The organism is Mycolicibacterium chubuense, assembly GCF_001044255.1.
Lineage (GTDB): Bacteria > Actinomycetota > Actinomycetes > Mycobacteriales > Mycobacteriaceae > Mycobacterium > Mycobacterium chubuense.
Window position 1 is genome coordinate 1 of record NZ_JYNX01000066.1, and the last position, 54,703, is coordinate 54,703.

Here is a 54,703-nt window from a genome sequence, read left to right on the forward strand (position 1 = left end):
GCGCCGTTGATCGCCGCGACGACGGGCACTCCGAGCGTCTCCAGCGTGCGCAGGTCGGCCTTGATGAACTCGACCTCGGCGAACGACTCAGCAGCGTTCTCCGGGCCGACCTTCATCATGCCCTTGAGGTCACCGCCGGCGAAGAAGGTCTTCTTCGCGCTGGCGATCACCACGCCGGTGATCGAATCCTTCTCCTGCACAAGCCGCTCGACGGCATTGTGCATGGACTCCTTGTAGTGCTCGTTCATCACGTTGGCCGAGCCCGTCGGGTCGTCCAGCGTCAGGGTGACGATGCCGTCGGCGTCCTTGTCCCACTGAATGGTGTTCTCTGCCATGTCTTTCAGGCCTCTCAGACTCGCTCGATGATGGTGGCCACGCCCATGCCGCCGCCGATGCACAGCGTGATCAGCGCACGCCGCGCGTTGCGTCGCTCGAGCTCGTCGACCATGGTTCCGGTGATCATGGCGCCGGTGGCGCCCAGCGGGTGGCCCATCGCGATGGCGCCACCGTTGACGTTGAGCTTCTCGTCGGGGATGTTCAGATCCTTCTGGAACTTCAGCACCACCGAGGCGAACGCCTCGTTCAGCTCGAACAGATCGATGTCGTCGACGGTCAGGCCGGCACGATCGAGCACCTTCTTGGTGGCCGGCGTCGGGCCGGTCAGCATGATGACGGGGTCTGCACCGGACGTGGCGGTGGCGACGATGCGGGCACGCGGGGTCAGCCCCTGCGACTGCCCGGCCTTCTCCGACCCGATGAGCACCAGCGCCGCGCCGTCGACGATGCCGGAGCTGTTGCCGCCAGTGTGGACGTGGTTGATCTTCTCGACGTAGTGGTACTTCTGCAGCGCCACGTCGTCGAAGCCGCCCATTGCGCCGATGCCGTCGAACGCGGTCTTCAGCTTGGCCAGACCCTCGAGGGTGGTGTCGGGACGCATGTGCTCGTCATGGTCGAGGACGACCAGGCCGTTCTGGTCCTTGACCGGCACGACGGACTTGGCGAAGTAGCCGCCCGACCACGCGGCGGCCGCCTTCTGCTGGCTGCGCAGCGCGTAAGCGTCGACGTCGTCGCGGGAGAAGCCCTCGATGGTGGCGATCAGGTCGGCGCCGATGCCCTGCGGCACGAAACCGATGCGGTAGTTCGTCTCGGGGTCACTGGCCCAGGCGCCGCCGTCGGAGCCCATCGGAACGCGGCTCATCGACTCCACGCCGCCGGCCAGCACCAGGTCGTCCCAGCCCGAGCGCACCTTCTGTGCGCCCAGGTTGACCGCTTCCAGGCCTGAGGCGCAGAACCGGTTGAGCTGGAACCCGCCGGTGGTCTCGGGCAGCTTCGCCACCAGCGCGGCGGTGCGGGCGATGTCGCCGCCCTGGTCGCCGACGGGCGAGACGACACCGAGGATGACGTCGCTGATCAGCGACTCGTCGAGGTCAGGGTGGCGAGACCGGATCTCGTCGATCAGGCCGACGACGAGGTTGACGGGCTTGATTTCGTTGAGCGATCCGTTGCGCTGCTTGCCGCGCGGGGTGCGGATCGCCTCATAGATGAAGGCATCTTCGGACATGTGCTCTCCAGGTCCTGTTCAGATCGGGGGCCGCGGTGGTCCCATGACGGGTCCCGCGGGGAGGCTGCTCCTCTAGCGGCATGCTAGCAGCCTCGCCCAACCGCTTGGTTGGGCCGCCCTCTGGAGAGCGGGAACGACGAACGCACGCTTTCTGACGTCGACAGCTTTGAATGACGTCAGAACGCGTGCCTTCGGTGCCGGGTCTAGTCGGCTGAGCCTTCGGTGTCGTCGAAGAACGACCACTCGCCGTCGTGCTCGACCTCCATGCGCCACCCCAGCTCGGAGTTGTCGGCACGCTGATCGACGAACCAGGCGTGCGCGTCCTCAGCGCTCTCGATGTCCTTCGTCTCGACGATGTCGCCGTGGGGGTTGAGCACGCGGTAGGTAGCCATGCCGGAGGTGTTTCCCGCCGCCGCGCACTTCACACCTACGCCGACCGGGCCGTCACCAATTCGTCCAACGTGGGGTAGTCGATGTAGCCCGCCGGTCCCGGGGCGTAGAAGGTCGCCGCATCGGGCTCGTTGAGTTCGGCGCCGGCCGTCAGCCGAGTGACCAGATCCGGATTGGCGAGGAAGGCCCGCCCGACGGCGGCCGCACTGATGACGCCCCACTCGGCGAGGTTCTCCAGCATCGCGAAGTCGGTGTCGACGGTGCGCGGGGTGTTGAGCACCAGCGTGCCGTCCCACTGCGTGCGCAGCGCCGCGAACGCCGGCGCCGACGGCTCGCTGACGATGTGCAGATAGGCGATCTTCAGTGAGGAGATCCGGCACAGCAGCAACTCGTAGGCGCTGACCTGATCGATTTCGTGCATGTCGCCGGCGGCGTTTCCGGGCGAGATCCGCAAGCCGACGCGCTCGGCGCCGATCTCGTCCGCGACGGCCTCCACGACCTCGGCGGCGAAGCGGGCCCTGTTCTCCGGGGAGCCGCCGTAGACGTCGGTGCGCTGGTTGACGACGTCGGACAGGAACTCGTGGAGCAAATAGCCGTTGGCAGAATGGATTTCGACGCCGTCCATGCCGGCGTCGACCGCACGGCGGGCCGCGGACCGGAACTGACCGACGATCTCGCCGATCTCACTGACGGTCAGTGCGCGCGGCACGGGCAGCGGCTTCTTCCCCGTAGGCGTGTGCGTCACCAGGTCGGCGGCGATCGGCGAGGGCCCCACCGCTTCGAAGCCGCTGATCTCGGGGTGTGCCATCCGTCCGACATGCCACAACTGCACGAACATCTTTCCGCCCGCCCGGTGCACGGCCGAGGCGATCTCCGCCCACTTGTCCTGCTGCCGGTCGGTGTAGATGCCGGGGGTGTTCATGTAGGCGCCGTTGGCTTGTTCGCAGACCGCGGTCGCCTCGCTGATGATGAGCCCCGCCGCGGCGCGCTGCGCGTAGTATTCCGCCGCCAGCGACGACGGAGTGCCGTCGGCGTCGGCGCGTGATCGGGTCAGGGGCGCCATGAAGAGACGGTTGGCGACGCTCACTGCACCGACGGTGCTGGGCTGCAGGAGTGCGGACTGTTCGCCGAGGGTGAAGGTCATGCTGGACTCAAGCGCACCGACGGGGTGGTTCATTCCCGGGGCGCGGACCCGTCAGCCCTCGACGACAGCGGTGACCCGGATCTCGACGCGCATCCCGGGCGCCGCGAGCGCGCTGACACCGGTCGCTGTCCAGATCGGTGCGCGCTCGGGCATCCACCTGCGCAACTGATCGACCATGACCTCGGTGTGCACCGGATCGATCGCCGCGCCCGCGCCGGCCACGTGGTAGGAGTTCACGTGCACGACGTCCCGCCAGCTGACACCCGCCGCGACAAGCGTGCGCTCCACGTTCTCGAACGCTCGGGTGATCTCGTCTGCCAGCGAGTCGGGAAAGTGCAGTTCGTCGTCCCAGCCACCCTGACCCGAGATCGACACGGTCGCCGATCCGGACCGCCTGGCTGTAGTGCCGCATTTCGCGGAACATCTCGCCGTAGCCGGGGGTGACGAAGAACTCGACATCGGACATGGGTGACCTTTCGTTGATTACTTCATGCTTGAACTGACCTTAGCAGTCAATCACTTCATGCGTGAAGTTATTCCGAGCCGAGCACTTCCCCGGGAAAACCGTCGGGTCGCCGATACGCTCAACCGATGGCATCCAGGAAGGATCCGACCTGGCTGAACCAGGACGAGAAAGAGGCGTGGACGGGCCTGGTCTCGCTCATGCTGCTTCTCCCTGGCAAGCTCGAGGCTCCGTTGCGTGACGTGGATCTGACCCTGTTCGAATACCTCACGCTCAGCCATCTGTCCGAGGCACCGGATCGCCGAATCCGCATGAGTGAGTTGGCGTTTCTGACCAACGGGTCGCTTTCTCGGCTGTCCAACGTAGTGAAACGCTTCGAGCAGCGCGGGTGGGTGACCCGCTCGCCCGATCCCGACGACGGCCGCTACACGCTGGCCCATCTGACCGAGGACGGTTATCGCCTGGTGGTCGAGGCCGCGCCGATTCACGTGCGCGCCGTCCGGGAACTGGTGCTCGATCCGCTCTCCCCCACCGATCTGCGAGCGCTGGCGCGCATCGCGGACAAACTGCGTGTGGTCCACCCCAACCTCGAGAAGGCTCCGCGGGACGGACGGCGGTCGTGACCGCAGCACACCGCGTCGATGTGATCGTGATCGGCGGCGGCATCGTCGGACTCGCGACCGCGTGGAAGATCCAGCAGCGCCGTCCCGGATTGTCGGTCGCGGTTCTGGAGAAAGAGCCCGGTGTGGCCCGGCACCAGACGGGTCACAACAGCGGCGTCATCCACTCGGGCATCTATTACGAGCCCGGCAGCCTCAAAGCCACCCTCTGCAAGCGCGGCGCTCAGGAGACCAAGGACTTCGCCACGGCGCACGGCATCCCGTTTCGCACGACCGGCAAATTGCTGGTCGCGACCGATGAAACGGAGCACGGGCGCATGCTGGCGCTCCACGAGCGTGCCCTGGTCAACGGCCTCGACGTGCGACTCGTCGACGCTGCCGAACTGCGGCGCGCCGAGCCCCACATCCGCGGGCTCGGCGCCATCGAGGTATCCACCACCGGCATCATCGATTACGCGCGCGTCTGCGAAACCCTGGCGGCCCTGGTTGTCGCGGCCGGCGGCGAGGTGGTGACCGGCACGACGGTCACGGATGTCCACGAAGCAGCCACCGAAGTCGTCGTGAACACCGAAGCCGGCATCTGGCGCGCAGAGCGCCTCGTCGCCTGCGCGGGGCTGCAGGCTGATCGCATCGCCGCGATGGCCGGTATCGACGTCGACGTGCGGATCATTCCCTTCCGGGGTGAGTATTACTCGCTGCCGCCGTTTCGCGCGGACCTCGTCGCGCGCCTCATCTATCCGATTCCGGATCCGGCCCTGCCGTTCCTCGGGGTGCACCTCAGCCCGACGATCGACGGCGGAATCACTGTGGGCCCCAATGCCGTTCTCGGGTTCGCGCGCGAGGACTATCGGAAAGGCGCCGTGAAAGTGCGCGATGTGCTCGATTATGCGCGTTATCCGGGGATGTGGCGGGTCGCGCGGGCCAACGTGCGCACCGGAATCCACGAGATGAAGAATTCGTTGTTCAAGCGCGGATACCTCGCCGAATGCCAGAAGTACTGTCCCGAACTGCAATTGGGTGACCTTCTGCCCCGTGAGGCTGGGATCAGGGCTCAGGCTGTCCGCCGAGACGGCACGCTGGTGCACGACTTCCTGCTGGAGAGGACACCGCGCAGCATCCATGTGTTGAACGCACCGTCGCCGGCGGCGACGTCGGCACTGCCGATCGGTAAGACCCTGGCCGAGGAACTCCTGCCGTAGGGATGGCGACGAGCCTCAGATCAGGATCGTGAGCGGGTTCTCGATCCGCCGCGTGAACGCCGACATCCACTGTGCCGCCACCGATCCGTCGATGGCCCGGTGATCAGCCGAGAGATTGACGGTCATGACGGTGCCGACCGTCAGCGCCCCGTCGACGACCACAGGCCGTTGTGCGGCCGCACCGACAGCGAGAATGCCCGAGTGAGGCGGATTGAGGATCGCCGAAAAGCTACCGACCCCGTACATTCCCAGGTTGGAGACCGAGAAGCTGCCCCCCTCGAGCTCCTGCTGCTTGAGCTTTCCGGCACGAGCCCGCTCGGCGAGATCGGCGACCCGGGTCGCGATTCCCGACAGCGGCAAGCTGTCGACGTCGCGGACCACCGGTGTCAGCAAGCCGCCCTCCACCGCAACAGCCACCGCGATGTCCACTCCCGAGAACTGCCGGATCGCGTCGCCGGTGAAGATGACATTGGCCTCCGGGACCTCCACCAGTGCGCCCGCCACGGCTTTGAGCACGAAATCGTTGACCGAGATCTTGTAGGTGTCCGCGGCGTTGACTGACCGGCGGAGATCCAGGAGTGCGTCGACACGGCAGTCGGCGGTGACGTAGAAATGCGGAACGGTGGTCTTGCTCTCGGTGAGCCGACGCGCAATCGCCCTGCGCATACCGCTCAGCGGAACGTCGTGGTAGGGCCTTTCCGGCTCAGCTGAGCTCGCCTGCGAGGGAGCCGGTGTCGTCGGATTCTCCATCGGCGCAGTCACCGGAAGCCGATCCAGATCGCGGCGCACGATCCGTCCACCGGGGCCCGTGCCGGTCACTGTCGTCAGATCGATTCCCCTCTCTCCCGCCAATTTGCGCACCAACGGAGTGGCGAACAGCCGGTGACCGTTTCCTGCGGGTGCACTCCGGCGTTCCGCAGCCATCGTGGTGACCACCCTCTGCGGTGGATCGTCGGTATCCTCCAGCACCGGAGCCGCGGACTCCGGGTCGCGCGGCGCCGCGGCCAGTGCCGACTCGGCGTCCTCCGGCTCGTCCACTTCTCCTATCCGGGTCACCTTCGCGATCGGATCGCCCACAGCGATCGGTACGCCCGGCTCGGCGAGGAGCTCCGCGACCGTACCGTCCATCTCGGCCGCGTACTCGACAACGGCTTTGTCCGTCTCGATTTCGGCGATCGGGTCACCGACAGCAATCTCCTGGCCGACAGACACCAGCCACGTCTGGATCACGGCCTCGGTCGCATTGGCCAGCACCTCCGGCATGCGCATCAGGGTGGCCATCAGTGCGCACCCATTCCGATGCGAATGTTTTCGAGACCAGCCACCACTTGCTCGGTGCCCGCGATCGCGGCGCGCTCCAGCACTCGGGAGATGCTCGGCGACGCCTCTTCCCCTGACACCCGCTCGACTGGCTGATCCAACCAGTCGAACAGTCGGCGTTGAATCTCATCAGCCAGCCAACCCCCGTAGGAGGTGCCCTGGGCGCCCTGCTCGACGATCAACACCGCGTTTGTCTTCTTGATGCTGGCCTCGACGGTGTCCCAGTCGAGGGACGCGCGGTCCAGCCAGCGCAGGTCGATCAACTCGGCATCGATCCCGGTCTGCTCGATGGCTTCGGCACAGTGGGCCACCATCGACAGATAACTGATCACGGTCACGTCCGTGCCGGTGCGGCGGATTGCGGCACGGCCGGGCGGGATGATGTAGTCGAGATCCCCGTCCGGGACCTGATCGGCGGTGCTGTAGAGGTCCACATGCTCGATCACCAGCACCGGGTCCTGCAGCGCCAGTGCGGCGTTCATCAGTCCGACGTAGTCGGCCGCCGTGGAGGGAGCCACGATGCGCCAACCGGGGCTGGTCGCGAAGATGCCGGCAGGGTCCATCAGATGTTGTGAGCCGTAGCCGGACCCCATCGCGACCTTGGTGCGCAGCACGAAGGGCACTGGGTTGTCGCCACCGAACATGTGCCGCGCCTTGCCGATCTGGTTGAACACCTGATCGGCGGCCACCCACATGAAGTCCGGATACATGAACTCCACCACCGGCCGGAACCGGCCGTCGAGCGCCAGCCCACCGCCGAGACCGGTGAAGGCGTTCTCACTGATCGGCGTGCCGACCAATCGGTGGTCACCGTACTTGGCCAGGCCCTTGGTGGCGCCGTTCGTGCCGCCGCCGAGGCGGTGCACATCCTCGCCGAAGATCACGATGCGCTCGTCGGTGTCCATCCGACGATCCATCACCCCGGATACCGCGTCGATGAATCGGACTGCCCGCCAGGGTCCCTGATACTCCGTCGGCTCGAGCGCGTCCCACGACGCCAATTCTGAGGCGTCGCCGCGGATACCGACATTGACGAAGCCGGGATCGGGCCACAGCTGCGGGCGGATGCGGCGCTTACCTGCCGTTTCCGGATCGGGCTCGAGCAGTTCCGACACTGCGGACGTCATCGCGCTGAGCGCTTGGCGTCGCAGTTCGGAGACCCCGGCCTCGTCGATAAGCCCCAGTCTGATCATCTGGGCGGCAGTCTTGTCGAGCGGATCGCGGGCTCGCCACTGCGCTTCCTCGTCCTTGTCGCGGTATCCGAATGCGCTGCCGGGGTATGGCCCGTTCTGGTGGAAGAAGCGATAGACCGCGGCTTCGATCACCGCCGGCCCCTCGCCGGCGCGCATCCGGGTGGCGGCCTGCTCGATGGCCAGGTGCACCGCCAGGGGATCCATCCCGTCGACGCGCCAGCCGGGAATGCCGAAGCCCTGCCCTCGCACGGACAATCGAGGGTCGGCGGTGATCTCGTCGACCCGGGTGGACACCGCGTAGAGGTTGTTCTCGATGAAGAAGCAGAACGGTAGCCTCCAGGCCGCCGCGAGGTTCATCGTCTCCAGCACCGACCCGATCTGGCTGGAGCCGTCACCGAAGTAGCTGATCGTCAGGTCGGTTGTCCCGCTCTGCTTTTGGGCCCACGCGTTACCTGCGCCCATCGGCACGCCGCCGCCGACGATCGCATTGGTGCCCAGCGCACCGGCTTCGAACCACTGCAGGTGCATCGACCCACCACGTCCGCGGCAATAGCCCTGTGCCAGACCGAGAATCTCGGCGAGTGTGCGCTGCAGTACCCGCGCGATCTTCGGAGTGATCGGGTCGGCCGGATCGATGACCCCGCCGGAGACGTGCGTCAGCGCTTTGGCGAGGAACTGGTGGTGGCCGCGGTGAGAACCGTTGACGGCATCGGCGGAGCGTAGTCCGACAATCGATCCCACCGCGCCGCCCTCCTGCCCGATGCTGGAGTGGGCGGGTCCGTGTACCAACCCCTCACCCGCGAGGTCGAGCACCGTCTCCTCGAACGCACGGATCAGGTGCAGTTCCGCCAGCATCGTGCCCAGCAGCGCCGGATCGGCAGCTTCCCAGTCGTCGTCGGTGGTCGACAGCTCCACCCACGGCGAGCCGGTTTCGAGGCGGGTTTCGATCGGCATGGCCCTCATCTCCATCGAATGCGCATCTGGTTGGTGTGACGCGGGTCCCACCGTAACGTGATTGGATCCACTTTGGCTAGATACCTTCTAGAAACACCGCAAGATCGGATACTCTGCGTTGATATTGGATCCACAGAGAGGCTCGAGATGCCCCTGCCCGGCTTGGTCGGCACCGACCACATCGGCTTCACGGTGCCCGACCTGGAGCAGGCCCATGAGTTCTTCGTGGGCATTCTCGGCTGCACGCACGTCTATACCCTCGGCCCGTTCGCGCATGATGACGACTGGATGCAGTCCCACCTCAACGTGCATCCCCGTACGGTGATGCGCGAACTGCGGTTCTACCGCTGCGGCACCGGCGCGAACTTCGAGGTGTTCCAGTACGAGCCCGCCGACGGGCAGTCGGCGCAACCGCGCAACAGCGACATCGGCGGCCACCATCTGGCGATCTATGTCCACGACATCGACGCCGCCGTCGCCTATCTGCGCGCGGAAGGCCTCGAGGTGCTCGGCCGGCCGACCGTCAGCCGAAACGCCAGCGAGGGCCAGCGCTGGGTGTACTTTCTGAGCCCGTGGGGCATGCAATTCGAACTGGTCAGCTTCCCCGAGGGCAAGGCCTACGAGGCCGACGCCGAGGTGTTGCTGTGGAACCCGAATCATCCGGCGGACTGACGTGAGCCAGCCCCAGGTACGCGACGGCGTGACGGGTGCCCGCGTCGCCGACGAGTTGCGCAACGCGATCCTGCACGGCGTCCACCCGCCAGGCACCAGATTGCGGCAAGAAGAACTGGCCAACCAGTACGGCGCCAGCCGCGTCCCTGTGCGAGAAGCGTTGCGCATCCTGGAATCCGAGGGTCTGGTCACGACGATCGCCAACGCCGGTGCGTGGATCGCCAGGCTCAGCCTCGACGAATGCGTCGAGCTCTACCAGGTGCGCGAGCGCATCGAACCGCTGTTGCTGCGGTACAGCCTGCCCGCGCTCACCGAGTCGCAGATCGACCGGCTCGCCGAACTCGCCGACACGATGCACCGGACCCGGGCCGTGGAACGCTTCCTCGAGCTGGATCGCGAGTTCCACCTCGGCAGCTACGCCGCCGCGGACACGACATACCTCGGCCCCACCGTGGAGCGGTTGTGGAACACCACGCAGCACTACCGCCGTGCCTTCACCCGGCTGCTCGACGACGAGAGCAACCGCATCGTGCACGACGAACACCACATGCTGGTCGCCGCGATCCGCGAGCGTGACTCCGACGAAGCCGAACGCGTCCTGCTGGGTCACATCCGCCGCACACGTCGTCAATTGGCCCGCCACCCCGAAGTTTTCGAGTAACCACCCGTACGAGCGAACAGGACCCCCATGGCGATCGAGACCGTCAACCCTGCGACCGGCGAAATCGTCGAGTCGTTCGAACCGCACGACAGCGCCGAAGTGGAGCGCCGGATCGCGCAGGCGTTCGCGGCGGCGCAGACCCTGCGCGACACCAACTATGCCCAACGCGCGCAGTGGATGCACGCCACCGCAGACATCCTCGAGGGCGAGGTAGACCGCGCTGCCGCGATGATCACATTGGAGATGGGCAAGCCGATAGCGCAGTCCCGTGCCGAGGTGCTCAAGTGCGCGAAGAACATCCGGTTCTACGCCGACAACGCCGAATCGTTCCTGGCGCCCGAGGAACTCGCCGACCCGTCAGCGGTGTCGGCCTCCGCGGCGGGCACCGTGTGGCAACCACTCGGTGTGGTGCTGGCCGTGATGCCGTGGAACTACCCGCTGTGGCAGGTGATCCGGTTCGCGGCACCGGCGCTGATGGCGGGTAACACCGGTCTGCTCAAGCACGCGTCCAACGTCCCGCAATCGGCGCTGTATCTCGACGAGCTGTTCGAGAAGGGCGGTTTCCCCGCGGGATCGTTCCGCACGCTGCTGATCGGTTCGCGTGAGGTGGCCGCGGTGATCGAGGACAGCCGCGTCAAGGCCGTCACGCTCACCGGCTCGGAACCCGCCGGCCGCTCCGTCGCGTCCACCGCCGGCCAAGAGATCAAGAAGGCCGTCCTCGAACTCGGCGGCTCCGATCCCTTCATCGTGATGCCGAGCGCCGATCTCGACGCGGCGTCATCGGTCGCCGTGAAGGCCCGCATCTCGAACAACGGCCAATCCTGCATCGCCGGCAAGCGATTCATCGTCCACGCCGATGTGTACGACGCCTTCGTCGATCTCTTCGTGGACAAGATGAAGGCCCTCAGCGTCGGCGATCCGATGGACGAGGCCATCGACGTCGGACCCCTCGCCACCGAATCCGGTCGTGCCGATGTCGCCGAACTGGTCGAAGACGCGGTGGCCAAGGGCGCCCAGGTGCTGGCCGGCGGCTCCGCCCCGGACCGGCCGGGATGGTTCTACTCCCCGACCGTGCTGGCCGGGCTGACCGACGACATGCGGGTGGTGATGGAGGAGACCTTCGGTCCGGTGGCGTCGGTCTACAGGGTCGCCGATCGCGAGGAGGCGGTGCGTGTCGCCAACCAGACGACGTTCGGGCTGAGCTCTGCGGTGTGGAGTGGTGATGAGACCGAACAGGATTGGTTCGTCGCCCACCTCGACGCGGGAGCGGTGTTCCTCAACGGCATGACGGTCTCCTACCCCGAACTACCCTTCGGTGGGATCAAGGACTCCGGCTACGGACGGGAACTGGCCGCTGCGGGCATCCGCGAGTTCTGCAACCTGAAGACCGTCTGGAAGGCGTGACCGTGCCCCGCATCAGCTATGTCCGGCCGGAGGATGTCACCGAGCCCGACCTCGTCGCCATTCTCGAGCAGTCCCGCACCTTCGGCACTCCGCGGCTCGAGAGCCAGGCCGTGCGAGCCCACGTGCCGGCCGTGCTCCGCACGTTCAGCGCCTCCTGGCAGCAGACCTTCCGGGAAGGCGTACTGGACCATTCTGTGAAGGAACTGGCCCGGGTCTTCATCGCCAAGAGCCTGGACTGTGGCTACTGCGCGGGTCAGCGCTCCCACCTGGGCACCCAGGCAGGGCTGACCGAGCGGGAGTTCGACGAGGTGATCGAGTTTCGCGGGTCGACGGTTCTCGGCGATCGCGAGAAGGCGGCCCTGAAGTGGGCCGAGGCCATCGCGTGGGACCCGAACCTCGCCGACGACGCCGTGTGGGCCGAGTTGCATGCCCACTTCACCGAACCGGAACTCGTCGAACTGGGGTATTTCATCGCGCTGACGATGGGGCAGCAGAAGTTCCTCAAAACACTGGACCTGCGCCACGGCGATCTGGGCACCGACAGCCTCGCCGGCCTGGCGCCGGACGTGGCGGGGCGGCTGCGGGGCTGAGGCCAGCCCCGCAGCGCACTCAGTATTCGTTGGCGACGAACAGTTCCTGAGCCGGGAACTTGGTCAGGATCACCGGGCCGTCGTCGGTGACCACGACTTCCTCTTCGATCCGTGCCGCAGAGGTCCCGTCCGACGCCGGGCAGTAGGTCTCCATCGCGAAGACCATGCCGGCCTGCAACTCGATCGGGTTCTCCAGGGAGTTCAGCCGCGAGATGATCGGGCGCTCGTGCAGGCCGAGTCCGAGGCCGTGCGCGAATTGCAGCCCGAAGGCCGCCATCTCGTTCTCGAACCCGAAATCCTCCGCCCGGGGCAGCAGTCGGGCGATCTGATCGGACCCCACGCCCGGGCGGATCGCCGCGATCGAGGTGTCCATCCACTCGCGGGCCTGCTTGTAGGCGTCACGTTGGCTCTGCGTGGCGCTGCCCACCCCGAATGTCCGGTAGTAGCAGGTGCGATATCCGTTGTAGGAGTGGATGATGTCGAAGAACGCCTGATCACCGGGCCGGATGATGCGATCGGTGAAATTGTGGGGGTGCGGGTTGCACCGCTCCCCCGAAATGGCGTTCACCGCCTCGACCTGATCCGACCCCATCTCGTAGAGCCGCTTGTTGGCCAGCGCGACGATCTCGTTCTCCCGCACCCCGGGCTTGAGCACGTCGACGATGTCCTGATACACCCCGTCCACCATCGCCGCCGCTTGATTGAGCAGCATGATCTCGTCGTTGGACTTGATCACCCGCGCATCGAGCATGCTCTGCTGGGCATCGACGACGGCCAGCCCCTGGCGCTGCATCTCGAACAGGAACGGCGGCTCAACGATGTCCATCCCGACCGGAGCGTCGGCCACGCCAGCCTCGGCCAGGATGCTCTTGATCTCGGTCACCGCGTCGCGCATCAGGCCCGCGTCCGGGGCGACCGCGCCCCGGAAGCCCAGGAACCCTGCCCGCCAGTTCTCCTGCGGCAGCCACGGCGAGTACAACTTGTGGTGCCGGACCGCCGAACCGAAGTCCCACAGGATCGGTTCGGCGTCTCGGGTGAGCAGGCAGTAGCGGATCATCTTGTCGCCCAGCGCCCCACCGATCCAGGTCTGGGTGGTGTAACGGATGTTGTAGAAGTCGAACAGGAGAAAAGCGCCGCACCCACTGGCTTCCAGTGCCGCCTTCGCCCGCGCGATCCGGTAGTCCCGCAACCGCGCGAAGTCGACCCGTTCTTCGTAGTCCACCCCCATGTGGCCGGGTGCGCCCAGGGGACGCGCTGCGACCGGCGGGGCGACCAGCGCCGTCACGAGTGCACCGGCGTCAGGCCGTCGTCGACGTTGACGTTCTCCGGCTTCAGTTCGATGCCGGCCCCGCGGGCGACCTCGAGCAGCAGCGTCGCGAAGTCCTCGTCGACGCCCACACCGGCCCCCGCCGCCTGCGCGACGATCTGCCGGGTGGCGGATGCGATCGGCATCGGCGACTTGAGCGCATACGCAGCTTCCAGCCCGAGGTCGAAGTCCTTCTGCAGCAACTCCATCGTGAACGTCGGGGTGAAGTCGAGGTTGACGAACGCCGGTGACTTGTATTGCGTGAACGTCGATCCCATCACCGAGTCGTTCAGGAAGGCCAGGAAGTCGGCGCGATTGACACCGCCTTTCTCCACCAGCACCGTGATCTCGGCCAGGCACTGGGTGACGACGCCGAGCATCAGGTTGTGGGCGATCTTCACCAACCGTGCGACCTCACCCTCACCGACGTAGGTGACGCTGCGGCCGAACACGTTGAGTACCGGCTCGATCGACTCGAACACCTCGCGCGGCCCCGACACCGCGACCGTGAGCTTGCCTGCCGCAATGACTTTCGGATTACCGCTGACCGGGGTGGCCAGGAAGTCGCAGCCGCGGGAGTTGGCGGCCTCCCGGATCCTCGCGCTGATGTCGGAGGACACGGTGGACGAGTCGGCGATGATGCGTGGCGACTGGGCGCCGGTGAGGAGCCCGCCGTCTCCGAGCATCACCTGTTCCAGGTCCTTCGATGAGGACACCATTGCGAACACCAGGTCGCGGTCGGCGAGATCGACCGGCTGGGTGACGACCTTGGCGCCCTTCTCGGCCAATGCAGCGGCCTTGGACGCGGTGCGGTTGTACACGGTCACGTCGTAGCCGGCATCGAGCAGCCGAATGACGAGCTGGGCGCCCATCCGTCCCGCGCCGATCCAGCCGATCTTCAGGGTTGAGGCAGACATTGAGAGATTCCTTTTCTGTTCGGTCAGGCCGTGGGTTGGGGTGCCGGCGGATGAGAAGCGCTGGGCGCATGCACTGCACCACCGAAGTAGAGATCCGCGATCTCGGGATTGGACAGCACGGATTGGGCGGGGCCTGTGAGCAGGACGCGACCGCTCTCCATCACGATGCCGCTCGAGGCCATCCGAAGGCCGAACCTGACGTTCTGTTCGACCATCAGCACCGCTTTGCCGCTCGCGCGCATGATTGCGACCGCTTCGTCGATCACGGTGAGCGATTTGGGGTCCAGACCCAGCGACGGCTCGTCCAACAGGACCAGCTTGGGGTCGAGCATCAGCGAGCGGGCGAACTCCACCATGCGTCGCTGGCCGCCGGAGAGGTTGCCGCAGCGCACTCCGGTCTTGTCGGCCACGAGCGGGAACATGCCCAGTACCTCGTCGTAGCGCTGCTTGACCAGCTGACGCTGCCTGCGGATGACATACGCCCCCATCAGGATGTTCTCTTTGACGGTCAGCGTCGGGAAGAGGCCATTGCTCTGCGGCACCTGGGTGACACCGCAACCGAGCACCTCGTCCGGGGTCAGACCGGCAATGTTTTTGCCGTCGAGCATGATCCGGCCGGCACTAGGCTTGAGGATGCCACTGACCGCTCGCAGTACCGTGGACTTGCCTGCCCCGTTGGGGCCGACGATGCAGCCCAGTTCCCCGGGACCGACCTCCAGGTCGACACCCTGCAGGACGTTGCCGCCGCCATATCCGGCGACCACCCCTTCGAGTCGGATCATGCCGGGTTCCTCTCTGCCACCGGGATGGTCGATCCCTTGGACGGTGCCTCGAGCAGGTAGTCGTCGCCCAGATAGGCGTCGAGCACCAACGGGTCCTTCTGGATCTGCTCAGGAGTGCCCTGCGCGATCACCGCCCCGCGCGCCAGAACGCGGATCGGGTCGCACAAGCCGACCACGAACGGCATGTTGTGCTCGACCAGGAGGAAGGTCTTGCCCTTGGAGTTGAGTTCGCGGATCAGGTCGCCCATCCGCTCGATCAGCGTCGGGTTGATCCCGCCCGCGGGTTCGTCCAGCAGGATCAGCTTCGGATCCAGCATGAGTACCTGGGCGAGTTCCACGAGCTTCTGTTGCCCGTAGGACAACGCGCCCGCCTTGGCATCACGGTAGGCAGCCATGCCGACGAACTCCAGCAGTTCCTCGGCCCGGCTTGCTTCCGATCCGCTGACTGCTCCCAGACCGAGTTGGGGCACCGAGAAATCGCGCAGCGGTGCGACCACGTTCTCGAGCACGGTCATCTCCCGGAACAGACGGGTGATCTGGAAGGTCCGGCCCAGCCCGCGGTGAGCGCGCGACCAGGGCGACATCCGTTCGAGGTGTTCACCGTCGAGCAGGATCTCGCCCTTGTCCGGGGTCATGGTGCCCGAGATCAGGTTGAAGACGGTCGTCTTGCCGGATCCGTTGGGCCCGATCAGCGCGGTGATCGATCCCTCGGGGACGGTGAACGTGCAGTCGTTGACGGCGTGGTTGCCTCCGAAGCTCTTGTGCAGACCACGGACCTCGAGCAGTGTTCTGCCGGTCGGCTGCGGCTTGCGGATCTCGCTGCGTACCAGCGGCCGATCCAGTGGGTTGAGCCGCGCGCCGGAAAGCCCCACGGTGCCTTGGGTTCTGGCCTTCTCGATGAAAGCCGCCAGCGTCGGCAAAATGCCCTTGGGCAGCAGAATCACCAGCAACACCAGTAGCCCCCCGAACAGCACCAGGCGTGCGTTGCCGCCGCCGAAGGCCTGGTTGGCGTAGTTGTTGACGGGCTGAATGATGAACGCGCCCAGCACCGGTCCCCACAGGGTGCCGCGGCCGCCCAGAATCACCGCGAGCACGATCAGCGCGCTGGTGATGATCGAGAACATGCCGATCGGGTCGACGAAGGAGAGGTAGTACCCGTACACCGAGCCGGCCATGCCCACGAACAGCGCACTCAGGCCGAACGCCAGCAGCTTGTAGACGGGCGCGTTGACGCCAATGGTGCCGGCCTTGCCCTCGTCTTCGCGGATCGCGATCAGACCCATGCCGAACTTCGTGCGCCGGATCCACCACGTCAGCGACAGTGACAGTGCGAGCAACGCGACGAGCGCGAGATGGAAAGGCCAATTCCCCCACGAATCGGGCCAATCCGGCAGAGGCAGGGTCAGTCCGGCGGAGCCGTTGGTGACCGGCACCCATTCGATGGCCACGAACTGCACGAGGAACAGGAAGGCCACCGTGATGATGACGAAGGCGGGCCCGCGGGAACGGTAGGTCACCAGTCCGAGCAGCATCGCGACGGCGGCGGCGATGACGCCGGCGATCGGCGCCCACAGTAGTGGCTCGATGTCGGGGAACCGGGTGGCCAGTACCGCTCCGACGTAGGCGCCGATGCCGATGAACGCGCCCTGGCTCAGTGACAGGTAGCCCGTGAAGCCGGTGATGATGTTCAGACCGCTGGCCCCGATGGCCAGCACCAGCGACATGATCACCATGTTCTGCGCGGACATGCTCGGCGAGAGCGGGAACAACAGGATCACGAGAGCCGCGATGGCGATAAGGCCGCGCGTCAACCACGTGTGCAGAGCGGGATCGAGAAGTCGAGATGTGCGCTCCGACTTGGTGGTAGCGGTGGTCATGCGACCGCGTCCTCTCTGAGGCGGGTACCGAGAATGCCCTGCGGGCGGGTGATGAGCACGACGATGATGACGAGGAACGGAACGGCGACCGGCCAGGACGCCCCGATGTAGGCCGTGGCCGCCATCTCGCCGACCCCGATCACCAGAGCGCCAAGGACGGCACCCGGCAGGCTGCCGAGGCCACCGAGCACGACGATCGCCAGCAGTCGCGCGATCCACTGGTAGTGCGTGCCCGGCAGGAAGGGATAGATCGTCGACAGCATCGCCCCGCCGGCACCCAGCGTGGCCACGCCGATGGCGAATGTGAGTGCGGCGATGGTCGCGACGCTCACCCCTACCAGCAGCGCGCCACTTTCGTTGGACGAGGCGGCACGGATGGCCCGCCCCGCCCAGGTGTGATTGAGCAGCAGGTAGAGCGCGCCCATCACCGCGACTGCGATCACCGCGGCGATCAGCATGGCCTGGGGTACGTAGATCGGCCCGAGAGCCAGTGACGCGTCGGTGTAGGACACGACCACGGTGGACGACGTGTTACCCCAGATGAATCCCATGATTCCCTCGAGCATCAGTGCGATGCCGAAGGTCGCCAGCACCGTCATCGTGACGTGCGCGCCGCGGACGTGCCGGATCACCAGCAGATACACCAGCCAACCGAAGCCGAACATCACCGCCATGACGATCGGGATGGACAACAGCGGGTCCAGACCGAGTTGGTGCCACAGCGTGTAGGTCAGGAAGGCCGCCAGCACGGCGAAGGCGCCGTGAGCGAGGTTGATCACCCGCATGACCCCGAAGATCAGGGTCAGCCCGGAAGCCATCAGCGCGTACAGCGCACCGACGAGAAGTCCGAGGATGAGCGTCTGGACGAGCGAGGTCATCAGATGGCCCCGCCGCGCCAGCGCATGATCTTGTCCGACGTCGCCACGTCGGCGGGAAGCACGATCTGGGACACTCCGGCCTGCCACTGACCGACCAGGAAGTCGCCCTTCGGACTGCCGTCGGAGTTCCAGCTCAAGGTGCCCAGCAGCGTGTCGACGCTGTTGTTGTGCAACCAGTCCGCCAGGGCGGACTGGTCGTCGATCGAGCCGACCCCGTTGACCGCCGCGGCCAGCACCTGACCGGCGGCGAAACCATCGGCCGCGTCCTCGGGCGGGCTCTGGCCGAATTTCTCCTGGAATCGCTTGACGAACTCGGCGTTCTGGTTGGTGTCCGACAGCGGGCTGTAGCTCGAGGAGAAGAACACGCCCTCGGCGTTGTTCGGGCCTACCGCGTCGAGATACTGCTGCCCGTAGGTGGGCGAGCTGCTCTGGTACAGGATCGCAGGCTGATAGTTGGCGCGGTTCATCGAGCGAATCATGTTCACGCCGTCTTCGAATTGCGCTCCCTGGACCACGATTTCGGCCCCGGCGTCGCGCATGGCATTGACCACCGAGTCGAAGTTCTTGGTGGTAGCCGGGTATTGGTCTTTGTAGACCGTCCGGATGCCGGCGGCCGACAGGATCTTCTCAGCGCCCTCGACCACGGGGCCGGCGAACGGGTCGTCCAACGTGGGGTAGGCCGCGGTCTTGGGCCGCTGCTCAGGAGGAAGCTGGGCGATCCAGTTAGCGAACACCTTGGCCTGGTCGGTGGCCACCGCCTGCTGCGAGAAGAAGATGTAGGAGAAGCCGCGGTTGAACATGTCCGGAGACCCGCACGACGGGCAGACGAACAGCATCTTGTTCTTCTCGGCGATGGCCGACGCCGGGATGTTCAGCAGCGAGGACTGGCTGCCCAGAACGAGATTCACCTTGTCCTGCGCGATCAGGTTGTTGTAATTGCTGACTGCGGTTTCCTGTTGGGTCGCGTCGTCTTTCACGACGATCTCGACCTTCTTCCCCAAGAGGCCGCCGGCCTCGTTGGTCATCTCGACCCATGTCTCGTAGCCGTGCTGGGTGTCGAGGCCGCCCTGGCTGAACTCGCCCGTCAGCGGGAGGGAAGCCCCGATCCGGATGGTGTCACCGTCCGAACCGCTGTCCGCAGAACAGCCGGCGACGGTCAACGCGACCGCAGCCGCCGCCGCTACCGCGCGAAAAGCAGTGGTGATTCGCATGTCCAACCTCTCTGTCAGACCGATTGCCCCGAGCGAACCGCTGTGTTGCGTAGCTCATATGCAATCGATTGCAGTGAATCGTCACACAGACGACGAGGGGGTGTCAACACCTCTGGTTCGCAGAACCGTGCTGCTCCAAGGGTCATTTCGCGCATCGATCCGAAGTGCTGTTCACGAGGTGTCCAACCGTCTATAGTCAGCCGCAATCGATTGCAGCTACCTTGCTCCACCGAATCTTGGAGTGTGCAGATGACCACCACCTACGCCTACGTCGACGATCCGGGTGCGCTGCCGCGCGCCCGATGGGGAGCGTTCATCGATGGCGAATTCGTCGCGGTCGGCGACGACGCGACGTTCGAGGTGATCGAGCCGTCGACGGGGCGGCCCCTGGCCAGCGTGGTGAGTGGCGATGCGGATCTGGTGGACCGGGCCGTCAGATCCGCCCGCGCAGCACTGCCCGCCTGGCGGACGCTGACGGGACGCCAACGGGGTAGCTATCTCCGCCAGGTGGCCGACCGCATTCGCGCCCACGCCGACGAACTGGCGGAACTGGTGTCCCGGGAGAACGGCAAACCCCGACGCGACGCGCTCGCCAACGACGTGAGCTTCAGCTCGAACTGTTTCGATTACTTCGCCGGTCTGGGCGACAGCCTCCCCGGAGAGATCATCGACCAGGGCCCGATCGAGACCCGGGTGGTCTATGAGCCCTACGGGGTCGTCGCAGCGATACTGCCGTTCAACTGGCCGCCCATCCACTTCGCCAAGAAGGGCGCCCCGGCGTTGATCACCGGCAACACCGTGGTGATCAAGCCCGGCGAGCAAGCACCCCTGACAGTGCTGCGTCTGGTCGAGATCGCCAACGAAGTCCTGCCGCCGGGGGTGCTCAACGCCGTTCCGGGCCTGGCCGCGGGCGCAGCTCTTGCCGGGCATCCTCTGGTCGAGCGGATCAGCTTCACCGGAGCGACGGCCACGGGCCGCCGCGTGCTGGAAACTGCGGCCCAGAACCTGACCTATGCCACGATGGAACTGGGCGGTAAGAACGCGCTGATCGTCTTCCCCGACGCGGATCTGGATGTGGCCGTTGAGGTCTCGATCGAGGGCATGTTCTACAACCAGGGCGAGGCGTGCACGTCGACCGCTCGCATCCTCGTGCACGACGACGTGTACGACGAGTTCCTCGAGCGATTCACCGCTGCCGCGACCACTCTGGTGGTCGGCGACGGCCTCGATCCGCGCACCGACATCGGTCCCCTTGTGGACGCCGTGCAACGCGACCGTGTGTTGGCCTACCTGCGGACAGCATTCGATGAGGGTGCCCGCCTGGTCGGACAGGGCAACGTGCCGACCGATCCGCGCCTCGCGAACGGCTATTGGGTACCGCCGACCGTACTGGCCGATGTGACACCGGATTCCACGGTGGGGCAGGAAGAGATCTTCGGGCCCATCGCGCTGATCATGCGCTACTCGACCCTCGACGAGGCCGTCGAGATCGCCAACGGCACCAGCTACGGGCTGACAGCCGCGATGATCACCCGCGACGAGGCAGCGGCCTGGCACACCGCCCAACGACTCGACGCAGGCATGATCTTCGTGAACAACTACATGCGGCGCTCGTTCCTGGGATCGCCGTTCGGCGGGATGAAGGGCAGCGGGTTCGGCCGCGAGAACGCCGCGGAGACCCTGCACGAGTTCGTGCGGTCCAAGGCGGTTCGATTTCGGTCGGGCCACGGCGAGGTTCCGGTGTGGCCGCCGCGCACCTGATCCGCCACCGATGATCCTGATCATCGCCGCATTCGTGTCGATGATCGACCGCTCGGTGATGCCGCCACTGGTCCCCGTGATCGCCGAGGACCTGGGTGCCGCCGTCGATTCGGTCGGCCATTCGCTCACGGTGTATGCCGTCTCCTACGCCGCCTTCCAACTGTTCTGGGCCACTTTGGCCGCTCGCTACGGGCGGGTGCGGGTACTCGTCGCGTCGACCGCGCTGGGCGGCGTGGCCAACGTCTGCACCGCGCTGTCCTATGACGCGGTGTCCTACGGCGTCACCCGCGCGATCGCGGGTGCGGCGTTCTCCGCCACCATCACGACCGTACTGATCTACTACGGAGACACGCTGCCTATTCACCGGCGGGCTGTGGCCACCGCCAACCTGGCTGCGGCGATCTCGCTCGGCCTGGCGGCGGGCACCGTAGGCGCCGGCGCTGTCGCCCAATGGTGGGGTTGGCGCTGGGTTTACGTATGCGTCGCGGTGTTCTCGCTGGCGCTGACGGCAGGGTTGGTGCGCCTGGCGGAATCAGTCGGCGACATCAGGGAACCACTGATTCCGTCGCTGCGCCGACTGGCGGTGAACCCCTGGGCGGTCGGCATCCTGGTGTTCACACTCATCGAGGGCGCGCTACTGATCGGGGTGTTCAACTATCTCGCCGTGGCCCTTCAGGTCAGCGGGGAAAGTGTGCTGACCGCGGGGCTGGCCACCGCCGCATTCGGCGCGTCCGTGGTGGTGTTCAGCCAGTTGACGAAGCTGATCCTGGGGCGTTGGCCGGCCTGGGTGTTGATGCTGCAGGCGGGTATCGCCATCATCTGCGCCTACACCGTTGTCGCCCTGGGTGTCTCGTCGAGCACCGTGGTGGCCGCGGCGATCCTGCTCGGACTGGCCTGGGCGATGGGCCACACCACGATGCAGACGTGGATGACCGATGCGGCAGCGGACAGCAGGCCGATCGGCATGTCGTTCTTCTCGATCGCACTGTTCACCGGCGCGTCCATCGGCGCGGCGTTCGGCAACGTCGCCGCCGGGGCTCAGCACTTCGGGACGCTGTTCGGCATCACCACCGCGGTGGCGATCGTCTATGCGATCACCTCCACCGTGGCACGCTCCAGATACGTTGTCCGCGAAGAGGAGTAAAGACGCTCAGCGCAGAGCGGCCGGTCGTACCAGGTCCTCCAGCCGATCGATCACTCCATCGAGCTGCGGGGCGGGCAGATAGGTGCGGCGCAGCTGCACCAGTGTGCTCACGGCCGCCACGTCGACACTGCCGTCGTCGATCACTCCGCGTGCCGGGTCGCGCAACACCGCTACGTGCTCCACGGCGTCCTTCGGCGATAGGCCGAGCAGGCGGGCGGCCGCCTCGGCCGCGTTCCCGTCACCGGCGCGGATCACTCGTGCGGTGTCAGCGAGTGCGGCGACGAAGCGATCCACCGCATCGGCGGCGGGTGCCTCCCGGATCCGGGCGACAACGGTGCCGAGATACGGGCCCAGGCGGGCGACGTCGGCCAGCGGAAGACACCCTCGGGCCTGTGCTGTCAGCTCGTTGCCCGCGTTGAGCACCGTGACGTCGCAGCCACCCTCCGAGAGCACCGCCGCGCGCTTGGGCGTCGATCCGAGCGCGGTGACCCTGAGCTCGTCTCGGCGCAGTCCGAGTTCGTCGAGCAGGCCGTACGCCACGAAGGCGAAACCCGAGTTGGGCACATCGACGCCCAGCACACCCCCGGCCAGCTCCCGAACGCCGGTGACGCCCGGGCGCGCACACAGACACAGACCGAGCCCGCGGTCCACGCCTGCGACGATCTCGACATCGAGTAACTCTCCCAGGGGATTTCCCGGCAGAAATCGGTAGGCGAGCGCGTTGTCGGGACTGGTGAACACCGCGTCGTAGTCACCGGACCGCAGCGACTCGAATTGCGCCGGCGAGGACGGCACCGGCGTCTCGTGCACCGTCACGCCGGCGTCGGTGAGGCGTCCGGTGGAACGCGCGACGTCCAGCAACACCGACGGGCTGAATACTCCGATCCTCAGATGGTCCACTCCGCTGCCCGATCAGCTCCTCGCCGGTCCAGTGGAACCGCGCACGACGAGCGACACCGGCAGCGTCAACGTGGCTGCGTCCTGCTCTCCCGCCTCGATGCCGCGAAGCAGCAGCCGCGCCGCCTCGGCGCCGATCTCACGCAACGGCATGTGCACCGTTGTCAACGGAGGCCAGAAGTCTTCGGCGAACGGCATGTCGTTGAACCCCACCACCGACATCTCCTCCGGGCACCGCAGCCCCTCGGCGCGCAACCGCCGGATCAGCCCCAGTGCCACCAGGTCGTTGCCCGCGACCAGAGCGGTCGGAATCGGCCCTGCCTTCTTCAGAAGCTGGTCAGCGACATCGAAACCCGCCTCGATCGTCAGCGCCGCGGCATAGACGGTTTCGTGGCGGACACCGGCCTTCGTCGCGGCCACCTCGAAGGCTTCTGCCCGTGAGCGGGTGGTGGAGAAATTCGGCGGACCCGCAGCGTGCACGATGTTCCGGTGCCCGAGCTCTACGAGGTGCGCCACGGCCAGCGCGATTCCCCCCGCGTTGTCGCCGGAGACCAACGGGTAGCCGCCGATTCCAGAACCGCGGTTGACCAGTACCACCGGCACGTCAGCGGCCGCCGCCTCCTCGACCACCGGTTGGTCGTCGAGACGTCCGGTCGCCAGGATGAATCCGTCGACCCGACGCTGCAGGAGGGACTCGAACACTGAGATCTCCACGTCGTCGTGCGAGTCGGTGTTGGCGATGAGCACCGTGTAACCCTGTGCCTGGAGAACGCGTTCGATACCGCGGATCATCGGCGGGAAGATCGGGTTCATCAGGTCGGGGATGATCACCCCGATGGTCATCGACCGGCTGGTGCGTAGCCCGCGGGCCATCGCGTTGGGCACGTAGCCGAGCTGGCGGGCAGCCTTTTTCACCCGCTTCAGTGTTTCGGCGTTGACCTGGCCTCTGGTTTGGGCGTTGAGCGCACGAGACACCGTCGCCTTGTGCACCTCTGCCAGGCGGGCGACATCGTCGATGGTCACGCGTCGTGGCATCCTCGGCGCCTCCCACCCTTCCCCGGGCCCGGTCGCGGGCTATGTGAATCAGGCTACCGCCCATGGCTGCAATCGTTCGCAGGGATGGCCTCACACGCAGCCCGCGCGCCGCGGGAACTAGCCTCGAGCCATGACGGTCCAGCGCCTGCAGCCCTACGCGGTGACGATCTTCGCGGAGATGTCCGCCCGCGCCGCGCGGCTCGGCGCGGTGAACCTCGGACAGGGCTTCCCCGACGAAGACGGGCCGCCCGCGATGCTCAAGACCGCCGAGAACGCCATCGCCGAGGGCGTCAACCAGTACCCGCCCGGCCTGGGCACCGAATCCCTGCGGCAGGCGATCGCCGCTCAGCGCCGACGCCGCTACGGCACCAGTTATGACCCCGACACGGAGGTGCTGGTGACCGTCGGCGCCACGGAGGCGATCGCAGCATCGGTGCTCGGCCTCGTCGAACCGGGCTCGGAGGTACTGCTGATCGAACCGTTCTACGACTCGTACTCCCCTGTCATCGCCATGGCCGGCTGCCACCGCCTCGCCGTGCCGATGCGCCGGGACGGCCGGCGGTTCGCCATCGACGTCGAGGCGCTCAGGGCTGCTGTGACACCGAGAACCAAAGCGTTGATCGTCAATTCGCCGCACAACCCGACAGGCATGGTCGCCACCGACGCCGAGTTGCGCGGCCTGGCCGAGCTCGCGGTCGCGGCCGACCTGCTCGTGATCACCGACGAGGTCTACGAGCACCTCACCTTCGACGGCCATCGACACATACCGCTGGCGAACTATCCCGGCATGGCCGAGCGCACCATCACGATCTCGAGCGCGGGCAAGATGTTCAACGTCACCGGCTGGAAAATCGGGTGGGCCTGCGGCCCAAGCGATCTCATCGCCGGAGTCCGCGCTGCCAAACAGTATCTGAGCTACGTCGGCGGCGCGCCCTTCCAGCCCGCGGTGGCTCAGGCGCTGGACAGCGAGGACGACTGGGTGGACGCGTTGTGCGCGTCGTTCCAGAACCGGCGGGACCGTCTCGGTGCCGCGTTGACCGAAATCGGCTTCGACGTGTACGACAGCGTCGGCACCTACTTCTTGTGCGTCGATCCCCGCCCACTGGGCTACGACGACAGTCGGACGTTCTGTTCAGAGTTGATCGAACAGGTGGGGGTGGCCGCCATTCCGATGTCGGCGTTCTGCGACCCCGGCGCATCGCACGCCGGCGACTGGAATCACCTGGTGCGCTTCGCTTTCTGCAAGCGTGAGCAGACGCTCGACGAAGCGATCCGGAGACTTCGGGCACTACAGCGACGCGGCTAGCTCCCACAGCGTCTCGTCGGGCCCGTTCCGGTCGAGCGGGCTGAGCACCACGTCGGTGGCACCCGCGTCCAGGTAGCGCCGCAACGAGCGCAGCACCGTCTCTTCATCGCCGATCGCGGCGAGCTCGGCCAGAGTGGCGACGCCTTCCCGGGCGATCACCTTCTGATAGGACGGGATGGTCGCGTAGAAACCGAGCTGCTCGTTGGCCGCGGCCCGGGCGGCGTCGACATCCGATGTCACCTGCGCCGGCACGAAGGCGATGATCCGCGGCCGCCCACGCCCGGCATCGGCGGCGGCCCGGGCGATCGTCGGCTCGATGAACTCCGCGATGGTCCGGGGGCCGGCCAGATACGGCAGGGTGCCGTCCGCGAGTTCGCCGGTGGCCGCCAGCGCCTTCGGGCCCATCGCTGCCACGTAGACAGGCACCGGGGTACCTCCCGCCAGCGTCGTGGGCCACGCCGGCGCCGCCGTGAATTCCTCGCCGTGGAAGTCGACTCCGCCGTTGTGGAAGATCGATCGCAGGATCGTGAGGTATTCCCGCAGCCGCGCAATGGTGTTCGGCCACGCCGTGCCGAAGGCGATCCGCTCGGGTTCGTGCGCGCCGAGGCCGAGGCTGAAGTTGCCGTGCGCGGCGGCCTGGGCGGTCTGCGCCTGCGAGGCCAGGGTCAGGGGGTGCCGCGGATTGAACGGCACCACCGAGGTGCCGACCCCGAGCCCGGGCACCGCTGCGCCGATCAGGCCGGACAGCGAGATGGCGTCGTGGTCGAACTGCTGGGCGACCCAGACGTGGCGCGTGCCGAGCTGATGGACGCGGCGTGCCTGGTCGACGATGTCGTCCACTGCGTTGCCCGCTTCGGGGCGCGCGAACAGCACTATTCCGGTGGTCATACGGCGAGCAACCATCGTGCGGGCGCGAGGATTCCGCTCCCGCCGAACAACTCACGGCGATGTTAAGGGTTGTGGCTCAGTGGGAGCCGGCCATCACCCGTTGGCGCAGATTCTCGAGGGCGACGTCGAGGACCATCCGTTTGGCCCGCTTGACGAGGAATGCCGGGTACGGGGCCGCCAGGTCGAGGATCAGGTCGAACCGCACCCGGGTCCTGTCCTCGCCCTCCGGGGTGAGGTTGTACTCGCCGTGCTGGCAGCGCTGCCGCGACGTCTGTTGCGCGTCCCAGACCACCCAGTCGTCACCCCAGTGGTACTCGAGCAGTTCCTTGTCGCTCATGCCCATGATCTTGACGGTGGCTTTGACGTGGTGCGGCCGGCCGTCGGGATGACGGTCGAGAACCTCGGCCTCTCTGTGCAACGAGGACCACGAGGTGACCGCCTCGATGTCGGCCAACGCGTCGAGAATGGCCGCGGGCGGGGCGTCGATCACCGTCTCACTGGAAGCTCGGACCGCCATGCGGCAAATCGTAGCCCTGCGGCCACGCTCGCACACTCGGAAATCCAGCTAATTCATATCTCGGTAATGATCTGCTTCGGGCAGGTCGGCTACCGTCCTCGCCGCGCCGTTGGCGGACGTTTCCGGCGGGGGAACAGCGCCGCGAGTTCCTCACGGCTGGTGGTTCCGGTCTTCGCCATCGCACGGTAGATGTGGCTTTCGACGGTGCGCGGCGACAGCGTGAGCCGGTCGGCAACGGCGCGATTACTCAGGCCTTCGCCGATCAGCATCGCGATCTCGATTTCGCGTTCGGTCAGCGGCACTTTCTCACTGCTCTGCCGCAGCGCGACCGTGCGGACACCGCCGCACGCGTCGGCCAAGGCGTCTGCCCGCGCCGAATAGGCCAGCGCCGAGCCCTTCCGGTCGTGGCGCCGGTACGCACGGGCTGCGTGCGCCGCCGCATCGACCGCGCCGACCCGATCGCCCATCTGCTCGAATTCGTCAGCGAGAACCGCCAATTCCGCGGCGTCATCGGCGTGGGCCGCCGAGGCGAACCGGGTGGCCAGTCCGACGCGGGGGCCCTCGACCACGGAAGCCAACTCCCCCAGCCGCTGCGCGGCCGTGCGGTCGCCGAACTGCGTGGCGATCTGCAGCACCATCACCTCTTCGGCGAATCTGCCGGCTTCCCGGCACCGGACCGCGGTCGCCTGGAGGGCACAGATCGCTTCGCTGACCGCCCCCTGGCCCGCGGAGATCCATGCCTCGGCCAGGCTGCGCTCGTAGTCGAGCAACCGGAATTCGCGCCGGTTCTCCGCCAGCGGGGCGAGGACGGCGAGGGCGTCGTCGGTCAGGCCGCGGATCGCCAGCGCGGTCGCATACGGGATCCGGTACCGGTAGCCCCACCCGATGGGGTGCGGACCGGACAGCCCCTCGACCGCCTGCTCGAGGAGTCGGCACGCCGTCTCGAGGTCACCGGCCCCGAGTGCGGCCCGGCCGGCCACGGCTGCACCGAGCAGGGGGGCGACGCCGGGCAGGCTGGCCGCCTGGCGCCGCATCCGGTCAGCCACATCCCGCGCTTCGCTGACCTGGCCGGCGTACAGCAGCGCGCTCACGTGCGCGTCGGCGATGTTGAAGATCATGTGGGGCGCGTCCAGGGAGCGGGCCGCGACCTCGTACCCGGCCTCGGCGACGGCCACCGCGTCCGAGGTGTGGCCCGCATCCGCGGCGATATGGGTCAGAGCCCACGCCAATTCCGCGCCGACCACCGGGATGTCGCGCAGCGCGAGGTGCTCAGCCGTCAGCAGGGCCTCTGCCGGACGATCCATCGCAAACCAGTAGACCGTCAGGAAACCATCGACGTAGGTGCGCGCTTCCGGCGCCGTGACGTCGGACGCGGCATCGATGATCTGCTTGGCTCGTACCGGATCGGCCAGGGCCCACAGCATGTTGCTCGCGCGCAGGAACGCGAGCCGGGCCCGGTCCCGATCGGGCAGCCCCGCGGTCTCGATGCCGGCCAGCACCGCGTCGGCGTCCCCACCGTGGCCCAGCCACGAAAGTGCATGCCCTCGCACGAGTTTCGGCTCCGGCCCGGTGCCCGCACGCTCGGCCGCCGCAGCGATCCGGTCGGCCAGCGGCAGATCGCCCAGCCACACCGCTCCGTGAGCGGCCCTGATCAGCAGCCCCGTATCCGCCGCTCTGTCCGAGTCCAGTTCGAGCGTCGCGCGCCGGACGACCACGCGTACGTCGTCGCATTCTGGTACGGCGGCCAGTTCGGCCGCAACCAGTCCACGCAGCCGCCGCAACCTGCTCTGCGGCGCACGCCGTCGCCGCACCTGGCCGTACAGCGGGTGCGCGACCCGCGCCTCGACGGCGCCGCCCGCGGGTTCGAGCGTCACCAAGCCGCGACACTCGGCCTCCTCGATGGCGGCCATGTCGGTGATCCGGGCCAGCACAGGCAGATCGAGAGGCTCGCCGACGGAGAGCACGTCGACCACGTCGCCTACCTGCTCGGGCAGCGCGCCGATCCGGGATTCGATCAGGTCGGCCAGACCCGGCGGCACCGCCGGGTCGCCCGACCACCGCCAGCACCCGTTCTCGAGCACCAGGCCACCGTCGGCGACCGACTGCTCCACGATGTGCTGCAGATAGAACACGTTGCCCCGGGTCAGCTCCCACAACTGACGGGCGGTCACGGCGTCGACGCGCCCGTCCAGAGCGGCGGCCACCAACGCCGCCGTGTCCTGGGCACTCATCGGCGCGAGCTCGAGCCGATCGAAGTCCCCGGCCTTGAGAACCTCCTGGACCGCCGTCGGGATGGCGTCCCCCGCGCGGACGGTGATCACGACTTTCGCGAGCCGCTGCTGCACGATCTGGTGCACCACGAAGGTCGACAGATCGTCGAACAGGTCGATGTCGTCGATGCCGATCACGACCGGCGCGGGTGGACTCGGCGCGGTCAGGGCGTCCAGCACCCCGCGCAACAACGCGACCGTGTCACCGACCCCCGACGGCGCCCACGCGGTGAACGCACCCAGCGGGATCGCCTGCGCAGAGGACGTGCCGGCCGTCCAGCGCGTCTGCCAGCCACGGTCGGCGGCGCGCGCCAGCGCCTCCCGGACCAGGCGACTCTTGCCGACCCCGGTCGGCCCGCAGACGAGCACACCCGACCCACTCGACGCCGACAGTGCGGCCTCGATCGATGCCATCTCCCCCGACCGCCCGATCAGCGGCCATGCCAATCGCACACCGAAAGCGTAGGTGCCCTGCCGACCCGGGTGACCCGAATGCCCACTTCGGTCGGTTTGTACTGGTAGGCGGCGGGGTACGGTTCGCTGTCATGAACGCTGAGCCCGACGCGACGGCACCTCTCGGTGCCGACAGCGGCGGGGAGAGCACGCGCACGGTGGTCATCGCGCTGATCGCGAATTTCGCGGTCGCCGTCGCCAAGACCGTCGCGGCGGTGATCTCGGGGTCTGCGTCGATGACCGCCGAGGCCACCCACTCCTGGGCCGACACCGCGAACCAGGGCTTTCTGATCGTGGCCAACCGTCGCAGCAAGCGGCCTCCCGACACGGAGCGGCCGCTGGGGTACGGCCGCGAGGCCTACGTCTGGTCACTGCTGGCGGCGGTCGGGCTCTTCGTCGTGGGAGGCACAGTGTCGGTCTGGCACGGCGTCACCGAGATCCTGCACGGCGAGAACGGCCCGGAAAACTACCTTGTGGCCTACATCGTCCTCGGTGTCGCCTTCGTGCTCGAAGCCTCGTCGCTGCTGCAGGCGTTCCGGCAGTTACGCGGTGAGGCGAGCGAATACGATCGCGAGCTGCTCGACCACGTGCTGGACACCTCCGACCCGACCACCCGCGCGGTCTTCGCCGAGGACACCGCTGCCCTGATCGGCATCGTGCTGGCGCTGCTCGGCATCGGACTGCATCAACTCACCGGTGAGGCGATCTGGGACGCGATCGGTTCCATCCTGGTCGGTCTGCTGCTGGGCGTCGTCGCCGTCATCCTGATCGACCGCAACCGCCGGTTCCTGGTCGGCGAACCCGCCAGCCCGCGGCTGCGCGAGGCCGCGATCGCCCTGCTCGAGCGGCTGCCGGAGGTGGCCTCGGTGCGCTTCATCCGACTGGTGTTCGTCGGCCCCAAGCAACTGTTCCTGGTGGCGAGCGTCGACCTGGTGGGCGACGCGGTCGAGTCCCGGATCGCCGACACGCTGCGCGACCTGGAGAACAGGCTGCAGGCCGAGCCCTACATCGTCGACGCGGTGCTGACGATCGCGGAACCCGACGAGCTGGACCGGCTCTCCTAACCGCCCTTGACCACCTTGAGGACCTGCTTGCGCAGCCCCTCGGTGGCGGTCTCCACGCCACCCTTGATCGTGCGCTTGATGATGAACCCGGGCAGCGGCACCGACAGGTCGATCGCGATGTCGAACTTCACCCGCGTCTTGTCGCCCTCGGGGGTGAGCGTGTAGCCCGCGTCCTGGGACTTGAGCTGGTTCGCCGAGATCAGCGTCCACGTGACCGAGTCGTCCCCCCACGTGTATTCGATGACCTGTTCGTCGGTCAGCCCGGCGGCCTTGACCGTCATCCTGACCTGCTTGGGCCGGCCGTTGTCGTAGCGGTCGAGGACCTCGGCCTTCTGGTACTGCGGCGACCAGGTGGGGGTCGCTTCGACGTCGGCGATGACGTCGAGGATCTGTTCCGGCGTTGCTTCGATCACGACCTCGCGCGAATCCTTGGTTGCCATGGCGCGACCATAGAGCACGGCGCCGACTGTTCGGATCGAGATCCCGGGACTGGGCCCGTAGGCTCGTCGTCTGTGAGCAGCGACGTCAATCCCGAAGTGCCGCCGAGCGGCACCGGTTGCGCCGAATGCGACGCCTGGGGCGGCTGGTGGGTGCACCTGAGACGCTGCGCGGCGTGCGGGCACATCGGCTGTTGTGACGACTCGCCGATGCGGCACGCCTCCGCGCACTGGCGCTCGACGGGGCACCCGATCATCCGCTCCTTCGAGCCGGGCGAGGACTGGTTCTGGAATTACCAGACCGACGCCTACTACGACGGCCCGGAACTCGCCGCCCCGCAGAGCCGTCCACTCGACGAGACGGTGCCGGGCCCGCGCGGCCGGGTTCCCGCCGACTGGATGGCGCAACTGCAGGCGCGCGACCGCTGACACCGTCAGCGTCCGGCGAGGACTTCCCGCGCGGCGTTGTAACCCGGGATGAAGGTGATGCCCGGGCCGCCGTGACAGCCCGCGCTGGCCAGGTACAGCCCGTCGACCGGAAGCGGTTGATCGACATAGCCTTTCGGCCCGGGCCGGTTGGGGCCCATCTGTTCGGGGTGGATCAGACCGTGGCAGTAGTCGCCGCCAGGCGCACCGAACATGGTGCCCATGTGTTTGGGCGTGAAGGTGGTGTGGCGCAGGATCAGGCTCTCGAAATCCGGTGCCAGACGGGTGATCTTGTCGATCACCCGCCGGCCCATCTCCGTCTTGAGTTCGCCGTAGCTCGCCGTGTCCTCGGTGAGGGGGAACCACAGCGAGAACGCCGACACCGCGTGCTTGCCCGGCGGCGCGAGGCCCGGGTCGTTGGCCGACGGGATCTGCAGGGCGATCGCGGGATCCGCGGGCACGATGCCGCGCGTGGAGTCCTCCCACTGCTGCTGCAGTTCCTCGGGGGTGCTGAAAATGCCGATCGCCGACTGGTATTCCGGGTCGTTGAGCACCTCGTACGGTTCGGCGAACGTGGGCGGTCCGTCGAGCGCGAAGTGCATTTGCAGGTAGCTGCCGCGATGGTCGATGCGGGAGAACCGCTCGCGGATGTCGGTCGGCACCGCCCCCGGGTCGAGCAGCGTGTTGACGGTGAGATCGGGCGCGACAGCGGAGACGACCACCGGTGCGCGCAGCGTCGATCCGTCCTCCAGTTGCACTCCGCCGACGCGGCCGTCGCCGACCAGGATCTCGGCCACCCTGGTGCGCAGCCGGACCTCGCCGCCGGCCGCGGTGAACATCCGCAGCAGGTGTTCGGTCACCGCGCCCATGCCGCCGCGGAACTTCTTGATCAACGTGGCGTTCTCGTCGGGAACCGCCAGCCCGAAGGCCAGCGCGGCCGCACTGCCCGGGGTCTGCGGCCCGCGATAGGTGGTGTTGACCGCCAGGAACGCGAGCATGCCACGCAGCGCGCCGTGCTTCTCCCGGTCGGGCAGATGACGGTCGAGCACGTCGCTGACCGAGCCGAACAACATGTCGCTGATCGCCTGGCGTTCGAATTCGTTGGTGGCACAGGCGAACATCTCGTCGAGCGTCCGGGGCGGCCGCGCGGCGTCGAAGCGGCCGAGCGCCCGGGTGGGAGCCTGGCACCACGCCATCAGGCCGGCCATGCCGTTGACGGCGTCGGCGCCGTGCACGTCGTTCAGATGGGTGAGCAGCTTGAGCGGGTCGGTGTAGTAGATCACGGGGTCGTCGCCGACTCCCCGCAACTGCACGCTCATCACATCGAGGTCGACGGTGGGCAGGTCATCCAGGCCGAGCGCGTCACTGACCACGGCCGAGGTGGGCACCTGCACCGATCCGGCGATCTCGAACCGGAAGCCGTCGAAGAGTTCCACGGTCGAGGCCATGCCACCGGCGTAGAGCTTGGCGTCCAGGCACACCGTGCGCAGTCCCGCCTGCTGCAGCAGAGCGGCCGTGGTCAGACCGTTGTGTCCAGCCCCGACGACGATCGCATCGAAGTCCGTCATCGGCTGAGGCTGACACGGCCTCCGATGTTTTGTCAATATTGACGAAACAGGTGCCCTACTCGGCGGCGATACCCGTCTCGAGCAGCGCAAGCGCGTGCCGACACAGCCGGTCCAGCTCGGGTAACGAGCGGTCCTCCCCGAGCATCCACACCTCCATCGCGCCGAACACCGCCGCCGCGATGCACCGCGCGGTCACGGTGATCCGCATCCGCTCGTCCGTACCGGGAGCCGGCGGGTCGGTCCCGGCCATGTGCTCCTCCACCGCCTCGGCGAAATCGGCCTCCACCTGCCTGATGTGCCGCACGATGCGGCCGGGGTCCAGCTCCTGCGCCCGCATCGCGGCGATCTTGGTGACGGCGGAGTCGTCGTACGGCGAGGCCATGATCGCCGACTGCACGGACTCGATGATCGACTCGTCCGGCGAGCGCGACGACAGGGCAGCCCGGAACCAGTGCAGTCCGGCGTCGTAGTCGGCGAACAGCAGGTCGTGCTTGGAGGCGAAGTGACGGTAGAAGGTGCGCAACGACACCCCGGCATCGGCGGCGATCTGTTCGGCCGACGTCTCCTCGACGCCCTGCGCGAGGAACCGGACCGCGGCCGCCTGCCGGAGGGCTTCCCGGGTGCGCTCGCTACGCGCCGTCTGGGCAGGCCGGACCATGTGCGTAAAGTACCGCACCCCCCGGACGCGGCGGCGCGGGCGAATCCGGCCCGGCCCGGCGACGTCGCCATTCGCGGATGGCCGGAACGGGTTAGGGTCACTGCGACGGGTGGGGTCACCCGAATCGCTGACGACCGGGGGGACGGGGCGTGAAGGTTCACCATCTCAATTGCGGGACGATGCGCCCCTGGGGCGCGGGCACCCTGGTCTGTCATGTGCTGCTCGTGGAGGCCGCCGACGGTCTGGTGCTCGTCGACACCGGCTTCGGCACGCAGGACTGCCGGCGTCCCGCACGCTTCGGCCGGTTCCGGCGGTACTTCTTCCGGCCGTCGTTCGATGCGGCCGAGGCCGCAGTCACCCAGATCGAGGCGCTCGGGTACCACCGAGACGACGTCCGGCACATCATCACCACCCACTTCGACGCCGACCACATCGGCGGGCTGGCCGACTTCCCCGACGCACAGGTGCACGTCACCGCCCCCGAGGTGCGCGCCGCGATGGGCTCGCGCTCGGTGCCCGACCGCATCCGGTTCCGGGCCGATCAGTGGGCGCACGGCCCCCACATCGTCGAGCACGACATCGCCGGGGAGCCGTGGCGAGGCTTCGCGGCCGCCAAGGAACTCTCCGGCATCGGCCCCGGCTTCGTGCTGCTGTCACTGCCGGGCCACACCCTCGGCCACGCGTGCGTCGCCGTCGACGCCGGACACCGCTGGATCATGCACGCCGGCGACGCGTTCTTCCAGTGCGGCACTCTCGACGAGAACCCGCGGGTGCCCGCGCTCACCGCGTTCGAGAAGGCGGTGGCGGTGGATCGGAAAAAAGTGGAAGACAACCACTCTCGCCTGGTCGAGCTGTACCGGCGAGGCGATCCGGACATGATGATCGTCTGTGCGCACGACCCGGAGTTGTTCGAACAGGCCAGGGCCACCGCAACGGCCTGACCGGGCGGATCACTGCCAGCGGCCGACCAGCGCGATCGACGCGTCGACCGCCTCATCGGTGACATCACTCATACGGCCACCCTCCTCGACGGTGAAGGCGGTCAGTTCGCGCAGACCGCCGAGCAACATGATGATGCGCCGTCTCGACACGGGACCGATTCCCGCCGAACGGAATTCGTCGGTGTCACCCAGCGCGCCGACCATCTCGATGAAGTGCTCCATGGCGTCGCGCTGCAGACCGCGGGCGGCGGCACCGAGGGCCGGCACGTCGCGAATCCAGCTCAGCATCAACGCCGATCGCGCCTCGGCCGAGGAGATCCACGCCTCGATGGCCTGCCGCACCTGCTTCTGCCACGGCGCCCCGGGATCGACCGCCTCGTAGATCTGCTGGATCTGGTCGGCGTTCGCTTCCGACAGCAGCGCGACGAAACACTCATCGCGGCTGGCGAAGTGCTCGTAGAACGTGCGCCGCGACGTTCTCGCCCGACGCACGATGTCGGCGACCGTCGTCTTGGCGTAGCCGTCTTCGGCGATCGACGCCTCCAGGGCGTCGAGCAGCCGCTGGCGGAAGTCGCTCATGTCAGCGGCAGTAGTTGCGTGTGGCGAGATCCACGGCCTGTCGGTACAGCGGATCCAGCCCGCGGGCGGTCGCCACCTCCGACTTGGCGGCGTCGAGTTCCGCCACGCACTGCGGTGCGTGCAGCTTGCCCCACTCCTCGGCCATCAGCGTGACCATCTCGCGGTTGAGCGCGTCGATGATGTCCCGCGACGACCCGAGGTCGGGGGTGTCGGCCGGAGCGGCAGCGGGATCGAGCGTCCACTGCGCCAGCCGGCTGTACTCGATCCCGACCGTCGCATCGATCTGGTCCCGGAAGGCGGTCGTCACATAGTTCGGATCGATCTGGAACTCCCGCGCCTGGCCGGCGACGGAGTCCAGCACCTGTTGCTCACGCACCGGATCGACGATCGGCCCGCCGGTGTGGAACTTGTTGGCCGCGACGGACTCGGCCACCTCGAGCCGGCGCACGGCCGCGTCGACGAGGTCGGTCAGAGAGTGGGTGGGCTGCGCCGAAGCGACCGAAGCGAGGGGAGCCATCGGGACCAGAGCCATCGCCACACCGACGGCGACCGGGGCGAGTACGCAACGGATGTTCATGGTGGCCAGGGCCGGGATCGAACCGGCGACCTTCCGCTTTTCAGGCGGACGCTCGTACCAACTGAGCTACCTGGCCGGACGGCACCGATCACTCGTTCCCAAGTGCCTCGCCGTGATGGCGACCCTGACGGGACTCGAACCCGCGACCTCCGCCGTGACAGGGCGGCGCGCTAACCAACTGCGCCACAGGGCCTTACTGTGCGACTCCCCACCGACCTGGTCGCCGCGTGTACCCCCTACGGGATTCGAACCCGCGCTACCGCCTTGAAAGGGCGGCGTCCTAGGCCGCTAGACGAAGGGGGCCAGCCGAATCTCTCCGGGGTACTCACAACGCTCGTGTCTGTTGGGAGCTTCGATAGCTTAGGGTACCGACACCCAAATCCTCAAACGGCCAGCCCGGCAGTATCCTTTTCGAGGCGCACGCGTCACGCCCCTATAGCTCAGTTGGTAGAGCTACGGACTTTTAATCCGCAGGTCGCAGGTTCGAGCCCTGCTGGGGGCACACGTTTTCTACAGCACGACAAGCAACGCGGCGAGCACCAGAAGGGTCAGCACCGCAGCGCCGGCCAGCGCCACCCCGGTGCGCTGTGGCGTCGCGGCCGGGGGATCCAGGCACGCACGCATCTGCTCGGCGCTCGCGAAGCGCCACCGCGGGTCGCGCGACATGGCCCGCTCGACCGTCAGCGCCAGCGCGGGATCCACATCAGGCCGCAGCACCGACAGCGGCGTCACCGCGCCCGCGGCGATCGCGTCGGCCAGCGTGGTGAGGCTCTCCTGCGGATACGCCCGCCGGCCCGTGAGCGCCTCGTAGGCGACCACCCCCAGGGCGTACAGATCGTCGGCGGGCATCGCGGGCCGTCCGGCGATCCGGTCCGCGGGCAGGTAGGCCATCGTCCCGAAAACCCGGTTGGTGAGCGTCTGCGGGGTGTCGGCGCTCTTCGCGACACCGAAGTCGGCGATCTTCACCCCGCCCAACCGGGTGAACAGAATGTTCGCCGGCTTGATGTCGCGATGCAGCACACCGCGGGCATGCGCCGCACCCAGCGCCGACAGCACGTCGCGCATGATCGCGCGGACGTGCCCGGCCGGCATCGGGCCGCCGCGGGCGAGTGCGTCGGCCACGCTCTGGCCCGGCAACCGCTCGAGCACGATGTAGTGCCGGCCTTGGTGCACCCCGGAGTCGTGCACCGCCACCACGTGCGGGTGATTGACCACCGCCGCGGCACGCGCCTCGGTGGCGAACCGGCGCCGGGTGTCGGGTTGCGTGCTGACCGACGGGTACAGCAACTTGACCGCGACCGGACGGTCCAGGCGGAGATCCCAGGCATCGCGGACCTCGGCCATGCCACCGCGGCCCAGAACACCCCGTAGTTCGTAGCGACCGCCAAGAACTTCCGGCGCCTGCATGTCCTCCAAGCTAGCCGGTGCGGCCGCATCGCAAACCTGACGCGCCGCCGCGCGCGGCTCGTATGATCGGCCTCGATGCTGTACCAGCCTGCCCGCCCACCGTTTCTGCGGCGTCATCCCGTGCTCGCCGCCACCGCCGCAGCGGTGGCCCTGTGGTGGCTGTGGCTGGGGTGGTTCTGGCCGCTGGCGGTGATCGTGGGCGCCGGCATGTTCATCGCGATCCGGCGGCGGCGTCGCGCGGCCGCGATCCGCGACGCCGGCCTGCGCGCCCGCGCCGACCTCGAACACCGGCTCTGCCTGGCCGGTGACCCGCGCGGCACCTTCGGCCGCTTCCCCGCGGTGCACCCGGGTTGGTACGTCAGCCCCGACGACGGGCGCCTGATGCGCTACTTCGACGGCGCCGCCTGGACGGTGTACACCGCGGCCCGCTGAGGCGTCATTCTGCGGCCGGCGGTCCGTCCAGTCCGACCCCGATGGTGATCTGCGGATGCTGCGCAGGGTCGAGCCACTGCAGGACCGACCGCATCTGGTCGCGGCCGATGGCGACGCACCCCCACGTCGGCTTGCCGTCGGACACGTGCAGGAAGATCCCCGCCGACCGGCCCGGTATCCGCTCCGGGTTGTGCTCGATCAGCACCGCGTAGTCGTAGATCGCCCCGGAGTCGTAGAGGTTCTCGGCATCCTCGGAGTCGATCTCGGCGGCGTGGACGTGCGTGTTGTACGTCGGGGAGTCGACGTCCTCGTCCCACCAGTCCTCGTCGGTCGCCTCGAAGTACGGCATCCGGGTGCCGGGGTTGGCCTCCCGCCCGAACGCCTGCCCCAGGGGGAAGGTGCCGACGGGCGTGCGGAACACGTCGTCGGCCGGCGCGCCCACCCCGAGCTCGCCGAAATCGGCGGGAGTGGGTCCGAGCACCGGCTGCCACCGTCCGTCCACTCGCTCGTAGGCCGTCAGCTCGCCGACCGGCGAGTTCGCCGACGGCGCGCTCACCACGATGATCTGGCCGGCTGCCTCGGAATCCGATTGCGCCCCAGCGCCGCCGGCGGTGAGGCTCGCGACGATCAGCATCAGCGGCGCGACCGCGAGTTTGCCCAGCACCCTGTGAACGTAGCGCAGTCAGACCTTCGGGCTGTAGAAGTGCGGGTCGTCGCGATACTCGACCGGGGGAAGGTTGCGCGCCGGCGTCTCGACCAGGGGCGAATCAGCCGGCAACCGACCGTGCGCCCTGTCCCAGGCCGACCGTTTGCGCGGGTGCATCAGCATCCGTCTGGGCAGGACCCGGGTGACCTGATAGACCGCGGCGCCGAAAAGTCGGTGCAGCCGCTCCTGACGGGGCGACCACGTGTAGCCCATCAACTCGCGCACGGCCGGATCGAACAAGCCGACCGTGGTGAAGTCGAAGAACCGCTGCATCCCCGCGACGTTGAGACGCCACAGCCAATCGGGCATCCAGTCCAGCGAGGGGTGCTTGGGCATCGTCGACAGGTCGAGGACCTCGCGCGCTGCCCAGTTGTCCTCTAACACGTTGCGACACATGTGATCCCAGTACCGCTCGAAGTCCTCCCAGCTCGCGGGCACCGGCCGCATGCTCATGCCGTACATCCGGTACCACGTGACGTGTTCGTCGAACAGCTGTCGCTTCTGCGCCTCGGTCAGTCCGCCGCCCAGCCATTCGGCGGCCAGCAGCGTCGACTTGAAGAACGTCGCGTGGGCCCAGTAGAAGACCTCCGGATTCAGCGCGCTGTACCGGCGGCCCTGGTCGTCGACGCCCTTGATGCCGATGTGGTAGTCGCGGACCTCCGCCCCGGTCTTCGGCGCGCGGTCACCGTCGAACACCACGCCGCCGATCGGGTAGACCGACCGGAACAGCCGCGGCATCCGCTCGAGGAAGAAGATCGAGTGCTGCTGCACCGCGGCGCCGAGCTGGGGATGCATGTTCTGCATCGACCCCGCCCACGGCCCCTGCAGCATGCCGGTCCACTGGCCGAAGTACTTCCAGGTGAGCGATTCCGGTCCGAGCGACGCCGGCACGTCGTCGTAGCCACCGGAGACCGGGCACCCGGGCGCGACGGATCCGCTGGTCACCGGGCACGAGACGGACGTATCTTGAGTCACTGCTGAGTTTCCCCGATTCTGACTACAGGCGTTGTCACTGCGAGCTTAGGAGGACTGTGCCGTCCGGTCAACGACGCGGCCGATGGTCGGGCGTTCCGCTGCGGGATCGCCAGGCGCTGCGCCGCGACGAACTGATCACCGCGGGCATCAGCCTGCTGGGCAGCCCGGGCGGGCCGAGCCTGACCGTGCGCGCGGTGTGCCGTGCGGCCGGGCTGACCGAGCGCTACTTCTACGAGAGCTTCGCCGACCGCGACGAATACGTGGCGGCCGTGTACGACGAGGTCTGCAGCGCGGCCATGTCGACACTGATGCGCTCGGAGAGCATGCGCGACGCCGTCGAGCGGTTCGTCTCGCTGATGGTCGACGACCCCGCCCGCGGCAGGGTGCTGCTGCTGGCGCCCGAGGCCGAGCCCGTCCTCGCCCAGTCCGGGGCGCGCTGGATGCCGAACTTCATCGAGCTGCTGCAGCGCAATCTGACGCGCATCACCGACCCCACGCGGCAGGCCATGGTTGCCACCGGCCTGATCGGGGCACTCACTGCTCTGTTCACCGCATACCTGGACGGCCGCCTCGCGGCGACCCGCGAGCAGTTCATCGATCACTGCGCCGAGCTCCTGCTCAGCCGGGCATCGAGCTGATCCGCCGCGGTGTGAGCTACGGCGCGGTGACTTGAATGTCACCGACTTACACAGATATATTGAGTGCAACCATCAGGTACAGATAACCGGAGGTGTCATGGCGAAGGACCTGACCGATCTGCAGCTGCTGACCGAACTCGAGCCCGTCGTCGAGCCTCTGGTCAACCGGCACATGCAGATGAAGAAGGACTGGAACCCGCACGACTTCATCCCGTGGTCCGACGGCAAGAACTACTACGCACTCGGCGGCCAGGACTGGGACATCGAGCAGTCGAAGCTGTCCGAGGTCGCCCGGGTCGCGATGCTGACCAACCTCCTCACCGAGGACAACCTGCCGTCCTATCACCGCGAGATCGCGATGAACTTCAGCATGGACGGGCCCTGGGGTTTCTGGGTCAACCGCTGGACCGCCGAGGAGAACCGGCACGGCATCGCGCTGCGTGACTACCTCGTCGTCACGCGCAACGTCGACCCGGTCGAGCTGGAGATGCTGCGCGTCGAGCAGATGACCCGCGGCTTCTCCCCGGGCCAGAACCAGCAGGGCGGGATCGAACTGTTCGCCGAGAGCCTGTTCGACTCGGTCATCTACGTGACGTTCCAGGAGCTCGCCACTCGCGTCTCGCACCGCAACACGGGCAAGGCGTGCGACGACCCGATCGCCGATCAGCTGCTGCAGCGCGTGTCGGCCGACGAGAACCTGCACATGATCTTCTACCGCGACGTCTCCGAGGCGGGCTTCGAGATCGCCCCCGACCAGGCGATGAAGTCGCTGCACAAGGTGCTGCGCAACTTCAAGATGCCCGGTTACACGATCCCGGACTTCCGTCGTCGCGCGGTCACCATCGCCTCGGGCGGTGTCTACGACCCGCGGATCCACCTCGAGGACATCGTGATGCCGGTGCTCAAGAAGTGGCGCATCTTCGAGCGCGAGGACTTCAACGGCGAGAGTGCGCGGATGCGCGACGATCTCGGTGCCCTGGTGGAAGAGCTCCAGGAAGCCGTCGACAAGTTCGAGGTCGCCAAGCAGCGTCGCGAAGCGCGGCTGGCGCAGATGGCCGAGAAGAAGGCGGCCAAGGCTCAGCTGGTGGGATCATCAGCCTCGTAACAGACACCCCTCGATCGGCCCGGTCCCTGCGGATCGGGCCGTTCGACCTTCGCAGCCCTGTCGTCCTCGCGCCGATGGCGGGGGTGACCAACGTCGCCTTCCGCACGCTCTGCCGTGAACTCGAGCTCAGCCGCGCGGGCACCGTCAGCGGCCTGTACGTGTGCGAGATGGTCACCGCGCGCGCCCTGGTGGAGCGCCACCCGGTGACGATGCACATGACGACGTTCGCGCCCGACGAATCACCGCGGTCGCTGCAGCTCTACACCGTCGACCCGGATAACACCTACGCCGCGGCCAAGATGATCGTCGACGAGGACCTGGCCGACCACATCGACATGAACTTCGGCTGCCCGGTGCCCAAGGTGACCCGGCGCGGCGGCGGAGCCGCACTGCCCTACAAGCGGCGCCTGTTCGGTCAGATCGTCGCCGCTGCGGTACGGGCCACCGAAGGCACCGACATTCCCGTCACGGTCAAATTCCGGATCGGCATCGACGACGAGCACCACACCCACCTCGACGCCGGGCGCATCGCCGCCGAGGAAGGCGCGGCGGCGGTCGCGCTGCACGCGCGCACCGCCGCGCAGCGCTACTCCGGCACCGCCGACTGGGAGCAGATCGGTGCTTTGAAGGCCCATGTCACCGGGATTCCGGTGCTCGGGAACGGTGATATCTTCGACGCTCGTGACGCGCTGGCCATGATGGCCGCGACGGGCTGCGACGGCGTGGTGATCGGCCGGGGCTGTCTGGGACGGCCGTGGCTGTTCGCCGAGCTGTCCGCCGCCTTCACCGGCGCGACACCGGCGACCCCGCCCACGCTGGGTGAGGTCGCGTCCATCATTCGTCGACACGGCGAGCTGCTCGCTGCGCACTTCGGAGAGGACAAGGGGATGCGGGACATCCGCAAGCACGTGGCCTGGTACCTGCACGGCTTGCCGGCCGGGGCGGATCTGCGCCGGTCGTTGGCACTGGTCAAGACGATTTCCGAGCTCGATGACCTGCTCGAGCAGCTCGATCCCGACGTGCCGTTCCCCGCGGCCGCGAACGGTCCGCGCGGCCGGCAGGGCTCGGCGGCCTCGGTGTCGCTTCCCGAGAACTGGCTCGACGATCCGGACGACTGCGCGGTGCCCGTCGGGGCCGACGTCATGCATTCGGGCGGCTGAACGCCCGTTTGAAGACTGTTGCGAGAGGGTATCGATCAGGCGCTGACTGCTGCTGTCGGCTGGCTCTCTCTCAGGATGTCTCAGTACGATGAAGTGCCACACTGCCCCACTCCGGTGGCGGAGCCGGGACCAGTGCTTTAAGACTTTGAGTGGGCACTCGGCGATCTGCGTGCCGGTGCGCGGCTGCGATGCGCGCACGTCATGTGGTGCCGCGGGAGCTGGAAGGCCGGTAGACGATGAGTGACGGTGATCACGCCACTCCCGGCCGCCCGCAGTCCGGCGATTCTGACGGCCAGCATGACTGGCTTACCCGATCGAGGCGGCCCGCACCAGGCGCCGCGCCGTGGGAGCGGGCCATCGACCCGCCTGAACCGCCCGAAACCCCGACGGAAACCGGTCCCGTCACCGTCGCGGACCTGATCGCCAAGATCAACGGCGGTGCGGCGCCCACCGAGCCGAAGCGGCACCGCGCCGAACCCGAGCCGGACCCGGAGCCCGACGCCGAACCCGAGCCGTATCCGGCCGACGAGCTCGACACCACGATCCTGCCCGCGCTGGACGCCGCGCCCTCCGAACTGCCGGACCTCGCCGCGGTCGGCCGCCGGCAGGACACCGCCACCGTGGCGTACCAGCCACGCCACCGGCGCAGCGTGATCGCCGGTCGCGGCATCGCCGCCCTGGTCGCCGTCCTCGCCCTCGTGCTGACCGGCGGCGCCTGGCAGTGGCAGTCCGCCAAGAACAACCTGCTGAACCGGGTCTCCGCGCTCGACCCCGACTCGCGCGACATCCTCGACCCGAACGCCCAGTTCGGCGACGAGAACTTCCTGATCGTCGGCACCGACACCCGCATCGGCGACAACAGCGAGATGGGCGCGGGCACCACCGAGGACGCCGCCGGCGCCCGGTCGGACACCGTGATGCTGGTGAACATCCCGGCCAACCGCAAGCGCGTGGTCGCCGTGTCCTTCCCGCGCGATCTGAAGATCGAGCCGATGAAGTGCGAGGTCTGGAACCCCGAGACGCGGCAGTACGGGCCGATCTACGACGAGGACACCGAGTCGTGGGGTCCGGAAGAGGCCTACACCGAGTACAAGCTGAACTCGGCGTTCGCCGTCGGCGGGCCCAAATGCCTGGTCAAGGTCATCCAGAAGATGTCCGGCCTGCACATCAACCGCTTCATGGCCGTCGACTTCGCCGGCTTCAGCAAGATGGTCGACGCGCTCGGCGGGGTCGAGGTCTGCAGCACCACGCCGATCGAGGACTACGAACTGGGCACCGTGCTGGCCACCGCCGGCCGTCAGGTCGTCGACGGGCACACCGCCCTCAATTACGTGCGCGCCCGCCAGGTCACCACCGAGACCAACGGAGACTACGGCCGCATCAAGCGCCAGCAGCGGTTCCTGTCCTCACTGCTGCGGTCCCTGATCTCCAAGGACACCTTCTTCTCGCTGTCCAAGCTCAACAACGTCGTCAACATGTTCATCAACGACAGCTACGTCGACAACCTCGACACCAAGGACCTCGTCGACCTCGGCCAATCGGTCCAGGGCGTCAACGCGGGGCGGATCACCTTCGTCACCGTGCCGACCGTCGGGTACGCCGACGACTACGGCAACGAGATCCCCCGCACCGACGACATGCGCGCTTTGTTCGACGCGATCATCAACGACGATCCGCTGCCCGAGGAACGCAACGCCGACAACACCCCGGTGCCCGGCACACCCGAGTCGCTGGCCAACCCGGCACCCGCTCAGAACGGCCAGAACCCCGCGCCGCAGGACGGCGAGATCATCGACGCCATCGCCACCAATCCCGGCGACGTGACCGTCCAGGTGTCGAATTCCACGTCCGAGACGGGTCTGGCCTCCACGGCGGCCGACGCACTGCAGGCCCACGGCTTCAACATCACCAGCCCCGACGACTACCCCGGCCCGCTCGAGCACACCACGGTGTTCTTCTCCCCCGGCAACGAGGAGGCGGCGGCCACGGTGGCGTCGTCATTCCCCGACCCGACGATCGAGCGCGCCAGCGGCCTGGGCGACGTCGTGCAGGTGGTGCTGGGCAGCGATTTCTCCAATGTCGCCGCGCCCACCCCGAGCGGCTCCACCGTGAAGGTGCACGTCCTGCGCGGGTCGAAGAATTCCTCCTCCACGCTGCCCGAAGACCTCACCGTCACCAACGCCGCCGACACGTCCTGCGAGTGACGTCCTGCGAGTGACGTCCTGCGAGTGACGTCTGCGTCCATTAGGAGGGTGGCATTCACCTGTCGTTCACTGTGCGCTTCGTGACGATCACGGTGGTCAGCCCGTAGGCTTTTGACCATGCGAACCGCGTACCACGAGCAGCTCGAGGCCCTGACCACCCAGCTCGGCGAGATGTGCGGGCTGGCGGGCGTGGCCATGGAGCGCGCCACGCAGGCCCTGCTGCAGGCCGACCTCGCGCTGGCCGAACAGGTCATCACCGACCACGAACAGATCGTCGCGATGAGTGTGCGCGCCGAGGAGAGTGCGTTCGTGCTGCTGGCGCTGCAGGCTCCGGTCGCCGGCGATCTGCGGGCGATCGTCAGCTCGATCCAGATCGTCGCCGATGTCGACCGGATGGGCGCGCTGGCGCTGCACGTCGCCAAGATCGCCCGTCGACGGCACCCGCAGCACGCCCTGCCCGAAGAGGTCAACGGCTACTTCGCCGAGATGGGACGCGTCGCGGTCGAGCTCGGCCACAGCGCCCAGGAGGTGCTCCTCACCCGCGATCCGGAGAAGGCGGCCCGGATCCGTGAGGAAGACGACGCGATGGACGACCTGCACCGGCACCTGTTCACGGTCCTGATGGATCGGGAGTGGAAGTACGGAGTCGCCGCGGCGGTCGACGTGACCCTGCTGGGTCGCTTCTACGAGCGCTTCGCCGACCACGCCGTCGAGATCGCCCGCCGGGTCATCTTCCAGGTCACCGGGCACGCCCCCGAGGAAGAGGAGCTGCCCGCTCCGCGCTAGCGTCGCATCACCATCAAGAAAGCCCCCCGGGACATGTTCTCCGGGGGGGCTTACTTGTTGCGAGGATGGTTCGTCAGCCGAAACGGCCGGAGATGTAGTCCTCGGTGGCCTTCTGCGTCGGGTTCGAGAAGATCTTCTCGGTGTCGTCGATCTCGATCAGCCGCCCGGGCTTGCCGGTGGCCTCGAGATTGAAGAACGCGGTCTGATCGCTCACCCGCGCCGCCTGCTGCATGTTGTGCGTGACGATCACGATCGTGAAGTCCTGCTTGAGCTCGGCGATCAGGTCCTCGATGGCCAGTGTGGAGATCGGATCCAGCGCCGAACAGGGCTCGTCCATCAACAGCACGTCGGGCTGCACGGCGATCGCGCGGGCGATGCACAGCCGCTGCTGCTGACCGCCTGACAGTCCACCGCCGGGCTTGTCGAGCCGGTCCTTGACCTCGGTCCACAGATTCGCGCCGCGCAGCGACCGCTCGGCGACCTCGTCGAGGGTCTTCTTGTTGCGCACGCCCTGCAACTTCAGACCGGCGACGACGTTGTCGCGAATCGACATGGTGGGGAACGGGTTCGGACGCTGGAACACCATGCCGATGGTCTTGCGCACACCCACCGGGTCCACGCCGGCACCGTAGATGTCGTCGCCGTCGAGCAGCACGGAACCCTTGACGTAGGCGCCGGGGATGACCTCGTGCATCCGGTTCAGCGTGCGCAGCACCGTCGACTTGCCGCAGCCGGACGGGCCGATGAACGCGGTGACGCTGCGCGGCGGCACCGCCATCGACACGTCGGCGACGGCGTGGAACGCGCCGTAGTAGATGTTGACGTCTTTGAGATCGAGACGCTTGGCCACGGGTATCTCCTAAACCTTTTTGGGCGCAAAGAATTTGGCGATGAAGCGGGCGCCGACGTTGAGCAGCGCGATCACGATGATCAGCGTCAGCGCAGCACCCCACATGCGGTCGGTGGGGATCGGGTTGGCGCCGGCCCCGGCGGAGGTCTGGTCGTACATCATGCCGGGCAGCGATCCCATGAAACCGCTGAACATGTCGAAGTTGATGGCCTGCGAATAGCCGACCAGGATCAGCAGCGGCGCCGTCTCGCCCATCACGCGGGCCAGCGACAGCAGGATGCCGGTGACGATGCCCGACAGCGCGGTGGGGATCACGATGGCGGCGATGGTCTTCCACTTCGGGACGCCGAGGGCGTAACTGGCCTCCCGCAGATCCATCGGCACGATCGCCAGCATCTCCTCGGTGGACCGCACGATGACCGGAATCATCAACAGCACCAAGGCAAGTGACACGGCGAAGCCGGACCGCTCGAAGCCCAGCGTCGCGACCCACAGCGCGTAGATGAACAGCGCCGCGACGATCGACGGCACACCGGTGAGGATGTCCACCATGAACGTCGTGACCTTGCCCAGGCGTGTCCCGCCGCCGTACTCGACCAGATAGATGCCGACGAACACGCCGATCGGGATGGAGATCACCGCGCACACCGCGGCCTGCAGCAGGCTGCCGACTATCGCGTGGTAGGCGCCGCCACCAGCAGCGAACGCGGTCATGCCCGCCTGGGAATTCATCCACCAGGTGCTCGACGTGATGGCGCCGAATCCCTTGGCCACCACGGTGTAGAGCACCCACAGCAGCGGGACCAGCGCGATCGCCACCGACAGCGTCACCAGAACCGTGGCGACGTTGTTGGCCACCTTGCGGCGCAGGCTCACACCCTGGAATGTCGGCGCCTTGACGGGTTGATCCAGTGTCGCGGAGGTCATGATGCAGACCGGTCCTTTCCGGAAACCGCGGCCCGGGCCAACGAGTTCACCACGAAGGTCAGGATGAACAGCACCAGGCCGGCCGCGATGTAGGCGCCCGCCTTGTACTGGTCGTTGAATTCCGAAGCAGCGGAGGCGATCTTGCTGGCGAACGTGTAGCCGGCGTCGAACAGCGACCAGCCGAACGCCTGCTGGGTGCCGCGAAGGATGATCAGTAGTGCGATGGTCTCGCCCAGCGCGCGTCCGAGCCCGAGCATCGCGCCGCTGATGTAACCCGACATGCCGAACGGCAGGACCGTGGTCCGCACGACTTCCCAGCGGGTGGCGCCCAGCGCCAGCGCGGCCTCGATCTGTCCGCGCGGCGTCTGCACGAACACCTCACGGGTGACCGCGGTGATGATCGGCAGGATCATCACCGCGAGCACGATGCCCGCGGTGAAGATCGTGCCGCCGCCGGCGACCGAGGCGTTGCCGGTCGAGAACAGGAACAACCACCCGCCCAGCGTCTCGTTGAGCCACAGCGCCAGCGGCCTGATCACCGGAGCCAGGACGTAGAGACCCCAGACGCCGTAGATGATCGACGGCACCGCCGCCAGCAGATCCACCATGTACGACAGCGGACCCACCACGCGATTGGGCGCGTAGTTGGTGAGGTAGATCGCGATGCCCAGAGCGATCGGCATTGCCAGCAGCAACGCGAACACCGACACGAACACCGTCACCTGCAGCAGGTCCAGGATGCCGAACTGCATCGCCGAGGTGTCGGTGGTGATCCAGTTACCGCTGTAGAGGAAGAAGTTCTGCTCGTTGCGCGCCAGCGCGGGAATGGCGCGCCACAACAGGAAGAACCCGATCGCCGCGATGATGACGACGATCAGTACGCCCGACCCCTCGGCCAGCCCGCGGAAGATGCGATCACCGAGGCGCACGGTGCCGTACCTCGACGGGTCGGTCGAAAGCGGTGTCGGCTCGGGGTGCGGTGCGGCCAGTGCCTCACCTGACCCCGATTGCGCGGGATTCGGGATAGTCACAGAAGTTCCGTCAGAGCCCTTCTCGATACCGTTGAATGTCATGGCTGTCAGGCACCCATCCTCGCTGTGAATTCGCTGCCGCGCCAGCGAACTAGGTAGTTACTTGATCGCCTGGATGGACGTCAGCAGGCGCTCCTTGAACTTCTCGGGCAGCGGCACGTAGCCGGCGCTCGACAGCCCGCCCTGCCCGTCATTGGCCGACACGGTCAGGAACGACTTGACCGCCGCCGAGGTGTCGGGGTCGTAGCCGGCGGAGCAGACGATCTCGTACGTCGCGAGCACCAGCGGGTAGGCGCCGGCCTCCTTGGTTCCGTAGATCGAGTTGAGGTCGAGCACCAGGTCATTGCCGTCGGCGGCGAACTTCGCCTCGTCGATCGCCTTGCCGGCGCTGTCGTCGGTCAACTCGACCGCGCCCGCGCCGGTGTCGATCTGCGCGAACGGCAGACCGGCCTGCTGGGCGAAGCCCTTCTCCACGTAGCCGATCGAGCCCGGGGTGGCCTGCACGGCTTGCGTGACGCCCGCCGACTTCTGGGCGCCTTCACCCGCGCCGCCCTGGAACTCGCTGCCGGTGTCCTTGGTCCACGCCTCCGGCGCGGCGGTCTTCAGGTACTTCTGGAAGTTGTCGGTGGTGCCCGACGAGTCCGACCGGAAGATCGGGGTGATCGCGGTGTCGGGCAGCGTGGCGCCGCTGTTCAGCGCGGCGATCGCCGGGTCGTTCCACTTGGTGATCTGACCTTGGAAGATCTTGGCGAGCGTGTCCGCGTTGAGCACCAGCTTGTCGACGCCCTCGAGGTTGTAGGCCATCGCGATGGGGCCGAAGACCAGCGGCAGGTGCCAGGCCGGGTTGTCGCCGCAGCGCTTGGCGGCGTCGGCGATCTGCGCATCCTTGAGCGCGGAGTCCGAGCCGGCGAAGTCGACGTTCTTGGCGATGAACTGCTCGCGGCCGGCGCCCGATCCGGTCGGGTTGTAGGACAGGTTCTTGCCCTGGCACTTCTGGCCCCAGACCTGGTTGAACAGGGCGATGGCGTTCTGCTGGGCGGTCGAGCCCTCGGCGGTGAGCGAGTTCTTGCCGCCGCAGTCGGCGGCCGCCGCGGAGCTGCTGCCCGACGCCGCGGAGCTGCTGCTGCCGCCCGACGCCGAGTTGTTGTCGCTTCCACAGCCGGCGAGGGTCACCGCGGCGATCGCCGCGACAGAGACCGTCGTGCCGAACGTCTTGCCGATGCTCTTGAGCTTCACTGATCCCACTTTCGTCTGTCCCGAATGTCGGGCCTGAGCGGCTCCGAACTCACACGGCAACGTATGCGGCCGTGGTAGACGGACTGGGGATGGTGAGTGAACGAGAGGTGAACAGGTTCAGCGATCTCACAGGTGAAGCGGTGTACGGAAGGCGTAGGCGGCATCGACGTTGACGACCTCGAAACCCAACCGTCGATAGGTCTTCACCGCCGCGGTGTTGTCCGACTCCACGTAGAGCATCACGGCGGCGTCGCGCCCATCGGCTGACAGCCGCTCGGCGAGGTGATGCAGACCGGTCAGCGTCAGCGCCGCCCCCAGGCCGCGGCCCTGCGCAGCAGGGTCGACCCCGACGACGTACACCTCCCCCAACGAGTCGGAATGCGTTTTGGTCCAGTGGAATCCGAGCAACTCGCCGCTGTGCTCGTCGTAGGCCAGAAACAGCCCGGCCGGATCGAACCACGGCTCACCGCGGCGCTCGGCGATCTCGGCGTCGGTCCAGCCACCCTGTTCGGGGTGCCAGGCGAACGCGGCGTTGTTGACCCGCAGCAGCTCCGCGTCGTCCTCGGGGCCGGCGTAGGTGCGGATGTGCACCCCGGCCACCGGCGGCGTGAGGGGCAACCCGGCCAGCGGGCGCCGCATCTGCAGCAGCTCGCGGACGACCACCAGGTCGAGCGCCTCCGCGGCGGCCCGGGCCGGTTCGAGGTTGCCGTGCGCCCAGATGCGCGCATCGGGTCCCCCTTCGGGCAGGCCGGCGCGGATCATCGCGCCGCCGATTCCGCGGCGACGGGCGGCGGGGTGCACCACAAGCTCCGCCATCGCGGGGGCATCGTCGCCCGCGGGCGTGAGGTTGAGGTAGCCCCGCACGGCGTCGTCCTCGACGGCCAGCAGGTGCCGGGTGCGGTCGTGGGCGAGTTCACGCAGTACCTGATCGCCGACCGGGGCGATGTCGTCGGCGGCCGTCGCCGCGGCGATGAGGTCGCGCACCTGCCCCTGTTCCGCCTCGGACAGCTGCTCGCGCCAGCTGACCGACGTCACTGACGCGGCAGCGCGTCGGCGGGTGTGCCGCCCAGCGCCTCGGAGACGTCGTCGTCGAGGGCGCTGACGTCGTCGTCGTACGGATCGTCTTCGAGGTCGTCGGCGTCGGCGGCCGCCGGCCGGCCGCGGGCCGGACGAACCGCCTTGTAGCCGACGTTGCGCACCGTGCCGATCAGCGACTCGTACTCGGTGCCCAGCTTGGCGCGCAGGCGCCGGACGTGGACGTCGACGGTGCGGGTGCCGCCGAAGAAGTCGTAGCCCCACACCTCCTGCAGCAGTTGCGCCCGGGTGAAGACGCGCCCGGCGTGCTGGGCGAGGTACTTCAGCAGCTCGAATTCCTTGTAGGTGAGGTCCAGCGGACGCCCCCGCAGTCGCGCGGTGTACGTGCCCTCGTCGATCACCAACTCGCCCAGGCTGATCTTGCCCAAGTTCTCCTGGTTGGCCGCGCCGCCGCGGCGACCGATGAGCAGGCGCAACCGGGCGTCGATCTCGGCGGGCCCGGTGCTGGGCAGCAGGATCTCGTCCAGTCCCCACTCGGTGTTGACGGCGACGAGACCACCTTCGTTGACCACGGCCACCACGGGCACCGACGTCCCGGTGGTGCCGAGCAGCCGGCACAGGCCCCGCGCGGCGGCCAGGTCGGTGCGCGCATCGACGATGGCCACATCCGCGGATCCGGCCTCGAGCAGCGACGACACTTCGGTGGGCGCCGTGCGCAGATTGTGCGCCAGCAGCGACAGCGACGGCAGAACCGAATCCGGATGCGGGTCCACAGTCAGTAGCAGTAGATCCAACTGGCCCTCCAGCAAGCGGTGGAGATTCTTCGCCGGGACCTCGCCGCTACATCGTTGTCTCGCGGTGACTTCCCAGATTCATGCCCGACACGTGGCCGTTACCCGACCGATGGTTTCCTCACGATACCGTGCCACCTGCCGTTAAGCCGCGCCGAACGGGCCACTCGGGCGGCGTGGGCAACAATGTCCGGGTGCGCAAGCTCGTCCTCGGTGCGGTCGCGACCACGGTCGTGGTGATTCTCGGTGCTGTCGGCGCCGACTTCGGGGCCGCGATCTATGCCGAGTATCGCCTGGCCAGAAGCGTGCGCAGCGCCGCGAACCTGAACTGGGACCCGTCGGTCGCCATCCTGGGCTTTCCGTTCATCGCCCAGGCGGTGGACCGGCACTACGACGAGGTCGAGATCAAGGCCAGTGGTGTTGATCACGCCGTGGTCGGCAAGGCGTCGCTGGAGGCGACGCTGCATTCGGTGGACCTGGGCGACTCCTGGCTGGTCGCGCCCGACGCGGTGCTCCCGGTGGGCAAGGTGGAGAGCCGCATCATCATCGATTCCACCCACGTGGGCCGTTTCATGGGCATCCCCGACCTGCTCGTCGAGGCCCCCACCCGGGAGACCAACGACTCGACGGGCGGCACCACCGAGTCCGGCATCTCGAGCAACCGGGGCGTCGTCTTCACCGGCACCCCGCGGCAGGCGGGCATCGACGAGCGCGTGAGCATCGCCGTCGATCTGTCGGTCGTCGGGCCGGCCCGCACCACCTTGAAGATGACGGCGACCGGGGTGCTGACCGGTCCCGGGACGGCGGACGAGGACGTTCCCGCCGACAAGCTGCCCGCCGTGCTCGCGGCGTTCTCCACCGAACTGCCCGGCCAGAAACTGCCGTTCGGCATCGCCCCGACGAGCGAGGGTGCGCGCGGATCCGACGTGATCATCGAGGGCATCGCCGAGGGAGTAACCGTCGACCTCGACGAGTTCAGACTGTCATGAGCTCTTCGTGGATCGCCGTGATCGCCGTGCTGATCGCCGCCTTCGGCCTGGCCTATGTCATCGGCCGGATGCTGACGCTGCGCGCGGGCGTGCTGAAGGCGACCGAAGACGCCCCGGCCGTGGACACCAGCGAGCTGGGCCTGTCCGGCACCGGGCCGACCGTCGTGCACTTCAGCGCGGTGTGGTGCGGACCGTGCGCGGGCGTGCGCCGGGTGGTCGATCAGGTGTGCGCCGACCTTCCGGCCGTCGCGCACGTGGAGATCGACATGGACGCGAACCCGGATGCGGCGCGGCGGCTTTCGGTGCTCTCGCTGCCGACGACGTTCATCTTCGACGCCGACGGCCGCCAGCGGTACCGGACGTCGGGGGTACCCACTGCCGCTGACCTGCGGTCGGCCCTGCAGCCGCTGTTGGCTTGATCACCCCGTCATTGGGTAAGCTGTCGACCGTGTCAGCCCGCGTCGAGCTCGTGCTCACCAAGCGCCGCGCAGTCGATCTGTGCCGCGTTGCGGGTTGTTGCTGTTGTTGTAGCTGCTGAGTAGCCGCGCTTTCATCCTGCGCCGCACTCTGCGAGCGGCCGTTTCGACGTGCCGCGTCAGCCATCCCAGACAACAGGAGCACAGCCATGTCGAGCACCACACAGACCACCACACCCGCACAGGTCGACGTGCGCGGTCCGCGGTTCGTCGCCTGGGTGACCACCGCGGTTCTCGTGGTCACGCTGCTGGTGTCGGCGTCGAGCCCGGCGACCGCGGCGGTGCTGCTGGGCGTCCAGGCGGTGGTGTTCGCGCTCGGCGCCGCGCTGGGTCCCCGGCGCCACCCCTACGGTCTGGTGTTCGCCTCGCTGGTGGCGCCCCGGCTCGGTCCGGTCACCGAACGTGAGCCGGTTCCGCCGCTGAAGTTCGCCCAGCTCGTCGGCTTCGTCTTCGCCGTGCTCGGCGTCGTCGGCTTCGCCGCCGGTTCCCTTGTTCTGGGTCTTGTCGCCACCGGTTTCGCGCTGGTCGCGGCGTTCCTCAACGCAGCTTTCGGGATCTGCCTGGGCTGCCGGCTCTACCCCCTGTTCCTCCGCCTGAACCCGTCTCACTCGTAACCGAAAGGATCTCCTCCATGGCACGCTCCGACGTCCTGGTCACAGCCGACTGGGCCGAGAGCAATCTCGACGCGCCGAACACCGTCTTCGTCGAGGTCGACGAAGACACCAGCGCGTACGACACCGGTCACATCCCCGGCGCGATCAAGCTGGACTGGAAGACCGACCTGCAGGACCAGGTCAAGCGCGACTTCGTCGACGCCGAGCAGTTCTCCAAGCTGCTCTCCGAGCGCGGCATCGCCAACGACGACACGGTGATCCTCTACGGCGGCAACAACAACTGGTTCGCCGCGTACGCCTACTGGTACTTCAAGCTCTACGGCCACGAGGACGTCAAGCTCCTCGACGGCGGGCGCAAGAAGTGGGAGCTCGACTCGCGTCCCTTGTCCACCGACACGGTCACCCGCCCCGGGACCAGCTACACCGCCAAGGCGCCCGACAACAGCATCCGCGCCTTCCGCGACGAGGTGATCGCCGCGATCGGCACGAAGAACCTGGTCGACGTCCGCTCCCCCGACGAGTTCTCCGGCAAGATCCTCGCGCCGGCGCACCTGCCGCAGGAGCAGAGCCAGCGGCCGGGCCACGTGCCGGGCGCGATCAACGTCCCGTGGAGCAAGGCGGCCAACGAGGACGGCACGTTCAAGTCCGACGAGGACCTGGCCAAGCTGTACGCCGACGCCGGCCTGGACGGCGAGAAGGAGACCATCGCCTACTGCCGCATCGGTGAGCGCTCGTCGCACACCTGGTTCGTGCTGCAGGAGCTGCTGGGACACAAGAACGTCAAGAACTACGACGGCAGTTGGACGGAATACGGCTCCCTGGTGGGCGCCCCGATCGAGTTGGGAAGTTGATATGTGCTCTGCACCGAAGCAAGGACTGACGTTGCCCGCGAGCGTCGACCTGGAGAAGGAGACGGTGATCACCGGTCGCGTCGTCGACGGCTCCGGTCAGGCGGTCGGCGGTGCCTTCGTGCGCCTGCTGGACAGCTCCGACGAGTTCACCGCGGAGGTCGTCGCGTCGGCCACCGGTGACTTCCGGTTCTTTGCCGCACCGGGCACCTGGACGCTGCGTGCGCTGTCTCCGGCGGGCAACGGCGACGCCTCGGTGGCGCCGTCGGGCGCCGGCATCCACGAGGTCGACGTCAAGGTCGCGTGACCGACTGCGCCGTCGCGCCCTCGGCTCGGCGCGGCGGCGCGCACCTTCCTCGGAGGGTTCGTTGATCTTGCTGTGAAAACGCTGCGGGATTAGCTGTTGTCGGCGACGATAGGGTCACCGTCCGCGCACCCGCGTGGGCCTTCACCTTCGAGGACCCGACCATGAAGATCACCATCGCTTTCGCCGCCGCTGCGGCGTTCGCCGCCGTCGGCTTGGTCAGTGCTCCCGCGGCCATGGCCGATCCGGAGGGCGATTTCCTGTCGGTGATCGGCAAGGGCGGCATCACGTGGCCGTCGGAGAAGACCCAGCAGGTCATCGACACCGGCCGTGCGGTGTGCCAGGACTGGGATAACGGCGCCTCCTTCGAACAGGAGGTCTCGGACCTGACCAGCGTCACCGACTGGTCGGATTACCAGGCCGGCTACTTCATCGGGGCCGCCACGGGCGCCTTCTGCCCGGAGTACGAGTACAAGGTCAGCTGACGTCGGCGCCGCGATGAGCGGCGGTTAGACTGGCACCCGTG

57 protein-coding genes and 4 tRNA genes are annotated in these 54,703 nt (G+C 67.6%); 26 read left to right on the forward strand and 35 right to left on the reverse strand.

Features of this window, described 5'->3' with window-relative positions; all coding sequences use genetic code 11:
• The 5 genes from MCHUDSM44219_RS24450 to MCHUDSM44219_RS24470 all read right to left on the reverse strand — a co-directional run.
• Positions 1-335 (reverse strand): enoyl-CoA hydratase/isomerase family protein (locus MCHUDSM44219_RS24450; protein ID WP_048420871.1); only part of this gene is annotated, 335 nt, incomplete at its 3' end.
• A 14-nt stretch (positions 336-349) separates the two neighbouring features.
• A complete protein-coding gene (locus MCHUDSM44219_RS24455) occupies positions 350-1,561 on the reverse strand; it encodes an acetyl-CoA C-acetyltransferase (RefSeq protein WP_048420872.1) in 1,212 nt (403 codons plus the stop codon).
• A gap of 203 nt (positions 1,562-1,764) precedes the next feature.
• Complete coding sequence (locus MCHUDSM44219_RS24460) at positions 1,765-1,953, reverse strand: hypothetical protein (RefSeq protein ID WP_048420941.1); 189 nt, start codon at positions 1,951-1,953, stop codon at positions 1,765-1,767.
• 35 nt (positions 1,954-1,988) lie between these two features.
• Positions 1,989-3,095, reverse strand: a complete 1,107-nt coding sequence (locus tag MCHUDSM44219_RS24465) for an alkene reductase (protein ID WP_048420942.1) — start codon at positions 3,093-3,095, stop codon at positions 1,989-1,991.
• 51 nt (positions 3,096-3,146) lie between these two features.
• Positions 3,147-3,470 (reverse strand): Rid family hydrolase, encoded by a 324-nt coding sequence (locus MCHUDSM44219_RS24470; protein ID WP_330218638.1) that lies wholly within the window; start codon positions 3,468-3,470, stop codon positions 3,147-3,149.
• Positions 3,471-3,686: 216 nt separating this feature from the next.
• Between MCHUDSM44219_RS24470 and MCHUDSM44219_RS24475 the strand changes: the two genes are divergently transcribed.
• Both MCHUDSM44219_RS24475 and lhgO read left to right on the forward strand, forming a co-directional pair.
• Complete coding sequence (locus tag MCHUDSM44219_RS24475) at positions 3,687-4,181, forward strand: MarR family winged helix-turn-helix transcriptional regulator (RefSeq protein WP_048420873.1); 495 nt, start codon at positions 3,687-3,689, stop codon at positions 4,179-4,181.
• On the forward strand, positions 4,178-5,377 hold the full coding sequence (gene lhgO, locus MCHUDSM44219_RS24480; protein ID WP_201778176.1) for an L-2-hydroxyglutarate dehydrogenase: 1,200 nt from the start codon (positions 4,178-4,180) through the stop codon (positions 5,375-5,377). Before MCHUDSM44219_RS24475 ends, lhgO begins: the two co-directional genes overlap by 4 nt.
• Positions 5,378-5,392: 15 nt before the next feature.
• On the opposite strand, the gene MCHUDSM44219_RS24485 is transcribed toward lhgO, so the two are convergent.
• Both MCHUDSM44219_RS24485 and MCHUDSM44219_RS24490 read right to left on the reverse strand, forming a co-directional pair.
• Positions 5,393-6,658 (reverse strand): dihydrolipoamide acetyltransferase family protein, encoded by a 1,266-nt coding sequence (locus MCHUDSM44219_RS24485; protein WP_048420875.1) that lies wholly within the window; start codon positions 6,656-6,658, stop codon positions 5,393-5,395.
• Positions 6,658-8,844, reverse strand: a complete 2,187-nt coding sequence (locus MCHUDSM44219_RS24490) for an alpha-ketoacid dehydrogenase subunit alpha/beta (protein ID WP_048420876.1) — start codon at positions 8,842-8,844, stop codon at positions 6,658-6,660. The genes MCHUDSM44219_RS24485 and MCHUDSM44219_RS24490 overlap by 1 nt, the downstream gene beginning before the upstream one ends.
• Before the next feature lie 147 nt (positions 8,845-8,991).
• Here MCHUDSM44219_RS24490 and MCHUDSM44219_RS24495 point away from each other — a divergent pair, with 147 nt between their 5' ends.
• The 4 genes from MCHUDSM44219_RS24495 to MCHUDSM44219_RS24510 are packed head-to-tail and all read left to right on the forward strand — an operon-like array spanning position 8,992 to position 12,171.
• Positions 8,992-9,516: a VOC family protein gene (locus tag MCHUDSM44219_RS24495; RefSeq protein WP_048420877.1), complete on the forward strand. Its 525-nt coding sequence runs from the start codon at positions 8,992-8,994 to the stop codon at positions 9,514-9,516.
• 1 nt (position 9,517) lies between these two features.
• Positions 9,518-10,177 carry a GntR family transcriptional regulator gene (locus tag MCHUDSM44219_RS24500; RefSeq protein WP_048420878.1) on the forward strand — a complete coding sequence of 220 codons (660 nt, stop codon included), beginning with the start codon at positions 9,518-9,520 and terminating at the stop codon, positions 10,175-10,177.
• Positions 10,178-10,204: 27 nt separating this feature from the next.
• A complete protein-coding gene (locus MCHUDSM44219_RS24505) occupies positions 10,205-11,581 on the forward strand; it encodes an NADP-dependent succinic semialdehyde dehydrogenase (protein WP_048420879.1) in 1,377 nt (458 codons plus the stop codon).
• Positions 11,578-12,171: a carboxymuconolactone decarboxylase family protein gene (locus tag MCHUDSM44219_RS24510; RefSeq protein WP_053081370.1), complete on the forward strand. Its 594-nt coding sequence runs from the start codon at positions 11,578-11,580 to the stop codon at positions 12,169-12,171. Before MCHUDSM44219_RS24505 ends, MCHUDSM44219_RS24510 begins: the two co-directional genes overlap by 4 nt.
• Before the next feature lie 19 nt (positions 12,172-12,190).
• On the opposite strand, the gene MCHUDSM44219_RS24515 is transcribed toward MCHUDSM44219_RS24510, so the two are convergent.
• The 6 genes from MCHUDSM44219_RS24515 to MCHUDSM44219_RS24540 are packed head-to-tail and all read right to left on the reverse strand — an operon-like array spanning position 12,191 to position 19,142.
• Positions 12,191-13,456: a M24 family metallopeptidase gene (locus tag MCHUDSM44219_RS24515; RefSeq protein WP_048420880.1), complete on the reverse strand. Its 1,266-nt coding sequence runs from the start codon at positions 13,454-13,456 to the stop codon at positions 12,191-12,193.
• Positions 13,453-14,394 (reverse strand): NAD(P)-dependent oxidoreductase, encoded by a 942-nt coding sequence (locus MCHUDSM44219_RS24520; protein ID WP_048420881.1) that lies wholly within the window; start codon positions 14,392-14,394, stop codon positions 13,453-13,455. The genes MCHUDSM44219_RS24515 and MCHUDSM44219_RS24520 overlap by 4 nt, the downstream gene beginning before the upstream one ends.
• A 23-nt stretch (positions 14,395-14,417) precedes the next feature.
• Positions 14,418-15,176, reverse strand: a complete 759-nt coding sequence (locus MCHUDSM44219_RS24525) for an ABC transporter ATP-binding protein (RefSeq protein ID WP_048420882.1) — start codon at positions 15,174-15,176, stop codon at positions 14,418-14,420.
• A complete protein-coding gene (locus MCHUDSM44219_RS24530) occupies positions 15,173-17,053 on the reverse strand; it encodes a branched-chain amino acid ABC transporter ATP-binding protein/permease (protein WP_082162378.1) in 1,881 nt (626 codons plus the stop codon). The genes MCHUDSM44219_RS24525 and MCHUDSM44219_RS24530 overlap by 4 nt, the downstream gene beginning before the upstream one ends.
• On the reverse strand, positions 17,050-17,931 hold the full coding sequence (locus tag MCHUDSM44219_RS24535) for a branched-chain amino acid ABC transporter permease (RefSeq protein WP_048420883.1): 882 nt from the start codon (positions 17,929-17,931) through the stop codon (positions 17,050-17,052). Before MCHUDSM44219_RS24535 ends, MCHUDSM44219_RS24530 begins: the two co-directional genes overlap by 4 nt.
• The gene (locus MCHUDSM44219_RS24540; protein WP_048420884.1) at positions 17,931-19,142 is read right to left on the reverse strand and encodes an amino acid ABC transporter substrate-binding protein; all 1,212 of its coding nucleotides are present in this window, start codon (positions 19,140-19,142) and stop codon (positions 17,931-17,933) included. Before MCHUDSM44219_RS24540 ends, MCHUDSM44219_RS24535 begins: the two co-directional genes overlap by 1 nt.
• A gap of 249 nt (positions 19,143-19,391) precedes the next feature.
• Between MCHUDSM44219_RS24540 and MCHUDSM44219_RS24545 the strand changes: the two genes are divergently transcribed.
• Together MCHUDSM44219_RS24545 and MCHUDSM44219_RS24550 are read left to right on the forward strand one after the other, a co-directional pair.
• Positions 19,392-20,903 (forward strand): aldehyde dehydrogenase family protein, encoded by a 1,512-nt coding sequence (locus MCHUDSM44219_RS24545; RefSeq protein WP_082162379.1) that lies wholly within the window; start codon positions 19,392-19,394, stop codon positions 20,901-20,903.
• Positions 20,904-20,913: 10 nt separating this feature from the next.
• Positions 20,914-22,047: an MFS transporter gene (locus MCHUDSM44219_RS24550; protein WP_048420885.1), complete on the forward strand. Its 1,134-nt coding sequence runs from the start codon at positions 20,914-20,916 to the stop codon at positions 22,045-22,047.
• A gap of 6 nt (positions 22,048-22,053) precedes the next feature.
• Here MCHUDSM44219_RS24550 and MCHUDSM44219_RS24555 read toward each other — a convergent pair whose 3' ends face one another.
• On the reverse strand, positions 22,054-22,947 hold the full coding sequence (locus MCHUDSM44219_RS24555) for an ABC transporter substrate-binding protein (RefSeq protein WP_048420886.1): 894 nt from the start codon (positions 22,945-22,947) through the stop codon (positions 22,054-22,056).
• 12 nt (positions 22,948-22,959) lie between these two features.
• Positions 22,960-23,967, reverse strand: a complete 1,008-nt coding sequence (locus tag MCHUDSM44219_RS24560) for a LacI family DNA-binding transcriptional regulator (protein ID WP_053081372.1) — start codon at positions 23,965-23,967, stop codon at positions 22,960-22,962.
• Positions 23,968-24,109: 142 nt separating this feature from the next.
• On the opposite strand from MCHUDSM44219_RS24560, the gene MCHUDSM44219_RS24565 reads away from it, so the two are divergent.
• The gene (locus MCHUDSM44219_RS24565; RefSeq protein WP_048420888.1) at positions 24,110-25,285 is read left to right on the forward strand and encodes a pyridoxal phosphate-dependent aminotransferase; all 1,176 of its coding nucleotides are present in this window, start codon (positions 24,110-24,112) and stop codon (positions 25,283-25,285) included.
• Here the strand turns inward: MCHUDSM44219_RS24565 and MCHUDSM44219_RS24570 are convergent.
• The 3 genes from MCHUDSM44219_RS24570 to MCHUDSM44219_RS24580 form a co-directional block, all read right to left on the reverse strand.
• The gene (locus MCHUDSM44219_RS24570; RefSeq protein ID WP_048420889.1) at positions 25,268-26,173 is read right to left on the reverse strand and encodes a TIGR03564 family F420-dependent LLM class oxidoreductase; all 906 of its coding nucleotides are present in this window, start codon (positions 26,171-26,173) and stop codon (positions 25,268-25,270) included. The genes MCHUDSM44219_RS24565 and MCHUDSM44219_RS24570 overlap by 18 nt on opposite strands.
• 76 nt (positions 26,174-26,249) lie before the next feature.
• Complete coding sequence (locus tag MCHUDSM44219_RS24575) at positions 26,250-26,690, reverse strand: SRPBCC family protein (RefSeq protein WP_048420890.1); 441 nt, start codon at positions 26,688-26,690, stop codon at positions 26,250-26,252.
• A gap of 89 nt (positions 26,691-26,779) precedes the next feature.
• Positions 26,780-29,413 carry a helix-turn-helix transcriptional regulator gene (locus MCHUDSM44219_RS24580; protein WP_048420891.1) on the reverse strand — a complete coding sequence of 878 codons (2,634 nt, stop codon included), beginning with the start codon at positions 29,411-29,413 and terminating at the stop codon, positions 26,780-26,782.
• Between the two features lie 92 nt (positions 29,414-29,505).
• Here MCHUDSM44219_RS24580 and MCHUDSM44219_RS24585 point away from each other — a divergent pair, with 92 nt between their 5' ends.
• Positions 29,506-30,477, forward strand: a complete 972-nt coding sequence (locus MCHUDSM44219_RS24585) for a cation diffusion facilitator family transporter (RefSeq protein ID WP_048420892.1) — start codon at positions 29,506-29,508, stop codon at positions 30,475-30,477.
• Here MCHUDSM44219_RS24585 and MCHUDSM44219_RS24590 read toward each other — a convergent pair.
• Positions 30,474-30,917, reverse strand: coding sequence for an SRPBCC family protein (locus MCHUDSM44219_RS24590; protein ID WP_048420893.1), 444 nt, complete (start codon positions 30,915-30,917; stop codon positions 30,474-30,476). The two genes, MCHUDSM44219_RS24585 and MCHUDSM44219_RS24590, sit on opposite strands and share 4 nt — an antisense overlap.
• 72 nt (positions 30,918-30,989) lie before the next feature.
• Between MCHUDSM44219_RS24590 and MCHUDSM44219_RS24595 the strand changes: the two genes are divergently transcribed.
• Complete coding sequence (locus tag MCHUDSM44219_RS24595; protein WP_048420894.1) at positions 30,990-31,343, forward strand: UBP-type zinc finger domain-containing protein; 354 nt, start codon at positions 30,990-30,992, stop codon at positions 31,341-31,343.
• A 5-nt stretch (positions 31,344-31,348) separates the two neighbouring features.
• Here MCHUDSM44219_RS24595 and MCHUDSM44219_RS24600 read toward each other — a convergent pair whose 3' ends face one another.
• Together MCHUDSM44219_RS24600 and MCHUDSM44219_RS24605 are read right to left on the reverse strand one after the other, a co-directional pair.
• Positions 31,349-32,908 (reverse strand): phytoene desaturase family protein, encoded by a 1,560-nt coding sequence (locus tag MCHUDSM44219_RS24600; RefSeq protein ID WP_048420895.1) that lies wholly within the window; start codon positions 32,906-32,908, stop codon positions 31,349-31,351.
• A gap of 55 nt (positions 32,909-32,963) precedes the next feature.
• Entirely contained in the window at positions 32,964-33,566 is a 603-nt protein-coding gene (locus MCHUDSM44219_RS24605) for a TetR/AcrR family transcriptional regulator (RefSeq protein WP_048420896.1), read from the reverse strand.
• A gap of 149 nt (positions 33,567-33,715) precedes the next feature.
• Between MCHUDSM44219_RS24605 and MCHUDSM44219_RS24610 the strand changes: the two genes are divergently transcribed.
• Positions 33,716-34,507, forward strand: a complete 792-nt coding sequence (locus tag MCHUDSM44219_RS24610; protein ID WP_048420897.1) for an MBL fold metallo-hydrolase — start codon at positions 33,716-33,718, stop codon at positions 34,505-34,507.
• A 9-nt stretch (positions 34,508-34,516) separates the two neighbouring features.
• On the opposite strand, the gene MCHUDSM44219_RS24615 is transcribed toward MCHUDSM44219_RS24610, so the two are convergent.
• The 5 genes from MCHUDSM44219_RS24615 to MCHUDSM44219_RS24635 all read right to left on the reverse strand — a co-directional run bounded on the left by MCHUDSM44219_RS24615 (position 34,517) and on the right by MCHUDSM44219_RS24635 (position 35,966).
• Positions 34,517-35,086, reverse strand: coding sequence for a TetR/AcrR family transcriptional regulator (locus tag MCHUDSM44219_RS24615; RefSeq protein WP_048420898.1), 570 nt, complete (start codon positions 35,084-35,086; stop codon positions 34,517-34,519).
• Position 35,087: 1 nt separating this feature from the next.
• Complete coding sequence (locus MCHUDSM44219_RS24620) at positions 35,088-35,663, reverse strand: chorismate mutase (RefSeq protein ID WP_048420899.1); 576 nt, start codon at positions 35,661-35,663, stop codon at positions 35,088-35,090.
• A tRNA-Phe gene (locus tag MCHUDSM44219_RS24625) sits at positions 35,663-35,739 on the reverse strand. The genes MCHUDSM44219_RS24620 and MCHUDSM44219_RS24625 overlap by 1 nt, the downstream gene beginning before the upstream one ends.
• Before the next feature lie 40 nt (positions 35,740-35,779).
• A tRNA-Asp gene (locus MCHUDSM44219_RS24630) sits at positions 35,780-35,856 on the reverse strand.
• 37 nt (positions 35,857-35,893) lie between these two features.
• Positions 35,894-35,966, reverse strand: a tRNA-Glu gene (locus MCHUDSM44219_RS24635).
• 126 nt (positions 35,967-36,092) lie between these two features.
• Between MCHUDSM44219_RS24635 and MCHUDSM44219_RS24640 the strand changes: the two genes are divergently transcribed.
• A tRNA-Lys gene (locus tag MCHUDSM44219_RS24640) sits at positions 36,093-36,165 on the forward strand.
• An 8-nt stretch (positions 36,166-36,173) separates the two neighbouring features.
• Here the strand turns inward: MCHUDSM44219_RS24640 and MCHUDSM44219_RS24645 are convergent.
• A complete protein-coding gene (locus tag MCHUDSM44219_RS24645; protein WP_048420900.1) occupies positions 36,174-37,070 on the reverse strand; it encodes a serine/threonine-protein kinase in 897 nt (298 codons plus the stop codon).
• Positions 37,071-37,145: 75 nt separating this feature from the next.
• On the opposite strand from MCHUDSM44219_RS24645, the gene MCHUDSM44219_RS24650 reads away from it, so the two are divergent.
• Complete coding sequence (locus MCHUDSM44219_RS24650) at positions 37,146-37,502, forward strand: DUF2510 domain-containing protein (protein ID WP_048420901.1); 357 nt, start codon at positions 37,146-37,148, stop codon at positions 37,500-37,502.
• 4 nt (positions 37,503-37,506) lie between these two features.
• Here the strand turns inward: MCHUDSM44219_RS24650 and MCHUDSM44219_RS24655 are convergent, their stop codons facing one another.
• Both MCHUDSM44219_RS24655 and MCHUDSM44219_RS24660 read right to left on the reverse strand, forming a co-directional pair.
• Complete coding sequence (locus tag MCHUDSM44219_RS24655) at positions 37,507-38,166, reverse strand: L,D-transpeptidase family protein (RefSeq protein WP_082162380.1); 660 nt, start codon at positions 38,164-38,166, stop codon at positions 37,507-37,509.
• 18 nt (positions 38,167-38,184) lie between these two features.
• Entirely contained in the window at positions 38,185-39,183 is a 999-nt protein-coding gene (locus tag MCHUDSM44219_RS24660) for an oxygenase MpaB family protein (protein ID WP_048420902.1), read from the reverse strand.
• 56 nt (positions 39,184-39,239) lie between these two features.
• On the opposite strand from MCHUDSM44219_RS24660, the gene MCHUDSM44219_RS24665 reads away from it, so the two are divergent.
• From MCHUDSM44219_RS24665 to phoU, 5 genes are all read left to right on the forward strand, one after another.
• Positions 39,240-39,821 carry a TetR/AcrR family transcriptional regulator gene (locus MCHUDSM44219_RS24665; RefSeq protein WP_048420903.1) on the forward strand — a complete coding sequence of 194 codons (582 nt, stop codon included), beginning with the start codon at positions 39,240-39,242 and terminating at the stop codon, positions 39,819-39,821.
• 97 nt (positions 39,822-39,918) lie between these two features.
• Entirely contained in the window at positions 39,919-40,926 is a 1,008-nt protein-coding gene (locus MCHUDSM44219_RS24670) for an acyl-ACP desaturase (protein WP_048420904.1), read from the forward strand.
• Between the two features lie 26 nt (positions 40,927-40,952).
• Positions 40,953-42,086 carry a tRNA dihydrouridine synthase DusB gene (dusB, locus tag MCHUDSM44219_RS24675; protein WP_082162389.1) on the forward strand — a complete coding sequence of 378 codons (1,134 nt, stop codon included), beginning with the start codon at positions 40,953-40,955 and terminating at the stop codon, positions 42,084-42,086.
• A gap of 236 nt (positions 42,087-42,322) precedes the next feature.
• Positions 42,323-44,290, forward strand: a complete 1,968-nt coding sequence (locus MCHUDSM44219_RS24680; protein ID WP_048420906.1) for an LCP family glycopolymer transferase — start codon at positions 42,323-42,325, stop codon at positions 44,288-44,290.
• Between the two features lie 117 nt (positions 44,291-44,407).
• On the forward strand, positions 44,408-45,076 hold the full coding sequence (phoU, locus tag MCHUDSM44219_RS24685; RefSeq protein WP_048420907.1) for a phosphate signaling complex protein PhoU: 669 nt from the start codon (positions 44,408-44,410) through the stop codon (positions 45,074-45,076).
• Positions 45,077-45,149: 73 nt separating this feature from the next.
• Here the strand turns inward: phoU and pstB are convergent, their stop codons facing one another.
• The 6 genes from pstB to MCHUDSM44219_RS24715 all read right to left on the reverse strand — a co-directional run bounded on the left by pstB (position 45,150) and on the right by MCHUDSM44219_RS24715 (position 50,949).
• The gene (gene pstB / locus MCHUDSM44219_RS24690; protein WP_048420908.1) at positions 45,150-45,926 is read right to left on the reverse strand and encodes a phosphate ABC transporter ATP-binding protein PstB; all 777 of its coding nucleotides are present in this window, start codon (positions 45,924-45,926) and stop codon (positions 45,150-45,152) included.
• A 9-nt stretch (positions 45,927-45,935) separates the two neighbouring features.
• On the reverse strand, positions 45,936-46,853 hold the full coding sequence (gene pstA, locus MCHUDSM44219_RS24695) for a phosphate ABC transporter permease PstA (protein WP_048420909.1): 918 nt from the start codon (positions 46,851-46,853) through the stop codon (positions 45,936-45,938).
• Positions 46,850-47,926 (reverse strand): phosphate ABC transporter permease subunit PstC, encoded by a 1,077-nt coding sequence (gene pstC / locus MCHUDSM44219_RS24700; RefSeq protein ID WP_048420910.1) that lies wholly within the window; start codon positions 47,924-47,926, stop codon positions 46,850-46,852. The genes pstA and pstC overlap by 4 nt, the downstream gene beginning before the upstream one ends.
• A gap of 57 nt (positions 47,927-47,983) precedes the next feature.
• Positions 47,984-49,120 carry a phosphate ABC transporter substrate-binding protein PstS gene (pstS, locus tag MCHUDSM44219_RS24705; RefSeq protein WP_048420911.1) on the reverse strand — a complete coding sequence of 379 codons (1,137 nt, stop codon included), beginning with the start codon at positions 49,118-49,120 and terminating at the stop codon, positions 47,984-47,986.
• Positions 49,121-49,246: 126 nt separating this feature from the next.
• Positions 49,247-50,155 (reverse strand): mycothiol synthase, encoded by a 909-nt coding sequence (gene mshD / locus MCHUDSM44219_RS24710; protein WP_048420912.1) that lies wholly within the window; start codon positions 50,153-50,155, stop codon positions 49,247-49,249.
• Positions 50,152-50,949 carry a winged helix-turn-helix transcriptional regulator gene (locus MCHUDSM44219_RS24715; protein ID WP_048420947.1) on the reverse strand — a complete coding sequence of 266 codons (798 nt, stop codon included), beginning with the start codon at positions 50,947-50,949 and terminating at the stop codon, positions 50,152-50,154. Before MCHUDSM44219_RS24715 ends, mshD begins: the two co-directional genes overlap by 4 nt.
• Before the next feature lie 173 nt (positions 50,950-51,122).
• Here MCHUDSM44219_RS24715 and lmeA point away from each other — a divergent pair, with 173 nt between their 5' ends.
• From lmeA to MCHUDSM44219_RS24745, 7 genes are all read left to right on the forward strand, one after another.
• A complete protein-coding gene (gene lmeA / locus MCHUDSM44219_RS24720) occupies positions 51,123-51,935 on the forward strand; it encodes a mannan chain length control protein LmeA (protein ID WP_048420913.1) in 813 nt (270 codons plus the stop codon).
• On the forward strand, positions 51,932-52,354 hold the full coding sequence (locus MCHUDSM44219_RS24725; RefSeq protein WP_048420914.1) for a thioredoxin family protein: 423 nt from the start codon (positions 51,932-51,934) through the stop codon (positions 52,352-52,354). The genes lmeA and MCHUDSM44219_RS24725 overlap by 4 nt, the downstream gene beginning before the upstream one ends.
• A gap of 29 nt (positions 52,355-52,383) precedes the next feature.
• A complete protein-coding gene (locus MCHUDSM44219_RS31790; RefSeq protein ID WP_407661868.1) occupies positions 52,384-52,473 on the forward strand; it encodes an Ms5788A family Cys-rich leader peptide in 90 nt (29 codons plus the stop codon).
• An 87-nt stretch (positions 52,474-52,560) separates the two neighbouring features.
• Entirely contained in the window at positions 52,561-53,025 is a 465-nt protein-coding gene (locus MCHUDSM44219_RS24730) for a DUF4395 domain-containing protein (protein ID WP_048420915.1), read from the forward strand.
• 17 nt (positions 53,026-53,042) lie between these two features.
• Entirely contained in the window at positions 53,043-53,876 is an 834-nt protein-coding gene (locus MCHUDSM44219_RS24735; protein WP_048420916.1) for a sulfurtransferase, read from the forward strand.
• A 1-nt stretch (position 53,877) separates the two neighbouring features.
• Complete coding sequence (locus MCHUDSM44219_RS24740; RefSeq protein ID WP_024448701.1) at positions 53,878-54,180, forward strand: DUF1416 domain-containing protein; 303 nt, start codon at positions 53,878-53,880, stop codon at positions 54,178-54,180.
• A 161-nt stretch (positions 54,181-54,341) separates the two neighbouring features.
• Positions 54,342-54,662 (forward strand): DUF732 domain-containing protein, encoded by a 321-nt coding sequence (locus MCHUDSM44219_RS24745; protein ID WP_048420917.1) that lies wholly within the window; start codon positions 54,342-54,344, stop codon positions 54,660-54,662.
• The last annotated feature ends 41 nt before the right edge of the window (positions 54,663-54,703 follow it).

What these genes read in the sequence shown, in the direction of transcription:
- MCHUDSM44219_RS24455 (WP_048420872.1), bottom strand. Translation starts at nt 1,561, where the DNA reads ATGTCCGAAGATGCCTTCATCTATGAGGCGATCCGCACCCCGCGCGGC.
- MCHUDSM44219_RS24460 (WP_048420941.1), bottom strand. Translation starts at nt 1,953, where the DNA reads ATGGCTACCTACCGCGTGCTCAACCCCCACGGCGACATCGTCGAGACG.
- MCHUDSM44219_RS24465 (WP_048420942.1), bottom strand. Translation starts at nt 3,095, where the DNA reads ATGACCTTCACCCTCGGCGAACAGTCCGCACTCCTGCAGCCCAGCACC.
- MCHUDSM44219_RS24475 (WP_048420873.1), top strand. Translation starts at nt 3,687, where the DNA reads ATGGCATCCAGGAAGGATCCGACCTGGCTGAACCAGGACGAGAAAGAG.
- MCHUDSM44219_RS24485 (WP_048420875.1), bottom strand. Translation starts at nt 6,658, where the DNA reads ATGGCCACCCTGATGCGCATGCCGGAGGTGCTGGCCAATGCGACCGAG.
- MCHUDSM44219_RS24490 (WP_048420876.1), bottom strand. Translation starts at nt 8,844, where the DNA reads ATGCCGATCGAAACCCGCCTCGAAACCGGCTCGCCGTGGGTGGAGCTG.
- MCHUDSM44219_RS24495 (WP_048420877.1), top strand. Translation starts at nt 8,992, where the DNA reads ATGCCCCTGCCCGGCTTGGTCGGCACCGACCACATCGGCTTCACGGTG.
- MCHUDSM44219_RS24505 (WP_048420879.1), top strand. Translation starts at nt 10,205, where the DNA reads ATGGCGATCGAGACCGTCAACCCTGCGACCGGCGAAATCGTCGAGTCG.
- MCHUDSM44219_RS24520 (WP_048420881.1), bottom strand. Translation starts at nt 14,394, where the DNA reads ATGTCTGCCTCAACCCTGAAGATCGGCTGGATCGGCGCGGGACGGATG.
- MCHUDSM44219_RS24525 (WP_048420882.1), bottom strand. Translation starts at nt 15,176, where the DNA reads ATGATCCGACTCGAAGGGGTGGTCGCCGGATATGGCGGCGGCAACGTC.
- MCHUDSM44219_RS24530 (WP_082162378.1), bottom strand. Translation starts at nt 17,053, where the DNA reads ATGACCACCGCTACCACCAAGTCGGAGCGCACATCTCGACTTCTCGAT.
- MCHUDSM44219_RS24535 (WP_048420883.1), bottom strand. Translation starts at nt 17,931, where the DNA reads ATGACCTCGCTCGTCCAGACGCTCATCCTCGGACTTCTCGTCGGTGCG.
- MCHUDSM44219_RS24540 (WP_048420884.1), bottom strand. Translation starts at nt 19,142, where the DNA reads ATGCGAATCACCACTGCTTTTCGCGCGGTAGCGGCGGCGGCTGCGGTC.
- MCHUDSM44219_RS24545 (WP_082162379.1), top strand. Translation starts at nt 19,392, where the DNA reads ATGACCACCACCTACGCCTACGTCGACGATCCGGGTGCGCTGCCGCGC.
- MCHUDSM44219_RS24550 (WP_048420885.1), top strand. Translation starts at nt 20,914, where the DNA reads ATGATCCTGATCATCGCCGCATTCGTGTCGATGATCGACCGCTCGGTG.
- MCHUDSM44219_RS24565 (WP_048420888.1), top strand. Translation starts at nt 24,110, where the DNA reads ATGACGGTCCAGCGCCTGCAGCCCTACGCGGTGACGATCTTCGCGGAG.
- MCHUDSM44219_RS24570 (WP_048420889.1), bottom strand. Translation starts at nt 26,173, where the DNA reads ATGACCACCGGAATAGTGCTGTTCGCGCGCCCCGAAGCGGGCAACGCA.
- MCHUDSM44219_RS24575 (WP_048420890.1), bottom strand. Translation starts at nt 26,690, where the DNA reads ATGGCGGTCCGAGCTTCCAGTGAGACGGTGATCGACGCCCCGCCCGCG.
- MCHUDSM44219_RS24585 (WP_048420892.1), top strand. Translation starts at nt 29,506, where the DNA reads ATGAACGCTGAGCCCGACGCGACGGCACCTCTCGGTGCCGACAGCGGC.
- MCHUDSM44219_RS24590 (WP_048420893.1), bottom strand. Translation starts at nt 30,917, where the DNA reads ATGGCAACCAAGGATTCGCGCGAGGTCGTGATCGAAGCAACGCCGGAA.
- MCHUDSM44219_RS24600 (WP_048420895.1), bottom strand. Translation starts at nt 32,908, where the DNA reads ATGACGGACTTCGATGCGATCGTCGTCGGGGCTGGACACAACGGTCTG.
- MCHUDSM44219_RS24605 (WP_048420896.1), bottom strand. Translation starts at nt 33,566, where the DNA reads ATGGTCCGGCCTGCCCAGACGGCGCGTAGCGAGCGCACCCGGGAAGCC.
- MCHUDSM44219_RS24615 (WP_048420898.1), bottom strand. Translation starts at nt 35,086, where the DNA reads ATGAGCGACTTCCGCCAGCGGCTGCTCGACGCCCTGGAGGCGTCGATC.
- MCHUDSM44219_RS24620 (WP_048420899.1), bottom strand. Translation starts at nt 35,663, where the DNA reads ATGAACATCCGTTGCGTACTCGCCCCGGTCGCCGTCGGTGTGGCGATG.
- MCHUDSM44219_RS24645 (WP_048420900.1), bottom strand. Translation starts at nt 37,070, where the DNA reads ATGCAGGCGCCGGAAGTTCTTGGCGGTCGCTACGAACTACGGGGTGTT.
- MCHUDSM44219_RS24650 (WP_048420901.1), top strand. Translation starts at nt 37,146, where the DNA reads ATGCTGTACCAGCCTGCCCGCCCACCGTTTCTGCGGCGTCATCCCGTG.
- MCHUDSM44219_RS24670 (WP_048420904.1), top strand. Translation starts at nt 39,919, where the DNA reads ATGGCGAAGGACCTGACCGATCTGCAGCTGCTGACCGAACTCGAGCCC.
- MCHUDSM44219_RS24680 (WP_048420906.1), top strand. Translation starts at nt 42,323, where the DNA reads ATGAGTGACGGTGATCACGCCACTCCCGGCCGCCCGCAGTCCGGCGAT.
- phoU (WP_048420907.1), top strand. Translation starts at nt 44,408, where the DNA reads ATGCGAACCGCGTACCACGAGCAGCTCGAGGCCCTGACCACCCAGCTC.
- pstA (WP_048420909.1), bottom strand. Translation starts at nt 46,853, where the DNA reads ATGACCTCCGCGACACTGGATCAACCCGTCAAGGCGCCGACATTCCAG.
- pstC (WP_048420910.1), bottom strand. Translation starts at nt 47,926, where the DNA reads ATGACATTCAACGGTATCGAGAAGGGCTCTGACGGAACTTCTGTGACT.
- MCHUDSM44219_RS24725 (WP_048420914.1), top strand. Translation starts at nt 51,932, where the DNA reads ATGAGCTCTTCGTGGATCGCCGTGATCGCCGTGCTGATCGCCGCCTTC.
- MCHUDSM44219_RS24730 (WP_048420915.1), top strand. Translation starts at nt 52,561, where the DNA reads ATGTCGAGCACCACACAGACCACCACACCCGCACAGGTCGACGTGCGC.
- MCHUDSM44219_RS24735 (WP_048420916.1), top strand. Translation starts at nt 53,043, where the DNA reads ATGGCACGCTCCGACGTCCTGGTCACAGCCGACTGGGCCGAGAGCAAT.
- MCHUDSM44219_RS24740 (WP_024448701.1), top strand. Translation starts at nt 53,878, where the DNA reads ATGTGCTCTGCACCGAAGCAAGGACTGACGTTGCCCGCGAGCGTCGAC.
- MCHUDSM44219_RS24745 (WP_048420917.1), top strand. Translation starts at nt 54,342, where the DNA reads ATGAAGATCACCATCGCTTTCGCCGCCGCTGCGGCGTTCGCCGCCGTC.